Source organism: Fibrobacter sp. UWH1 (genome assembly GCF_002210365.1).
In the GTDB taxonomy this organism is placed as follows: domain Bacteria; phylum Fibrobacterota; class Fibrobacteria; order Fibrobacterales; family Fibrobacteraceae; genus Fibrobacter.
The window spans coordinates 1-50247 of the sequence record NZ_MWQG01000026.1 but is presented as its reverse complement, the minus strand read 5'-3'; the positions used below and the strand labels follow the sequence as shown (position 1 = coordinate 50247).

Sequence of the window (50247 nt, the reverse complement as noted above, 5' to 3'; positions counted from 1 at the left end):
GCGAATGTCAACAAAAAAGGGTGGCGAAGCCACCCACACATGTTGATGAAGAGCCAAAATTTATCTAAAATTCCATCGTCGCTTCATAATTTCTACAAAAAAACATGCTGACTACTTTCAACATGGTTTGATCCAAAACATTACAGCAAATATTTCCTCGCCAGCGCCTCCACGGTGGCGGGGTTCAGCGGGCGTTCCTGATTTTCCATGGTGAAGATGAGGGTTTCGCCGGGGAAGATTCCGTTGGCGATGTAGGTCTCGAATTTTCCCAGAGTTTCTGCGATGTATTCGGAATCGTCCATTCGCCCGAAATGCTCCCAGATGAATTCACGGCGGGTGCGGAGATTGAGGTAGGTGAAATCCGGATGGAACGCTACAGTGCGGCGAGAGCTATCGTGTTTACGCGAGTTGCCTTGCCTGCAGAAGTTTTCGGATGGACTGCCTTGCAGATTGCGAGATCCGTCACCTTGCCTGCAGAAGTTTTCGGGTTGACGGCTCTGCATGCGGATGTCGTCGGGCGGATTGACCTGCGGGTTGCGTAATGCGGCGCCAGCAGGGTCTATTGCCGCAGCGACACCTCGCCCGCGGCTGTTTCTGCGGACTTTCAGCTGGTGCGGAAATTCATAGCGGTAAGGAATTTTCAGGCGGTCGAGGGTATCCGCGATGATGACCTCCGACTTGGAGCGGACCCGTTCCCCGCGGGAGGTTTCCAGCAGGGGCGCGTCAGCAGCCATCCCCTTCCCGCTGTACTTTACCGCAAGCCACTGCTCCGCATATTCCTCGTCGGGGAGATGCACTGACTGTACAAAATGCTGACGTTCTGGAGCAAGATTGCTGTAAACCGCATTGAGACGCTCCGGCTGATATTCCTTAAGAAACTTGTCCACTATGAAAAGTTCCCGCTGCAGTTCCTTGAGAGCGCATTTATCATAATCCTTCTGCGCCAAAGCTTTGATGGTCGCCACATCTGATTGGGGAATATAATCGCCAACAATATCGGCAGGACTTTTTACATGAAAGTAATGTACTAATTTTTTGCGACGGGCCATACGGAGACGCCCCTCTATTGATTTCCTCAAACGCTTATCAATTGTGGTAATTGCAGCAAGTAGCTCTTCCGCTTTTGCCTGAACAACAGACACCAGCTTATCCGGCGAAATCAATTCTTTAAATTGCATCTGCACTCCTTTTTTAGGGCATAAAAAAAAGACCGCCTCTGCGGTCCGCCGGCAAATTCCGGTTTTATGCAGGATGGCGATCTATGAACTATGCCTCAAATATACAAATAATTGGTGGTTCGGCCAATTTTGTTACCATGCAAAAGGACTTTTTGTCAAAATGGGTTACTAAATGGGTAATATAAAAGCATCTAGTAACCCGATTATTACTTTGTACGCAAACAAAAGTCTCAAAAAAGGAACGTCTTCTTAATTACCCATATCCCAAAGGTTACTAAAATAGGGATTTTCGGTTAGTTAGTAACCTGATTTCTAACTAAAACACAGTTTTGTAATTAATTTATTTGTAAAACAGGTTACTAAAAAGATGTTTTTTACCCGTTTAGTAACCTAATTTCGTGTTTCAGCCCCATCCAGCGACCAAATTTTCCCATCCAGCCCCTCCCCATGCGCCGCAGCGACCACACCTAGGTACAAAAAAGCCCGCAGCGTTTGAACTGCGGGCTTTTTTGCGACTTTCGACACGCTCGGGGCCTTTGCTAGATCCTTCGCGCCACAGGCGCTCAGGATGACACGCCGCACGCGACCCTCGATAAACCCGAGGGTTTCACCTTACTTAGTGAATGCGTCGTAAATAGCCTTGATGGCCTTGTTCATGTCGTCTTCATCCACACCGGTGATGATGTTGATCTGGGAAGAACCCTGGTCGATGATTCGGACGTTGACGCTGTTTTCTGCAAGGGCGGTGAAGAGCTTTGCAGCAACACCGATCTTGTTGGTCATGCCATGGCCAACGGTAGCGATAAGGCTGATGCCCTTGAAGATCTTGATGCGGTCCGGATGCATCTGCTGAGTGATGTCTTCCATGACCACATGTTCAACGGCTTCCAGCTTCTTGGTATCCACAACGATGCTCATGGAGTCGATGGCGCTGGGGCACAGTTCGTAGGAAAGGCCTTCGCTTTCGAGAACGGCGAGTACGCGGCGGCCGAAACCAACTTCCTTGTTCATCATGGACTTTTCGATGTAGATCATAGAGAAGCCCTTACGGCCAGCAACGCCGGTAATGGGAAGCTTGGTGGATTCCGGAGTGGGGCCGATGATGGTGCCGGCGTCTTCCGGGCGGTTGGTGTTGCGGATATTGATAGGAATCTTCTTGGCGCGGCAAGGAGCGATGGATTCGTCATGAAGGACGCTTGCGCCGGAGTAGGCCAGTTCGCGGATTTCGCGGTAGGACACGTATTCGATGGGCAGCGGATTTTCAACGATGCGGGGGTCAGCCATCAGCATGCCGGAAACGTCGGTCCAGTTTTCGTAGGTTTCTGCGTCGATGGCGTGAGCGAGAATTGCGCCGGTAATGTCGGAACCGCCACGGCTGAAGGTCTTCAGCTCGCCGCGGGTGTTGGAACCATAGAAGCCCGGAAGCACATAGAGCTTGTTTTCGTCGGAAAGGGCCTTGGCGATGGTTTCGTAGCTGGAGGGAAGAATGCGGTACTTTTCATCGAAAGTGATGATGGGGAAAGTATCCACGAATTCAGCGCCCAGATAGACGGACATGACGCGGGCGCTCAGGTATTCACCGCGGCTCACCAGGTAATCGGTGGTGATGGATTCAACGTCGTCGCGGAGCTGCTTTTCCAGGATGTCCAGGTCTTCGGCAACCTTGGGTTCGATACCCAGGTCGGAACAAATTTCCAGATAGCGGTTGCGGATCAAGTTCCAGGGTTCGGAGAAATCCAGGTGCTTGGAAGCCAGATCATAGGTGCTGTAGAGAAGGTCGGTCAGCTTGGTTTCCTTGGGATTGCGCTTGCCCGGGGCAGAAACCACAACCACTTTGCGCTTTGCGTCGGAGGAAACGATGTTCTTGATTTTCTTGAACTGACCAGCGTCGGCAACGGAGCTGCCGCCGAACTTACATACGATTCTAGACATTTTTATCCTTTGGACCACCAGACCTCTCGCCTTCGAACAGAACCGCTCAATCACGATTCACACCCCACCCGGGATGCCGCTCAAGACTACCCACCTGGCCAGCCCTATTTGTTTGTCTTTATGTGATGCGCCTCTACAAAATCAGCCGTATTTTCTGCGACTTTTGTAAAAAAATCAGCGCGGGCGTAAAAATAGTAATAAAGAGGGGTGCGTAAAAGGGAAAAACACGTGTATATCAATTATGAAGTACAAAAATTTGATGCTCATCGCCGCAAAATCCAACATGTCCGTACTCCTGCAAGGTGAATCCGGAGCCGGAAAGGAAGTTGCCGCCCGTTACATACACGACAACAGCCACCGAAAATCAGGCCCCTTTGTGGCCCTGAACTGTGGCGCCATCGCCAGGAATCTGGCCGAAAGCATTCTTGAAGGAGCTCGAAAGGGAGCCTTCACCGGAGCCACCGACCAACAGGGCGTCGTCCGCGCCGCCGAAGGGGGAACCCTGTTCCTAGATGAAATTGGGGAGATGCCGCTGGACACACAATGCAAACTGTTAAGAGTCCTGCAAGAAAAATCCGTTCTGCCCCTGGGGCAAACCCAGAGCATACCGGTAAACTTCAGGCTAATCTGCGCCACCAACCGCGACCTGAAAACTGAAGTGGCCGCCGGGCGTTTCCGTGAAGACCTTTATTTTAGGCTGAACGTTTTCCCGGTAAAAATTCCAGCCCTTAGAGAAAGGGATGACATCAGGGAGTTATCGCAAACCTTATGGGCTGACGCCCTAAAAGAAATATACCCCATCGAGAACGCCTATCACACCCATAATTCAAACGCCGAAGATGAACTGCTCTGCTCCCTGAACGAACAGGAACTACGGATTATTTCTCAAAAGCGTTGGCCCGGGAACGTCCGTCAGCTGAAAAACGTACTGCAACGCTACGCCCTGCTGAAACCCCACGGAATAACCTTATACGAAATCATCACCGATGAATACGACAACCAGGGATCCCTGCAAGATTCCGGGAAGAGTTTCACAACTCCAGTTTCCTTTGCAAGCACAAGGCCATACGCCACAGCCCCCAATTGGGGCACCATCTTCACGGAACTGCAAAACACCGGATGGAACAAATCCGTTGCCGCCAAGAACCTAGGAATCAGCCGCGGCTGCCTGGCCTATCAAATCAAGAAAAACGGAGGCCTAGAACTTTAGACCCACGGTAATGTAATGCTGGCCGCCTTCAAATGCCGGGCGGGGGCTGTAGCCGTAATCAAACACGATCATCCCGAAATTCAGGCCCAGACCGCAACTGATACCATCTTCGGTATCGGGACGGATGGCATAACCCATACGAAAACCCAGAATGTCGGCGTAATTAATTTCGCCGCCAAAAAGCCAATAAGGGTCCGTATCCGCACGACGGTATGCATCGGCAGAAGCATGGATATTCCAGTTTTCGGTAATGGGCAAAATACCGGTAATGCCAGCCTGCAACGCCATAGGAGCAGCCTCATCTTCGCCGTCATAATCGCCCATGTAGCCAAAGTTGGTCAAGGTCGCTGCAAAAGCCAGATACTTATTCACGCGGTAGGATCCGCCAATATCTCCAAGGAAGGCCACAGCGGATTCGTCGTCAATGGTCTGGGTCGCAAAGCGGGCGGACGCAGCCCAGTTGAAAACCTTACCGCGGCTACCGAGACCTGCCTGAATGCTCCAGGCGTAGGCTCCATAGCTAGAGGTTTCGTTGCCAAACTCATCACGCCCTTCGATATCCTCGTAACCCAGAAAATCCACCGTCATGGAGTAGGTCAAGGGCATCGTACCAAAACTAAAAGGCAGACCATAATAAGCCGATACAAAGTTGTCGGCGGAATTATCGTCAAACACCAGCTGGTTCACGCCGAACTCCGCATTTTCTACAGAGCTCATAGCCAGGGGATTGCGGCTCACTTCGGCCGCACGGGAAGCGTCGGCAACACCGGCACCAGACATAGCCGCACTGCGGGCAGACTCCTGCATCGAAAGATACTTCATAGAAACACCGCCCAAATCCACATTCCAATGTTCGCCGGCAAAGGCGGTGACAACTGTAGATAGGGTAAGCGTAGCAAGAAGTTTCTTCATCATGAGATTTAAGATACAAAAAAATGAGGAGGGCTGCAGGACAGAACCGCCAAACGATCAAAAGAATAAAGGTCAACTTAAACCTTTATCCTTTTATCTTTACCCTTTAACCTTTATGTTATTTACGCCAGCCTTCCATGACCTTGAGGCAGTCAGCCAGAAGTTCAGCGGAACGTTCCTTGCCTTCGGTTTCCACGTAGCAGCGGAATTCCGGGGCGTTGCCACTGGGACGCAGGTGAACGATGTCACCGGAATCAAATTCCATACGGTAGCCGTCCACTTCGTTAAGGGAGACCATCTTTCCGTGGAAGGGTGCGCCCTTGTTGAACTTGCTGGGCTTGGCGGCGAACTTGCCGAACAACTTTTCACCCAGCTTCTGTTCGCGGATTTCTGCAAGCTTGGCCTTGGAAATTTCGGTGGGGAATTCCTTGAGGCGGTCGCTGACAGTAAAGCGCTTGGGAAGCTTGCGGAGAAGATCTACCACGCACATCTTCTGTTCGCGAACCATGACCATGACAGCAATCATGGGGAGCAATGCATCGCGAGTGGGCAGAGCCTTCAGAGTGCGGGTAACGCCATCATAGGCGGTGCGCTTCAGATCGGTCTGCAGCAGGAAACCGCCGTTGGCTTCGTAACCGGCGACGGACACGCCGGCGGCAGCACTTGCTGCGGCGTCACCTTCCATAAGGCTTTCCATGCCGGCAATGACATAGGGGGAACCGATGCGGGTACGGCAAATCTTTTCGAAGCTTTCGGACTTTTCGAGGGAGGTGTTGCAGCTGACGGGAGTAGCGATGCGCTTGATGCCCAGAGCCTGGGATGCCAAAATACCCAGCACGTCACCGCGGAGCCACATGCCCACATCATCAGCCAGAAGCGGGCGGTCGCTATCGCCATCGGTACTGAACACGGCGTCCACATAATCCTTGTGGGTAAATTCGCGGGCCAGTTCTTCATCTTCGGGGCGGATCGCTTCGGTATCCACCGGAACAAAAACGTCACTGCGGCCGAAGGGCTTTACGCAGGCGCCCAGGCTTTCGAGAACGCGGACCACAATGTCGCGGCCAACAGCGGAATGCTGGTAGACGCCGATGGTCAAGCCCTGCAAAGCCTTTTCACCAAAGAATTCGGGATAACGCTTGCAGTAATTTTCTTCGGCTTCGGTTTCAACAGCGGGAAGTTCCGGAGCATTCTTCAACATGCCGGCAGCATCGAACAAAGCTTCGTCAAAATCAACAGACTGAGAAACAATGCCCTGTTCGTCGGCCTTTGTAATTTCGCCGTTGGGGTGGTTAAACTTGATACCGTTACGGTCGGCAGGAATGTGGGATCCTGTCACCATGATGGTGGGCAAGCTCTTATCAAGACCATAAAGTGCAATGGCAGGAGAAGGAATGCGACCGCAATAAGTCACCTTCCAGCCAGCATCCTGGCCGGCCTTCACCAGAGCCTGCAAAATGCGACCAGTACTTGGGCGAAGGTCTCCAGCAATAGCGATATTCTTTTCGCACTTGTAGCTAGCTTCGCAGTACTTGATAAAGGAGCGTGCATAAACATAGCACACACGGTCGGTCATTGCAGAAACCAGGCCGCGAGCACCACTGGTACCAAAGGCCACACCGGACTGTTTCATTACATCTTGCATTGCAACGGACATAAAAACCTCAATGGAAATTATACTTCCTAAAAATACCTTTTAACCAAAAATAGAAAAAATGATTAAGTTTATCTCCATGAACATCAGTAAGAAAATTTTTCTAGCCGCAATCAGCTTGTCATCAGCAACAATCTGGGCTCAAAATGCACCCGTTTTAACGCAGCAACCCTCTCAGGATAATTCAGCAGAAACCATCTTGCAATCGATGGACGGAGAATCTATCCAGCCCGCGGCACCGCAGGACTCCGAAATTCCTGCCCCCATCGTCTCCAGCGATACGTCAAATACATTTGCACCCATTGAAAGTTCCGAAATGGAGAATAATGCCGTTGCGGAACCTGCCCCTGAATATGTGGATCCCAACGCCCCCGTTCCTGTTAGCGAAAGTGCGGAACTTCTCCAGCCTATGCCCAAACCCGAGCCTATGCCCATGGAAGAGCCCAGCTATGTGGAGCCGGCAGGCATTTCCTTTATACCTACCGATTCGGCAGCAACCCAGACAGCACTTCAGCCCGTCGAAGAAATCCCTGCAGCCGAAGATCCAGAGTTAGACCAAACTGCAGAAAGTATCTGGGATACGACACCTGCCATGCCCCTGACACAACAGGAAGCAGAAAGTATCGCCGAGCAACCAGTCCAGGCAACTGCCGAAAAACACGTTCTGGATATTTTCCACGGCAGGGCCTACAACGCCGTCGGCAATGAAGCCGCAGCCGCCAACGTCGCCAGTGAAATTTCGACGCCCCACAAAATGCACAACCGCAAGTTCGTCTACATCGAACCTGTAGACGGATACGGTGTTGTAAGTTTCGGAGAAGGCAGCACATTCTTCCTGGCCTTTGACAACAACAAGACCAATGCCGCCAACTACAGCGAACTGGGCCTTGTTACCTTGGGCTACGCCGGGCAAAACTTCGGTTTCAGCCTAGAGGCCGCAACAGGGAAATCCTGGAGCTACATCGATAACGACATCGATTCCTCCAGCACGACATACAAGATTACCAATCCCGGCACTCAGTTCGGTGGAACAGCATCTGCAAATCTGGCCAACATCGACCTTGCATTAGGAGTGACCTACGCCAACCCCAACGGTTCCTATTTCATCAGCGAATTTGGCGAAGAACACGAAAAGGACGAATGGGCCCTGGGAGGAAAGCTAACCGTAGCTCATACCACAAGCAATGCCTTGTCCTGGTCCGTTAACCTGAACTTCCTTAGGTACAAGGCCAGCACTAGCAGCAAAACCGAATCCATATTCACAGAAAACGGCGAAACCTATAAGGCGACCTACAAGTCGACCGTTACCGATACCACGACCCGTGTAGAAGTCATTCCCGAATTTAATGTGGGCGCCCCCATTCTGCAGAACCAGAAAGCCCGCGTATTCCTTGGTCTGAATACAGCCGTTCCCCTGATTGCGTACGACCGAATCGATGGCGTTGTCAGCAGACATAACGAATATGGTTTGACCTTGACACCCAACGTCCTGGCAGAAGTGGCCCTGGGCCAGTACGTCATGGCATTCGGCAGCGTCAGCTATTGCTGGGACGTAGCAGACTATCGTGATTCCTACATCAACAACGTTTCTGTAAAGGCACTGGAAATGGAATCCGGAGAAACCACAGCCATTCTCGGCATGCGTCTCCAGTATGAATTTGCCGCCCTCGAAATGGCATTTACCAAACAGTTCCTGCAGAACCCCTTCGGCAGCTTCTCGGATCATGATGAAATTGCCATGTCCATTGGCGCATTCGTGAACTTCTAATCTTTTATGGAACCGATCCAGGATTCAGAAAAAGGAATGTTTAAAGTATTCTTGAAAGACACCGCCTTGGTACTGGAAGGTGGCGGTATGCGTGGAGCTTACTCCGCCGGCGTTCTTGACGCGTTGCTAGATGAAGGTTTAAAGTTTGGCGGCTACGCCGGAACCTCGGCAGGGGCAACCCACCTTTGCAATTACCTTTCGGAACAGCGGGATAGAAACTTCCGACTGGATACAGTCCATTCCAAGGACAAGCGCTACATGAGCTTCGGAAACTGGATTCGTACCGGCAACTACTTTGACCTGGAATTCTGCTACCATACAGTACCCGAAGTCATCGATCCTTTCGACTTTGACACCTTCAAGAAGAATGCCGCCGAATCAAAATTCTATGTGGCCGCAAGCAACGTGGAAACTGGTGGCGCCGAATACTTCCAGGTTCACGACTTGCGCCAGGATATGGATGCCATCCGTTCTTCCTCTTCGCTGCCGCTCATGAGCAGCCTGGTTCATTACCAGGGCAAGAAAATGTTTGACGGAAATATCGCCGACAGCATCCCCTTTGAATTCATGGACCGCACCGGCTATAAAAAGCAGGTTGTCATCACCACACGACACAAGGGTTACCAAAAAGAGGCGAACAGTTTTCTTCCCGTATACAAGATCGTCTACCGCAAGTATCCTAACTTCGTAAAGGCCGTTGGCGATCGACATATCCGTTACAACAAGAGCCTCGAAACTCTGGCCCAATGGGAAGCCAATGGAAAGGCTTTCGTTTTCCGCCCCGAAACAGACTTGAAAATCAGCCGCGTCGAAAAGGACACTTCAAAACTTGTAGCCCTTTATGAATTGGGTCTGAAAGACGGCCGCGAAAGAATGGCCGACCTGAAGGAATTTCTATCTTTATAGACATGGATAGAGCTCGTCGTCGTAAATTTGGCCAGAACTTTCTGGATGTTCCCACCGCCATCGCCATCGCAGGTGACCTGCCTGCCGAAAAGGGCGAAGCCGTTCTCGAGATCGGCCCCGGCCATGGCGCCCTGACAGAACACCTGCTGAACCGCGGCGTGGAACTGACAGCCGTCGAAATCGACGAACAGTGCGTGGCCGTGTTGAACGAAAAGTTCGGCGACCGCGAAAACTTCCATATCACCAACATCGACTTCTTGAAATTCGACTTGCAGGCCTTTCTGGATGCACACGAAAAGCCCTGGGTCACCGGCAACCTGCCCTACAATGTTTCTACGGCAATTATCGCAGGGCTCATGCCCCGACTGCATCTGACCAAGGGCTTTATGGGAATGGTGCAGCTGGAAGTTGCCGAACGCATTTGCGCTTCGCCCTGCAGCAGCAATTACGGCAGCCTTTCTGTTCTGGTATCCGCTTTCGCCAACACCCAGATCTTACGCAAGATCGGTCCCGAGCATTTTACACCGAAGCCCAACGTAGACAGCGCCACCATGCTGCTCACCCCCCGCGCAGACGCATTGCAGGCTCCCGAGGGATTCTTCGATTTCGTTCGTGCCGCCTTTACCCAGAAGCGTAAGACCTTGGCCAATTCCTTCGGTCGCGCCTACGACAAGAAGAAAATCCAGGAAGCCATCGAACTCCTGGATTATCCTACCACTGTCCGTGCCGAGGAACTTTCCCCCGAACAGTTCATGGAATTTTATAAAGTGATTGTCGGATAGCTTTTCCTAAAGCTTACTTTGCCTTGCAGGCCTTGTAAGAATCGGGATTTGCAGATAGATATCCCTTCACCAATTCACCGGATACCGTATACACAAGAGAGTCTACTCGGCTCTCCTGCGCAAATGCTGCAGTACCTTCGTTAATCATGGAAGCGGACCAGTTGGCGGATGAAAGCTTGCGTTCATCCATCCATTCCTGCCATTGATCATTGCGGTCTGCATCAGGCACGCCCTTTCCACTTGCATTTGCAGTACCCCATTCGCTAACAAACAGGGACAATCCCGCATTCATCGCTTCTTCGGCATTCCGTCCTTCGAGCTTGATGCTGTGGCTATTAGCGTAGTAATGGAATGTGTAGGCAATATTATGAAGTGAATCGGCGATCTCTTTTCCTATAGCCCAATTGGGCGACTGGTCCCACATGGGGTTACCCACAAGAATCAAATTGTCAGAATGCTTTCGAATGGTCGCGACGACGGTATCGCCATAAGCCTTCACCTGCTCCCAGACAATTCTGGTAGGCTCATTAAAAATTTCAAAAATCACATTGTTATACTGGCCGTATTTTTGAGCCATTTCGTCGAAGAAGGCGATAGCATCACTCAACTGCTTATGCGCACTATGGGAATGCCAGTCGATAATTACATAGATGTCATTCTTTATGGCCGCCTTAACAGCCTGATCGATCAATTCGCGCTGAGCATCCGGATCCAGCAAAAATCCCAATGTCCCGCCCCAATTTTCTTCGGTACCAATGGCGGCACGAATCACTTCGATTTTCATGTCGTTCACCATGGTCGTAATGCCGGTATCGGAATAAAACTTTGTAGCGGGTTTCAAAAGGCTCCAGTAAAGGCTCATGCCTCGTACCTGAACTTCGTTACCATCAGATACGCCCTTGCAACTGCCGTATATTCGGCCCTTGCCCTCGGAATTCACTCCGGCAACCAGCCTTCCATACTGACTGACAGGGCCGATTCTTTCGCCAATAGGTTCATCCAGCTTTTCATAGGAGACTTCAGTAACGTTCTCTCCGTTACAGCCCCATAAAGTCAGAATTCCAGCTAAAAACAGCCCTGATAAGCGCAGTAGTGACATTAATTTACTCCGTCGTTTTTTCCAAAGTTAAACTTCTCCTCTCGATTATGCACCAAAATTCTTGAAGTTTTTGTATACGCCTGTTCCCAAAAAAATGATTTATTCTTAATAAGGTTCGTCATGATTTGTTTATGTTGAAGACATGAATATGAAAATGTCTCTTCTTATCGCCACTTTAGGCACCGTTGTAAATCTTTACGCCCAGGAAGCCACTCCTAGCGCAACCGTATCTGACACAACAGCAGCACCTGCCGCTGAACAAAATGCAGCCGCCATCGCGGAAGCTCCCGCCTCTAGCGAAGCCCCCGCTGCAGCAGAAGCAGCCCCCGCAGAAGAGGTCAAGGCAGAAGAAACCGCTGCCGTAAACCCTGAAAAGAGTGCCGAAGAAACGGCCACGGCAGAAGCCTCCACTCCCGCAACAAACGAGACTGCCCCTGCCGCAAATGAGACAACCCCCGCAGAAGCCGCTGACGAAACTGCTCGCGAAACTGCTCGCGAAACTGCAGAAAATGTACCCGCAGCCGAAACCACCCCAGAGCAGGTCGCTGTAGCCGACACCGCAACCACCAGCGATTCCGTGGCAGTCCCCCAGGATTCCACCGCTCCCATTCAGGAACCTGCACAAACCGCAGAAAAGCCCACCAAGGGCCCCCTGGATGTCTTGCATGCCAACATTTATAATGCTGTAGGTAACGAAGCCGCAGCCGCAACCATCGGCGGAAATATAGCCGCACCCCGCAAGATGTACGGAATCAAGGGACTGTACCTTGAACCCACCAACGAAAGGGCTGCACTGGCCTTCGGAAATACCACCACATACTTCCTCGCCTTCGACAATTCCCAGAGCATGGGATTACTCACCGCCGGTGTGGCATTCCAGAAGTTCGGCGTTTCCGTTGACGGATCCTTCGGCAAACAGTGGAACGATGCAGAATATCCCATTACCGAACAAAATGAAAAAATCACCTATGGCGGCTCCAGCATCGGCGCAACAGCCTCATTGCAGGTCGGTTCCTTCGACATCGTCGCAAGCGGCCACTACGTAAAACCCGAATCCGAAGGATACAGCGCAGACCCCTTCAATAAATGGGAACAGAACATCTGGGACGCTACCGGAAAGCTAGCCCTTTCTTACTCCGGTGAAGAAGTCTTCTGGACTTTCGGAGTGGAAGGTTTGCGCCATAGCTTTACCACCGACACCAAGGTCACCGTGGAAGAAGTCATCAAGGGCGAAAAGAATCACGTCATTACCAAGAGCTCCGTCTCCGATACCTCTTCACGAATCGAGTTCAAGCCTACATTCAACATTGGCGCAGCTGTCCTCAAGGCTGAAGATGCCCGCATCTATCTTGGCGTCAACACCCGATTCCCCTTCGCCATCTACGATGAAATCGAAAACATCATGGATAGCCATACAAGATTCAGCGCATTCGTCACACCTAACATTTTTGGCGAAGTCGCATTGAATCAGCATATGATGATTTTCGGCGGCGCAAATCTTGACTGGAACGTATTCTCCTACGAAAAGTACGAACTGGCTGATTTTGTCGCAACCAGCAGAACCACATTCGCCAACACGACCACAGTCAACCTTGGCTCCCGTTTTGAATATGGCCGTGTTGCCGCAGAACTTGCATTCACAAAGCAGTTCCTGCAGAACCCCTTCGGCAGCTTCTCTACCACCGACGGGTTCGCTGTTGACCTAGGCCTATTCGTTAACTTCTAGTGAAATTTTCTCCCATCATGAAAGTCTGCAGAAATGCAGGCTTTTTTTGTTGTAATTGAAAATCTTTTTATTATTTTCAATGGAAAGAGGAAATTTCTATGCGTAAAAATCTTGGTGCCAAACCCTATCTTTATCCCCAGCCCGTATTGGTTATCGGAACCTACAACGAAGACGGTACGCCCAACGCCATGGTGGCTGCATGGGGTTCCGTCAGCGACATGAACCAGGTCGCCATCTACGTAGCCAACAGCCATAAGACCATGGACAACATCAAGGCACGCAAGTGCTTTACTGTTAGCATGGCCACCGCCGAAAACATCAAGGAAATTGATTTCCTTGGACTTAACTCCGGCCACAAAGTGGCAGACAAGTTTGAAAAATCCGGACTTACCGCCGTCAAGAGCAAGAACGTCGACGCGCCCCTCATTGCAGAACTGCCCCTCACCCTGGAATGCAAGATGGTAAGCTACGCCGAAGAACCGGAACTGCTTTTAGGCGAAGTGGTGAACGTTACCGCCGACGAATCCATCCTCGACGCCGAAGAAAAAATCGACATCAAAAAACTGAACCCCATCTGCTACGATACGGCAGGACATGGTTACTATGCCATCGGCGAAAAGGTTGGCAACGCCTTCTCCGACGGAAAAAACATCAAGTAATCATTTCGCAGGCGAATAAAATTCCGGCCAGCGGCACGATAAAAATCCACACGCCCCGGAAATAATTTTTTAGGTCCGCGTCACTCATGGTAGAATGATCTACCAGCGAAACAAACAGATACCAAAGCCCTATATAGCCCCACCAAGTGTGGGGCGTTTTTATGATATACTGCAAAAGGAAATAGCCAACGGTAAATCCTACCACAGTAGGAGCCACCGCAATCAAGGCATGCTGAACCATCTGCATGGGGAACGGCCCCCGGGCACAATAACTCACATGCCCTAGGCAACCATCCTTGTTTTCGAACATGCATACATCCGTCACCTTGGCCCCAGTAACGACCGCCAAAATCAAGTGCGACGTCTCATGAATAAAAGTCCCCGGGAAGGTCACGAAATTCACAAAGGCATACGCAAAATTCACGCTGATCATTCCGAGCAATTTTATCTGGAGACGCTCCAAGGCATATAGGGCAAAACCAGCAACAACCGGCACAAAGATAATGGCAACCGCCACCATAAAGCTGACTGCGGCGACGGCACCCGCCTCGTGGCCCCAGCCAAACCAGGAAATAATTTGATGCATCGAGGGTACGTTAAACATAAAAAACCGGAAGCCTAAATATCCAACAGGAAATCTTCCCTATGCAAATTGTTTTCGCGATACGGTTCTTCATCAGGGTAGCCAACAGGATTGCAAAGCAGCAAATGATTTTTTCCGAGGCTGTCCCGAACTACCTTCTTGATGGCGGAATGGGTGTGTCCCGCCTGCCAGATGGAACCATCATCCAGATTACTCAAGAATTTTTCACCTTGAAAATAGAAGTAGGTCGACAGCGGATCCTTCAGATACATTTCGGCCATGCCGAATTCCATGGGCAAAAAATGACTCATCATCACCTTCGGGCGGGCAGCCGTCAAACTGTCCATAATTCCCGCATAATGATTCCAGAGGGCCTCCGTATCATTGCCTTTGTAATTCCAATGGCGACCGTCAAACCAGCGGGTAGACCAGATCATCTTATACTCTTCTACAGAAGCATCGGGAACATGCTTGTAGGTAAAATCGCACATGCCCATGCACCCGGCAAAAACATCTACCGTCAAATTTTCCAGCAGGTGAAGGTTTGGAATTTTCGCAGCCTCTTCCAGGTAAAAGGTAATCTTACTTTCGGACGTAGGGAAATCTCGATCCGAACCGAAAACGCCCTCACGTTCACAAATGACATCGTGATTTCCCAGGCATACAAAAACCCGGCTGTACTTCGTCGCGATAAACTTCAGAAATTCGACGTAGGTAAAATAATTGTTGGCAATGTCCCCTGCGATACAGCAAACATCCGCCGGCAAAAAATTCCTGTCGAAAAATTCCTGAAAATAGCGATGCAGTAAAGATACGGTCCGTGTCAGGGGCGCGTAAAAATCAATATGCAAATCGCTAACGAAGAAACATTTCATAGGTGCAAATTTACATTTAAAAATTTTTCCTGTTAAGTTGCTTTTTGTTAGATTTCCTGGTCACCATGATCAAGATCCGTTCCGCAAGAATCGAAGACGCCGCCGCGCTACAGGCCATCTACAAACCCTACGTAGAAGACACCGCCATTACCTTCGAGTATGACGCCCCCACCGTAGAAGAATTTGCAGCAAGGATTGGGGGAACGCTGGAAAAGTACCCCTACCTGGTAATAGAACGAGCAGGAGCCGCCACGGGTTCCGACGAGAACAGCACAGAAATTCTAGGCTATTGCTACGCGGGAGTTTTCAAGGGACGAGCCGCCTACAATCGCAGCGTAGAAACATCCATCTACGTAAAGCTTGGCGAACATGGGAAAGGCTATGGCCGAGCCCTGTACAGCGAACTGAATCGCGAACTAAAATCTCGCGGGATTCTAAACGCCTACGCCTGCATCGCAAGCCCCAAACCAGGCAGCACCCGCCTAGATAACAGCAGCCAGAAATTCCACGAAAAGCTAGGCTACACCCTAGTAGGAACCTTCCACGATTGCGCCTACAAATTCGGGCAATGGTACAACATGATCTGGATGGAAAAGATGCTAGGGGAGCATTTGTAGATTATGTTCAAGTTGGGAGGACCGATGAGGATTTTATATGCAATATTGTTATTGTGCGTCAGCGGGTTTGCACGAAACCTACTTGAAAACAACGACTTATCAACTATCGGTTTCTGCTGTTTTGGAGATTGCAAACCTGAACCAAATCAAGAAGACGTCATTGATTCCCTGGTTCCAAGCATATTCAAAAGCTTGCCCACCGTTCAAGAAAAACTGGATCACCCCAAAAACAAATTCACTCCGGTCATCGGGGTTGTCAATCACATAGAAGTGGTAGCACACTCCAGCAAGTGGAACGCCTATTCTTCCCGTTGGGACGACAACCCAGTCCTATGCATTTTTGACGACCCAGATTGGCGATCAAACCGGTCGATTGTCGTAAGCAATGTGGACAACGAAATAGCGGAGCAATTCACCGCATGGGACAACTGGCTAGATTCCACTCAAAGTGTTCTAGAACGGAGGGCTACCTTAGACCAACTGCATTCATTTTCTGATTTAAGATTTATCCGTGACTCACGCGAGGTATTAACCCAACTAATCAAAGTTGGTATAAAAGCCACCTATTCCTACGACACCAATTCTCGTTCATGGAAGGAAGCCGATACAACGGTTTACCTTTACCTGCCCGTCATCACCACCCCCTACTACGTCCCTGCAAAAAACGGGATAGAAAATTCCGTCAATTTACTTAAAAGCCTGATTCATATACCACGAAATTCAAAGAGAGTATTTTTTGGAGACGGATTTTCTCAGCAGGTTTCAACTAATCAGCCCGAGGAATTAGACCCCAACCAACTCAAGGTTCTTCCATACAAATATTCCTTCCGCATCCCGAGAAATCCCATTCCAAAATTGCATCAAGAAATCGGACACCTTATCCGGGAAAAACGCTTCAGCGAAATTTCCAAAGCTATGGATAAAATCATCAATGCAGCAGATTCCACCTACCCCATCTTTGGCTCAGCCCTTACCGATGAAGATTACAAGTGGTTGAATCTTCTTTCTGGAAACGGAATCCGATTGACTCCCTACGATACCTTAAAGTACAGGGAATCTCATAAAAGCCTCCAAGGAGTAGCGAGTAGAGCAATCTCAATACCAGAAATTTATTCCTGGTTAGATAGCGATGGTGCCTACAATGACATTCTAAAAATTGAAGATGACTTTAGCCGTATAATCGCGTTGAATGAATACGCTTTCAAAAAGCGTTCATCAGAAAATCAAAAAGAAAAAATGGCAGCTCTTATAGAAGAGAATTTGGACAAAATCCCCAATCAAGATTTAAGACATTACCTGGTGAAGCGTTACTGGAATCGAGAAGAATATGGCGGTTATTTTTCCTTTGGCATAGGGCCTGCACTTGATTTCCCCCTTGGAGGTCTATCTTCATATATCGACCCCGGAATAGGCGTATCTATGTTCATAGGCGGTGGGTATAAGCAATTTGGTGCCGAGTTCCTTATGCAAATTTTCCCCGATAAGGAGTTAAAAAAACGTCCTGAGCAAATTTCCGAAAATACAAACGACTATATCTACGACAGCTTCGTCATCGGTCTAGATCTTCACTACCGCTATCTCAATACAAAGTATTGGGAAGCCGACGCATACATCGGTCCCACCGTAAATATCAGCAGAATCATAAATATTGATTCCAACAAAAAAGATTGGCCCGTCGATCAAACGTCTGTAGGTCTAGATTTTGGCGGAACTCTAAGCTATTTTGAACCAGGTCATGTATTTGGATTGAGACTTCGCCTAGGCGCATCTACCGAAAACGCAACAAAGGCCTTTGATACATTTTCTCTGAAGCCCTATACCGCCCTGGAAATCATCGTCAAATACAACGCAAAAAATAAGGTTGATTTTGACTGGAGCAAGTACGGGGAATAAAATTCATCCACCTAACTGATCTTCCAGTTCCTTGATAGAGGGCAGGCAACTCTTGAAATCCTTCGGGTAAATTTTCGACAATTCAAATTCTGAAATGGCGATGGGATTGACCGAGCCCTCCAAGGAATACTGCGCAAGAACTTCGTCCTTGTCCTTGCACACCAAAATACCAAGCGTAGGCTTGTCTTCTGGACTTTTCAACAAATGATTCACAGCCACCACGTAAGTGCTAAGCTGTCCAATGTACGCAGGTTCAAACTTCCCTGTTTTCACTTCAACAACCACATAGCAGTGCAACTTGGTGTTGTAAAAAAGCATATCCAGAAATTGTTCCGTTTCACCGACCTGCAAACGATATTCTCGCCCCATGTAGGCAAAACCGCGACCAAGTTCCATCAAGAACATCTCAATATTCTTGAGCAAAGCGTCTTTCAATTCCCGTTCCTCAAAATCGCAACGAACTTCCACAAAGTCAAAGCAATACGGGTCCCGAGTCAATTCACGAGCCAAGTCCCCCTGCTCCTTGGGCAAAGTCGTTGTGAAGTTAGTAACGGCTCTACCTTCACGCTCATACAGGTCTGTATCAAGAAACGTGAGCAACATGGAACGGGACCAGTTGTTTTCAACGGTCTTTTTTACGAAGAAAAGAGCCTTTTTAGGGGAATTTTTACAAGAATCAATAATAAAGCGATGATGTCCCCAAGGGATTTTCTTCAAATCGTCCACAAGTTGTGGACGAATTCGGTTGTTCAAATCGTCAGCAAGTTGCGGACGATTTTGTCCTTCTACATAATCCTTGTACAAATCGTAGAAATACACGGCGTATTTCAGAGTCGTCGGCGAAAAACCCTTGGCATTCGGGATTTCACGGCGTAAATCATCGCTGAGCTTTTTATAGAACCCGCTGCCATAAGTATTTTGGAATTTTTTCTGCTGAATGTCGCGACCCAAGCTGTAGTAAAAGCCAATCAACTCGCCGTTAACAGCAATGGAAGCCTTGATTTGCGACTGGGCATAACGCTTCTTGAGTTCAGAAATCCAGGTAGTGTAAGTCTGTGGCAGATTATTTGGATTTTTTCCGGGCATAGTATCTCCTTTTTTTTGAAAAAAATTTTTCTACAAAACAAAAAAAACACCTGATTTTTTATCAGGTGTTCAGGAGACTTTTCGTAACGCTCGGGATGAACAATAGCTTTTATATAAAAATTGGCAAGGGTTACTTTGTTAAAGATTTGTAAATTCTAGAAAAGGTTTTCCAAAACTTCTGGCAGTTCGTTAAAGTTATGGAGAACGGCGGCAGGGTTGTTGGCAGTGCCGAAACCGTAAGCTGCGTGGATAAAGGGAATGCCCGCAAAGTTTGCAGCAGTTTCATCGCCCAGGGTGTCGCCAACATAAACCACACTTGGCGCGAGATTCGCATCGGCGGCACCCGCGCACAATCCGTTTCGTTCACAGATGGCCTTGATGTTTTCGCCCTTGCTTTTGCCAGTGCGTCCAGACATTTCAAAGTCCTTGAAGTACTTCTGCAAATTGCAGGATTCCAGAAAAGCTTCGATGTACCCACAGGGGCAATTGCTGACGATGAACAACTCGTATTTCGCGTAAAGCTGAGAAAGCGTTCCGCGGTCCAAATACAACGGTGCGCCATGTTCCTCCAGGTAGGCGCAATGGGCCACGGCACACTGATTCATAACGTCTTCGCGGCGAGACCTTTCCATGTCCGGGAAATAAATTGCGCTGATTTCCTGAAGGTTCTTCCCCATCACATTTCGCAGATCATCTTCAGAAATCACCTTGCCCGTATTGTTCTTCTCAAACACCTGATTCCAAATTATGGTCAGGGGTGCAACGGTATCCCAAAGGGTTCCATCCAAGTCAAAAATTAGGGCATTAGGCATGGGCGCAAATTTAATTATTGCTGCTGCCCCTTAGCGTTAAAGTCTTTTTCGTTCTTGAAATATTTTGGTGTTTCGCCTGGGCGAAGGGCACTACGTTTGCCGATGCGGTTGCCGACGCAATCACCGGCTTTTCCATTGAGAAGCGTGGACTTAATAGCCGTAGAGCCTTCGCCAGATTCGCCGGGCTTCGCATTTGCCACGGGAATAGAATCCGTGGAGACCACGAAGTTATCGTAACGCACGAACACATCTGTGGAGGGCGCCCAGGTGTCATCGTCTCCGCCATGGAATGTAGAGAGATAGAACTCGTCTATTTTCTGGTCCTGGAAATCACGCAAACGCAAAGTATCCAAGTCCAGAGAAAGTTCTCCGTCGAACCAGCTTTGCACAATACCGTTCTTGTCGCCCGTGCCTTCGGTGGAAACAGAATTCATAACCACGCGGGTCACCACACGGTGCCATTTACCCGGCACAAAATGTTTTTGTTCCGCAGTTTCGCCCAGGTTCCATTTGGCGTCATCGCCATAGGTACTCGCCTGATCCACAAAGTACAGATACTGCACCACAGCTCCATTTGCACGCCACATGATGCGGGCGCTCCAGCCGTCACCTACAGAGGGGCGATTTCCGCCAGTATAACATTCACCGCCACAAAGTCCCGGCAGCTTTCCACCTTTCACAAATTCAAAACCAGGCTCGAACTGAATATCGTACGCCACCCACATTTCTTCTGCAGAAACGTTGAGCGGCTGCTTCACCTGCCCGGCGCAGGCGGGGCGCTCGCCCTCGTCATTGGGCCCTACGCAACCCTTTGGGTACTTCAGCTGCAGAACCATCCCGTGCTCTTCATCGTCCTGCACAATCTTTGCATTCTGGCCTCCATTCTGCTCCATGGCATACCAACTGGATACGCCCGCCTTTTTAGGGAAGTCCTCCTGGGCCATCTTATTGGTGTACAGGCCGACAGCACGATTTTCAAAATCCGCAGAAAACACCACATCGGCAAGAACTGACGTAGCGAAAGACAAGATAAATAGACTGATTCCACTGACAAATCTCATAACGCAGCTCTATTGCGAAGACTCACTCCCCTGAAAATACAATCTTTTCGAGGGAAGTGATCCCGCAGATTCAATGAAGCGCAATGCTACTTCGTCAAATATTCTGCAAAATTGAAGCTGTTCAACGAATCAAGCATTATTCCTTCGGGATAATCCTCCATGTTGAACCTCTTCAGCTCCTCCCGGCAAACTCCTGCAAATTCCTGGGCCAGATTATTAAGAATCTTTTCCGCCTTTGCTACAGGCACCACACCCGCACACTCATAATTCATGAAGAAGTCTTCGGATTTGGCGAAAGTTTCAGTTGCCCTGGCTACAGAGCAATCCCCTTCAGACACCATCTCGCCACCAATCCCTTCGCATTTTTCCTGGAAGAAAAGACTATCCCGCTGGCAATGATCCTCGAACAACTCCATGGTCTCGTATACACTGACACCGAGGTAGACCAATTCCGGATTTTTCACATCATTCACAAATTCTTCATTCTCTGTATACAGAAAGTTTACGGATACGGAAAACTGCAACTCGCCTCGGCCTATACCGGCGTTATGGTAGTCCAGCCAATAGTTGTTGAGACCAGGAACTTCAATAAACTCCAGTCGCTTATGGGGAAACACGTCAGCCGGACTTCCAACAAAGCACACCTTCAAATCGCCCAAACTAAAACCATACACACCCACCAGGGTATCCATACCCGCTTCGTAACTCTCCTGGAACGAACGACATCCATCCACATACTGCTTGCGATAGGCGTTCCATACAGCGGCCGTATCTATCATGTCCAGCTTCAAAATGCAGGCATGTTCCTGTTCATGGAATTGACCATGCCTGGTTTCGCAATCCTTGCCGAATTCCTCATGATATCCCGAGGTCGTGTCCAAAGAGCCTCCAGATTCCAATTCGTAGATTCGCTCCACAACAAACCAGTTCTTATCCTTTTTCACAAGTTGCATAGACTTGTCACTATAACCCTGCCCGTGAATTTCAACCTGGAGAACTTCCTTATACTCCCCATCGCTAAAATTGCGGACCTCACAAGAACCCACGCGACTTACAAAATTATAAAGGACTTCGTATTCCGGACCATCATGCCTAATGCAGGGGAACGAATCCGCGTCTCCTTCAAAATACTCCTTTTCAGCATCATCCATCTCCACAAAGGAATACTTATCGGCATTTGGAAGTTCGGCGGATCCACCCGCCACTTTTTCGCTGGAACAGGCACAGAGCATAGACAACAGAGCGCCATAGATATACTTCTTCATTTTTCACCTCCTATTGTATTGCGGGTCAGCGGAAAAAACTGCAGGTTCAAATGATAGACCTGTTCAGCAGAATTCTTCTCGGTGGCAATGGCCACCACCTTTCTCCGCAATTCCTCTATTTCACCAACAATTTTTTCGTAGTCCTCTCGGTCGATACCCACGGTGACACCCGAAATATTGCGTTCTTCAACAGAGACCTTGTCCATGGACTCCTTGGCAAAGTCACTCATTTGCTTATGCATGGAGCGCACCAGCATAGGTAGGGCCGCAGCCGATGCTGCCACAGACTTGTTGGTCTGGCGATAACCTTCCCCATCCTTCTCCAAGAACCCCGCTTTAACCAGGAAACTCAAAGTCTCGCTAACCTCGGCGGCTGTGATGGACGGTATGCACATTTTGGCCATTTCCAAAGGCTTCGCCCCTGGCATCATGGGAGCCAGTTCCCGGATCACGGTATTTTTCCAGGATTCATAAAATGCGTAAGCCTCCCCTTCCAGCAGGCGCACCCTATGGGCTCCAGCGATATCGCACATTTCCTTGTAGGCATTCTTTTTATCGGAATCCTTCTTGGCTTGGCTGAACATCACCAGGGAACGGAAGTACACACGTTCAATCCCTACGAAACCCATGACGGATGCCACACGCTCCACACTGAGGGGAGAAAGACCGCTCTTACCTTCGCACACCAGCTTGATGAAATTCGGCGAACTGAAACCAGCCCGCTTGGCAAATTCCCGCCAGGTGAAAGCGCCGGTCCTTTTGCGGTCTTCGTAGAAGTCCTGCATGTACTGACGGTAGTCCTCGTATTCAATTATGGATTTCAGCATGACGACAAATTAACTTCGTTATTTTACCTCGTCAATAAAAAAATTATACAAAATTAATCTTTTTACACAAAATTCACGCTTTTTATAGCTTCTATACAAAAAAATTAAAGTTTTACTATACAACAGTATTCACCATATAGGTGTTCAAGGCAAGCTCAATGCCCTTTTGAGTTTGACAAGCCGTTTTAAATTTGAGTACCTTTGAGAAATGCCCAAACGTACTGGTGTAGCAGACCTGCCTCTGCGCCAAGGTGGACAACACTGCCGTACAGGATGGGTTCCAGCTTTACCAGCATAATTTCATTGTGACCGATGAAGGCGACTGGGCGGTGGTTCAGCAGGGCTATTGCGAAAATTCCACAAGCAAGGTTCATAAGGTCCCTCAACAAGAAATGTGGACTCTATTGAAAATATATTTTTGGACCATGGCGTGATTTAATAAGAGGATAAATCATGCTTTCATATTCATTGTTAAATGATTTCCAAACCGAGTGTCGCAAAAACATGTTTACATGTTTTTATGACCGAGGTGCAGAATCAAAATGACGAAGTCATTTCATTCCAGAATCGAGGAAAAAACAATGTCTAGAGTCCATTACAATGAAGAAATGAAGCTGCAAACGGTCAAACTCGTCCTGAAAGGCGAAAAGTCTACAAACCGAGAGTCGCGACCGTTGCAAGCTTGCTTGCAAAAGGTCATGACCGAGGCGTAGGACTTTCTGGAAAAGTCCGCAAGTCGAATATCATAAAATAGACTTTTTTCATTAATTCACCTCCTAATGGTCATTGAATACAAACTATTTTTCCTTATTCAACAACAAAAAACATCGTTTGGCGCGCAAATATAAAAACATTTTTAATTGCATACAACTTAAAAAAGATTGTTTTATTCATGATGCTTCAAAAGCGTTAGACAATTTGTTATCTTTTCACGAAAATCAAACATGTCATCTATTATGAAAAATCTTCTTTCAGTAGTCCTTATTCTTCTCACACATACTATTGCGCAGGCCGAATCTATCAGGAATGCCGATATTACAATCTGCGAAGTCATTAGTCATGCAGGTTTCGCAATAGTTGACGAAAAAACATTCAATGAAGCATTCAGTTATCTAAAAGATTCGTCCTTTACACAACTGAGTTTCACAGTAAATGTAAGTGGAATGATAGACTCTGTATACGAAAAGTATGATCGTGTACATGATATGAACAACACAACTACATCTGTTCCTATAATAGGAATCGTTGATCACAAAGTCACAACCGTAAAGGCTGTAAAACTGAAGAATAGCAAGCTAACCTTGCCCAAAGGCAACGATTCAACAATGGTAAGGCGATTTAAGTCGGACCTTGTCTTTATTCCCAGTAAAATATCCGTTACGCCAGGTGACATCATTGATATTAAAAATTACGGCGCTCTACTGAACGACACCTGTTACGTAGGAGAAACAACACAGCAAAAGGCGCTCGTTTACGGAGAATACTCTCTATCGTCCACACCATCTTCCCTACCAGCCAACAGTCATAAAAAAACAGCTAAGGTTATTTTGCATCACAATCGTGACGCCCAAGGCAAATTTTCAAAAAACGACTCCAAGTATTCAGTAAAGTTTTAACACCATTTTTTAGGAGGATAAATGATCAATGTAAGTAAAATAATTGCCACCTTTTTTTTCGCAATTGGCGTAGCTGTCGCATCCGAAAGTTTTGGCGGCATCGGCATTTCGTTTCAAAAAGAGAATGACGGCATCAAAATAGTTGACATTATTCCCAATACACCTGCAGCAGAAAGCAATCTCCAGGTCAGCGACCGGATTATAGCCATTGATGGAATTTCCTTAAAGGGAAAATCCAGCGAAGAAGCAAAACTTATGCTTCGCGGTCCCAAGAACAAGCCCATTGAAGTGACCTATGTCAATAACGGTGAAACCTACTCTACAGTTCTCTCTCGCATTCAAATTACCGTCAAGCCACTGAAAAACATTGAAGACTGGTACGACGGAAAAGAACAATTCAGCACCCACGAAGTCAAGGCCTTTGCTTCCTCTACGGAAAATGACAAGGAACTCCTGGCAGTCCTAAAGAAAGGATCGGTACTCCAGACGGAGGAATCAACTTCTGCAGACAATTTAGATGGCGTATACATCGAAAAGGCCCCAAAAGACGCACCTAAAAACAACAGAAGCGATATAACTAGGCCAGCAGCAAATAGAACACTCAAACGCAACACTATCGCAACATCAACGGCGAAATTGTGAAAAAAGAGACTAAGCACTCCGTAAAGTTTTAATTCCCCGAGAGATTATTTCCAGCGGGAATAGCGTTCTCAACACAAAAAGAGCTAGGCTTCTTGGCTTAGCTCTTTTCATACAGTTTCGTCGGGTTAGTTGCGGACGCAACGGACGGAATAACCGTAGTCCTGTGGAGAGGTGGCATCAAGGGTCAGTTCAAGTGCAAATTCTCCCAAAACCGTCTAAATGTAAACTTGGGACAACATTTGGGTAGGATTTAAACATTGAGGGTAAACAAAGTCAATTGGCTTGACACAGTCCCTTCTTTAGTGTACATTTGTATATATGAAAGAAGTCCGTCCTGAAGACAATTCCATATTGCTGTACAAAGATGAAAATGGCAAGACAAACGTCTCTGTCCGTTTTGCCGATGAAGATGTCTGGGTGACTCAGGTCCAGCTTGCGGAACTCTACGAGACGACGCAACAAAACGTTAGTCTCCATATCGACAATATTTATAAGGACGGCGAATTGCCTCGCGAGTCAACTCACAAGGATTTCTTGTTAGTTCGGCAAGAAGGCAAGCGGAATGTTCAACGCGAAATTGCACACTACAATCTCGATATCATCATTGCCATCGGTTACCGCGTGCAATCTCCAGTGGCGACTCGATTCAGGACATGGGCCACAACGCGTCTGCACGAATTTATCCAAAAGGGTTTTGCGCTAGATGACGAACGATTGAAAAATGGCCGCAACCGCTATTTCAAGGAACTACTCCAGCGCATTCGCGACATCCGTTCCTCTGAACGAAATTTTTATCAGCAGGTGACAGACATTTACGCCACCGCCGTAGACTATGATCCCCGTAAAAAGATCACGCTGGATTTTTTTGCAACCGTGCAGAACAAATTGCACTATGCCGTTCACGAGCATACAGCCGCAGAACTGATTTACGAACGTGTGGATAGCGAAAAACCGTTTGTCGGCATGACTAACTTCAAGGGAAATTACGTTACCGAAGAAGATGTAAAAATCGCCAAGAATTATTTATCTGAAAAAGAATTACAACGTTTGAACCTGATGGTTTCTCAGTTCCTGGATTTTGCAGAATTGCAGGCCCTTGACGAAAAGCAAATGCGCATGCAGGACTGGATAGACGCCCTGGACAACCAGATTGTCATGAGCCAGAGAAAATTACTCGAGGGCAATGGTAAGATTTCTCACGAAGATGCCATGGAAAAAGCTGAACGCGAATACAAGCTCTTCAAGCGAAAGGAACTTGCAAATCTGAAAAGCGACTTTGACAACTTTTTGGAACTTCGCGAAAAGATTGCCTCTTATAAAGCATAGGAAACTTTAGCAGCACACAACCCAAACCTCAATAACTTATCATGCCTAAGCGTACTGGAGTTGCAGACCTTCCTTTGCATACGGGGACTGTTCCCCGTTGGCTTGCCGACCGTATGCGTGATTTGGGCAGGCTCATTGCCGAATCCATTGTGGAGAATTACGGCAAGAAGGAATTTCTGGTTCGCCTAAGTGACCCGCTGTGGTTTCAGTCCTTCGGGGCGGTCATGGGAATGGACTGGCATTCCTCGGGAATTACCACCAGCGTGATGTATGCCCTGAAGCGTGGGCTAAACCCTATTGCAAGGGACCTTGGGATTTATGTGTGCGGCGGCCGCGGAAAGTTTTCGCGGGAGACTCCTACGGAACTGCTGCAGATTGCAGACCAGACCGGCGTGGACGGGAATTACCTGAAGCGCACCAGCTGTCTTTGCGCCAAGGTGGACAACACCGCGGTGCAAGACGGATTCCAGCTTTATCAGCATAATTTTATCGTGACGGATGAGGGCGACTGGGCGGTGGTTCAGCAGGGCATGAATACGGACGCCCGGGCTGCAAGACGTTACCACTGGTGTTCTTCTAACTTGCGATCTTTTGTGGAAGAGCCCCACGCCGGCGTGGTGGGCGAAAACCGCGGGCAGATTCTGAACTTGACTCATCAGGAAGCAGGCATTACCCGCAACTCCATTCTGGAACTGACTCACGAAAATCCCGACAGGATGATGCGTGAAATTCGTCAGATGGTAACTCCAAGTTCCTCTATGGTGGTATCGCCACAGATGGACTTATTTGCGCCCATTGTCGCGCCGGATGGAACACCTGTTCGCCTCGGTTCCCGCGATCCTATCGTCGCAAATTCTTCCCGGGATTGCATTATGCCCAACCGCCATGAAGTTCGCGCAGAAGATGTGGACCTGAAGCGCCTTGGGGGCGTTCTCGCAACCGCCTACGAATCCGACCCGAAAGATTTTGAAAGCCTGCTGTTAACACCGGGACTTGGCCCCCGCACTTTGCAATCCCTCACTCTCGTCAGCGAAGTGATTAACGGAACTCCTTCCCGCTTTAGGGACCCTGCCCGCTATTCCTTTGCCCACGGTGGCAAGGATGGGCACCCCTTCCCTGTTCCCACCCGCGTTTACGACGAATCCATCCGCGTTTTAAAAGGCGCCATCGAGCACGCCAAAATCGGCGACCGCGAAAAGATGGATTGCCTAAACCGCCTTCACGCAACCCAGCTTGCCATCGAAAAAGACTGCGAACCTCTCGCCGACTTCGACAAAACTATTGATCACGAAAAAAAACACTCCCAGGAGTGGGGCGGAAGAACGGTTTAAGACCTATTTCCATTCAATTGAAATCTTTCTCTTTTTGACAGCACAATCTGTCAAATAAGAATCAATCAAAGTCTGATAAGGAATGCCTTGATCCTTTGACATTTTCTTGAAATACTCAATGGTTGAAGAATTCAACCGAATGGTAATTTGTTTTTTTAATGCAGCCGCATAAGGATTTCTTACAGCCTTCATTTTTTCAAAATCATACTCTTTCTTCATGGTTCATCTCCTTTACGCGCATTCCAATAATACTGAAACTCTTTCTTCGTCGCCTTTCGTGCACTAATGATACGATTGACAATCAAATCATCATCACCATTAACACGTTCCGTATAGACAACAATCAAGGTTCTTAGTTCAGAAGACAATCCTATGAGAATAGAACGATCTTCATCTTTTGAATGTTCTACATCAAAGAAAACTCTAGCATGTTCATCTTCAAAGCAACTCTTGGCTTCTTCAAAAGATACACCATGTTTTTTCTGATTTATCTCATTCTTCTTTTCATCCCACTCGAAATCTATTTCCATAATAGACCTCGATGTATAACTACAATATAATTACATTCAAAAATAAACGCAAGTGCCTGCAATGCGATTGCGGACGCATTTAACTCCTTTTTGAGTATTTTCACTTTTTTCCTGAAGAACGCATTTCCCTTTTGAGATTGATCTCTTGGGCCCTTGTCGAGGACGGACAGCACTTAGGAATTTATTCCTTAGTGCGCATGATCCCCTTTAGGGGAGATATAAAAAAAGATCCCACTCCCAAGAGTGGGGCGGAAGAACGGTTTAAGGAGCGTTCTAGATTTTTTCGTCTGGGGCTTGTCCGTCGTGGGCAAGCCATTTGCATTCCGTCAATTCCATATCCATGAAGGTCGCCTTGAAGGAAGAATCCTCGGGACTGCAAGCGTAAATGCCAAACTGGATTTCGTCGGTAGCTTTCCACATGTGGCAAATTCGCATTTGTGAAAAGTTGGAACCGTCTTCGGAACATTCAATGCAGAAATCATTTTCGCGACGGCTGAAGCGATACCACATGGATTTAATATCGGCACTGATTGCGGTGGTAGCCCAGTCCGAATATCCCATGTTGGTAGCAACACTTCCAAGATGCTGGAACTTTTCATTCTCGTATTCGATGGAAGCCTTCAGCCAGTTTTCGCTATCCAGATACATGGCCACGCCGCACTGATCAAAACGCTTCTTGCTTTCGAAAGAAGTCTTCACGACGAAAGAGAAAAACTTCTCTGCAGTCTTGATCTGAAGAACCGGTGCGTTATCATTTCGGAAATGATAATAGGTTCTTTGCCAAAGGTCCGTATGAGGTTCCGTGATGATTTCAATAACATCATCCGTAATGGAAAACTTTTTCGAAGCCCTAGTCCAGAACCAATCTTTTGCATTAATCTTCATTACTTGTCCTTCACACATCTTACAGAAAGTCCAAAGTCCTTTCCGTAGGGATAAACGGAAGCATCCTTGCGGCCAGCCATCATGTGGACGCCGATTGCTTTTTTGCTGGGCGCGGCATCACCATCCTGCAAGTTTGTGCCATCCTGCGACACACCCTCTTCCGTGGCGCTCCACAGATAAGCGTACATTGTTTGGCGATCGAAGCGACCGCGGTAATCGCGGAAACCCGAGGGCGTTGCGTTAAAGCCGTACTCGTCGGAGCCGTTACCGTAATGGTTCCAGCCATCGGCGGATTTCAACTTGACTGCGGCAGAATCGCGGCCACCTACCGATTCAAATAGTAGATCGAACTCCTCGGCAGTAGGCAAGTGCCAACCGGCGGGGCAGACGTTCTTCGCCACATCCCAGTTATAAAATCTGCCGTACTTTCTACAATCATAACCAAAGCGGGTATAGCACCAACTTTCTTCCGCGGCAAAGCTCAGGTTCTCCGCCATCCAAACCTGGGAACCAATTTTTACCGTCCTGTATTCCTGATTATCTCGGGAATCTTTTAAGATGTCCTGCGCAAATACTTGCAAACTCATCAGAAGGAATACAAATATGCCAAAGCGAAATTTCATCATCAGATATTAAAATAAAAAAAGCCGATGCCGATTTTCATCGGCATGACTTCAATCATCAGGAACATGAGCTTTTATCAACGATTCAATCGGACCGTTCGCCTAATTCCATCAGCGGATTGCAGCAGGTAAACGCCCTTGTTATACCCTGCAGTCTTCAGGCTCGTTTCAAAAGCGGAGCCATCCACGCGGACACTGCCAAGGACCTTGCCCATCAAATCAAAGACTCGGTAATTCTTGGAAGCAGCATTCATTGCATAGCTACGGATAATTCCAACACTGGAATCAGGAGGAGTGATGGGATCATCGGGTATAGCGAACGTAATGTGATCGATATCCATCCAGCTGCCCGTTACCGTGAATCGCAGGACATGTTCACCTTCGGTGAGGTTCACGCCACTGGCCGCAGTAACACTGTTGAAATCATCGTAGTTGTCTTTGCCCTCATTCTTGGGGACCGCAATGGATTCCGTAATGTCCTTGCCATCCATGGAAAGCTTGAAACTGGAAGTATTGTTGGCGGAAGCTACGGAAGCAAATACATCGTACTTGCCGGTTTCTGCAACCTTCACCGTGTATTCCAGCCATTCCCCTTCCTGGTTGTAGCCCACCACAACCTTGTCGCCTTTCTTATAAAGGTCAACGCCAGTATCCTTGCGGTAACCGCTGTCGCCGTGATTTTCAGAATCGTTATCCTTGTAGGAATCGTTACCGGAACCTACGCCGGGAATGTCAAAATCTTCCGCCTGGATTCTTCCGGGAATAGTCGCCGCCACACCTTTAAACGGCTGCTGAGGCATTGGCTCGACAGGAGCACGGTTCATATGTTCCAGCATCACCTTAGCGTAACGCTTGCCAAATTCAATGTAACCGGCGCGGTTAAAATGATAGCTATCGCCAGCGCTTCCAAGACCAGATGAAGAAACCGGCCAGGCATTATCCATCACCTTGGTAATGCGCTGCACCTGACTTGTGCTAAAGCCCCTGCAGCAGCCATCTTCACGCATTTCGCCAGCCAGCAGCGGCACGGTATCAGAACTGAGTCCAAGATCGGTCAGCATGTCATCGCGAATTTTCTTGAGGTCTTCGGCCCAATGGTTATTGTTCCAGTCCGATTCACCCTGGTGAACAATGATACCCTTGATGACACCATCCTTCTGGGCAATCTTTGCAAGGTCTATAATTCGCTTGTACAAATTGCTATCGTAAGCCTTGGCCCAGTTAATAATCCAGTTTTCCTTTTGACGATCAGGATCTTCGAGATAAGCCTGCCAGTTGTCCTTATCGAACAACTTGAGTGCAGTACCACCCACAGCAACTGAAATAATTCCAACGGTTACATCGGGCAAGGAATCCACCAAGGTGCGGCCAAAATAATCTGCAACAGAAATGCTGGGAGGATTATCGCAGTTTGCCAACTGGGAAGTTGCATCGGTCCAGACACCCATGGTGCGACCCTTTGCGGGGCAATCCATAGAAGGCAAAAGTTTAAATCGCGGATAAGGCTTTGTTTCTGGTTCTGCAGCGCCTGCGGCACCCGCCATATTGGACTGGCCAAAGGCAATGTAGATGTGGAAATTCGGATCGGGCGCAGCACTCGCCAAAGTGGCCGCCGCAGCCAAGGACAAAATCAATTTTTTCATATTGGTACCCATACAACCCTAAGATACCCTTTTGCGCGACCAAAATGCCCATATATATGGAACTTCTCCTGGACAAATTATCCACGAGGTCCGGCACTTTTCAAGGGACATATTTTTTATCATTGTGCAGGATGAAAATTTCAGTTCTTATAGACAATCGTAAATTTTCGGGAAATCCAGGTGCCAAAACCGAAGTCTGTTCCTGCGACGCATTGACGCCGGAATGGGGACTCTCCGCATTCATTGAATTCAATGGTCATCGAATTCTTTTGGATACCGGAGCGTCAGCAAACTTTGCAGAAAACGCAACTGCACTGGGAGTAGATTTAAGCACCGTTGACGCAGGCGTTCTAAGCCACGCCCATTATGACCACGCCGGTGGCATGGAAGATTTTCTCAAGGCAAATGACCACGCCTGTTTTTACCTGCGGGAAGGTGCCGGCGAAAACTGCTACAGCAGGCACAAGTTCCTCAAGCTGTTTTCCTATCAGAAATATATCGGCATACACCGCGGATGGCTCAAGCGCTACAGCGAACGCATCAAGTTTGTGGGCGGATCTTCTCGCGAAGCCGCGAGTAGTCCCACGGAAATCCTGCCGGGCGTTTTTCTGGTAGGTCACAACGACACAATATTCAGCGCAGAAAACCGCGCCGCCATCGCTGCCCGCAACGGTCTCTCCATCAAGCTGAACGGAAAATACATTCCCGACAGTTTCAATCACGAACAGAGCCTTGTCTTCGACACTCCTCAGGGCCTGTTCATCATGAACAGTTGCAGCCACGGCGGAGCCGACAACATCGTGAAGGAAATTCAGGCAGCCTTCCCCGGCAAAAAGATTTACGCAATCTTGGGCGGGTTCCATCTTTACAAGACTCCCGATTCCCGCGTACGCGACTTTGCCAACCGCCTCCGTGAACTGGATGTCCAGAAAATTTATACAGGCCACTGCACTGGCGATCGCGCCTACGAAATTCTGAAGGACGTTCTCGGAGACCGCGCAGAGCAAATGTACACGGGCTTGGAAATAGAAATTTAGCCTTTCGGCTACACTCAAGGATATGGATCCTTCACTACGTTCAGGATGACGATTTTAAACAAATAATCAAAAACAATACTATCTTATTGAACATGAAAAACGAAAGTATTTCCCTCGAAAATCTTGAAAACATCAAGGGCAATCCCAAGGCCCTTTTGCCTATCGCCATCTTCCTAGTGCTTTATCTTGGACTTGGCATCACCTTTGAATACGTCCTGAAGGTCCCCATGGGCTTCTACAACATCCCCATTGTAGCTGCTTTCCTGATTGCCATTTTTGTGGCTTGCATTCAGAACCGCAAGTTGAATTTTGACAAGAAGATGAACGTGATGGCAGGCGCACTTGGCGACCGAAACATTTTCCTCATGATTCTGGTATTTTTGTGCGCGGGCATTTTCGCGGGAATCCTCGGCCGCTCCAGCGCATCCGCCGCAGCCTACCTGCTTTTGGATTTCATTCCTGCGCAATTTGCAGTCGTCGTCCTATTCGTGGTAGCAGCATTCGTCTCTACCGCCATGGGAACGTCCGTCGGCACCATCGCAGTGGTCTCCCCCATCGCCATTGAAGTGGCAGGAGCCGCAGGATTCGGCATTCCCTTCTGTGTGGCGTCCGTCATTGGAGGCGCCATGTTCGGCGACAACCTTTCATTTATTTCCGACACGACCATTGCGGCAACCTCCACACAGGGCGTCGCCATGAAGGAAAAGTTCAAGGTGAACTTCTGGATAGCCCTGCCTGCCGCCTTGGCAGCCATCGTGATTATTACAGCCATCTCCTTCGCCACCGACGCCCACGAAGTAGTAAGCGCCGACTACAAGCTGATCCAGCTGATGCCCTACGTTCTTGTTCTGGCATTGGCTTTGACTGGCATTAACGTGTTTGCTGTTTTGCTGGTGGGCATCGTCGCCGCAGCCGCCATTATGGTAGGTAGTGGTAACCTGAATTTCGTAGGTCTGCTAGGTAACATCGGCAATGGAATTTCCGGCATGTACGAAACCATCATGGTAGCCGTTTTGGTCAGCGCCCTCTGCGGACTTATCCGCATTCACGGTGGCTTTGCCGCATTGCTGGATTTCATTCACAAGGTATTTAAGGGTCACAAAAGCGGTCAGCTGGGCGTAGGCCTTCTGGTCAGCGCCATGGACGTAGCCACTGCCAACAACACCGTAGCCATCGTCATGGCGGCTCCCATCGCCAAGCAGATGAGCGACGAATACAGAATCTCCCCGCAAAAGACCGCCTCCCTCCTGGATATTTTCGGATGCATTTTGCAAGGTCTGCTCCCCTACGGTGCCCAGATGCTGGTAGCCCTTTCCGCCATCGCATCGGCAGCAACCGCAAATACCGCAGCCGGCGCAGTGGTCAACGGTGTCGAAGCAGTGGTCAACGGTGTCGAAGCGGTGAACGTCAGCGCCTTCGACATCATCCCCTACATGTTCTATCCCTTCCTGCTCTTGATCAGTGTGCTGGCCTTTATCGCCATCTCCCCCAAGAGAAAGAAGAATGTCTAAGGCCGCTTTTCGCGCGATCCTGGCAATTCCACATTGGAATAGCGATTTGCAGCACTCCCCCTTGCGTCCACGAACATTCTGCCGTATATTATGGACATAGACCGGATGTTAACCGGAACGCGGGGCCTGCGGGACCTGCTGAGATAGAAACGAGTCGGCCCTTCGGCGCCGACCGTTTTTTTTTGGGACTTTTTTCAAAAATAGGTTACTAAACAAGCGTTTTAATACGATTTAGTAACCCCAATTTTAGTTTATTCAAAATGAGAACCACATTCACGAGCTATTTTACAAGGTGCACAGGTTACTACTATCTATTTTTTATCCTTTTTAGTAACCCCAAAAACGTATTTTTCCTCATCAAAGTAGATAAAATAATTAATTTATACAAAATAAAGGTTACTAAATGAACTTTTCTTGCCCATTTAGTAACCTCAAAATGAAAATCTGACTTTTTAAAATCGCTTTTCGAATTTAGCGAATGGCACGAAGCCTTGTTCCCTCGCGGGGCTATTTCTTCTTGGACTTTTTCTTGGCGGCCTTCACATTGGCGAGAGCGGCTTTCAAGGCTTCCTTTTCGGCCTGCTGTTCTTCGGGAGTGGGCTTGGTATCTTCAACCAGACGGTCGGCCCATTCATCCCAGAAGCGGCAACGTTCGCCGTCCAATTTCATCTTGGCGAATTTGACGGGTTCCGTTTCTACAGCCAGAGTTACAACAGATTCCTTGTAAGCCTGCGGGAGGCCAGAAACGTGAGCCATGCGCTGCTTCAGTTCCGCCACAGTAGCGTCAAGAATTTCTACGCCAAAGCGACGTTCAATGTAACGGCGGGTAATGAAGCCCATAGACATAAAGTAGTCGCCCTGGTTTCCTTCGGCAAGGTAATTGCGAACGCGAAGTTCCTTGAGAGCCAAGACCGCTTCTTCGTAAGGCGGCAGACGGGGAGCCGCACCCTGCTTGCGTAATTTCTTGTGCAGGAGCCAGCCAGCCACCACCAGCAAGATGGCACCAAGTACACCCAGCAAAATATACAGCCACTGAGGCAGGCGGGGGTCAGCCATGGGGTCTTCCACTTCCAGGATGTCCTCTTCTTCGCCGGTGGTGCGGGGAGCAACCTTCACGGCCACGGGGTCTGTATTGGTGCGCACGGTATCGCTACCCACAACAGCCAACACCTGCTGGGGAGCGATCATGAAATCGCCGCCGACAAAAGTGTTCAACGTTGCAAGCCAGGTAAATTTTGCAGTGCCCTTGGGCATACCCTCGGTAATACGTTCATTCTTCATTTCCTTCACTTCGAAGCTACCGAGATTTCCTACGAAGCTGGGCAAATCCACAATGGCGTTTTCGGGAGCGGTCACGGAGATTTCGTAATTGAACATATCACCGATAAACACCTGGGCGTTATCCACGTTGGCCTTGACACTTACATCGAAGGCGAAACTCCAGGAAGCCACAAGACATACCAGCAGGGCAATCAGCGAAAAACGACGTACCAAAATAATGTTCTTCATAAAAATTAGCGTTCCAAAACCGCGATTTCAATATTCTTCAAGGAATATACAAAATTTCGACTATGGCAAGCCAACCCAAAAATGTGGACTCGGGAAAGAAAAAGCTAGATTGAAAGAACTACGTTATGAATGGATCTGTTTTCAAGAAGCTGGCAATTGCGCTATTGGGCTGCACCCTTTTTTGGGGAGTGCCCGCCTGCGCGCAGACAGATTCTACGCAAACGGATTCCGCCCAAACAGCCACGGTCCAGACCGAGGCGGCCATTGACTCTAGCTTTCGAACCAGCGTAAACCACAACTTTACCTGGGCAGCCTTTGTACTGACTCACAAGGCGCTCCGCAATTCGGAATCCCTGCACAATTGGCCGTTCTTCCCGCTGGCAACCCCCATTGCCTGGAACAGCGATTTCCGTGCCGAAAAGGATCTGGGCAAACTGCTGACTTTGAAAGGAATGGTGGGTTCAAACCTGAGCATCATGGACCTGGGATTCAACAGCGACATTACCCTGGAAGCAATCCACTTGTTGGAGCTGGGCATATCCGCAAACATCCATTCCTCCTTCAACTACGGAAGTTACGCCACCTTCATGGGCGTATACAATGCTGAGGAAGGTGCGTTTGACAGGGATATGTTCATGACGGCTTTTTCCTACGGAATCAAATACCGAGTAGGCGCCACCATTCCCTTGATCGCCTTTTTGCCCAGGAGCAAATGGACCAGGATTGTATTGAGGCCAAACGCCAACTGGACCTTTACCAAGTACACCAATGCCGAAGAGGGTGAAATCTGGAAATGCGGTTCGGAGTATTCTGCAAACGGATACCGCTACCGGTATGGAGGAACATTAATTTATATGTTGCCATTCCAGCGATTCCCCATGCTCATGGTCAACGCCGGTGTAGGCGGATTTTTAAGGTCCACCAAATTTGACGAAGTTTACGATGGTTATGATCCCTACTTCAAGACCTTTAGCATCATGCCCATGCTGAGCATAAAGGTTAACGAAAAATGGAATGGCATGATCATGGCAAACTTCTCCAGGGATCGCAAATACAGGAATTACCATTACGAAGTCACTGAGGAACTTCTACAGGAAAGAATCGGAAGCGAGTGGGGCACAAAAGTCATCATGGCGACTTTTTCCCGAAAGTTCTAGGGGATCGACTAAACGCAAGCGGCCAAGCGATTTGGAATCTCACCTAGGCGAGACTTTGGCAGCCCGACGTTTAACGGCCCAGCAGTCTTTTCTTCCGCAACGCTGCAGACGGATGTTCACGATAAATTAACGAAAAAAGAATCGTATGCGGAATCTCGCAAGAGGCAAGTTCGCGCAGCGCCTTTTTAGCCACCTGCTTGTCAGTCGCTTCCAGAGCATACTTGTCGCATTCGTATTCCTGATTCCAGCAATAGAAATGGAACAGCACGCGGCCAGGAACCGCCACCACATGGAGCCAGAGGATAGCCGCCCACAGAGGCAAACCGTAGCGTCCCATCAGCATGGCCAACAGACCCACCGCAAGCATAAGCACCGCCACCTTGAAAAGGTTCCGCAAAACACTGTGGTGATAAACACCGTGAGCTTCTTCATGGAACTTCACGAAGTTCCCGACCAGAGGTTCCTTGCGGCTTTCGGGCAATGGTACAATATCGTTCACCAGAGGAATCAGGCGAAGCACCCCAAAGGCGCCAGCCTTCACCTGCGTCAGGCGGGCTTCACGCACTTCGAGAACAGCACGGGCCACCACCTCCACAGCAAGCAAAATCCAGAGGGCCACCATCATGGGCTAGACCTCAAGCTTTGAAACTTTAGCCACAGAGGTAAGCTTACGCAGCTTCTCTTCGACGCGGGCCTTTTCCCATTCCGTAAAGCCCTTGTCCACAGGATGGGCATCGTCGTAGTCGTCAAAGATTTCGCGACCGCGTTCGTTATCCTTGTCAAGACCGTGAGACACGCGTTCGAACCAGTCCTTTTCTAGCTGGCGGTAACGCTTCAGAAGATCTTCCAGAGTTTCGGGCAGGGGCACCACACGGACAACATCCTTGTTGGTTTCAGTTTCCGTCATAATCAGGCGGCGCAGTTCCTTGACCGGCTGCATCTGCAAATTGGCATCGCCCGCCACAAAGTTGATGATGGCATCCAGGACGTAACGTTCCAGATATTCCGCATAAGTATGCAGAGCCTGCTGACGTACTCGTTCACGCAAAAAGTTTTCGCCAAGGCCATCGATATGTTCCTTGGTGTAGACATCGCGAATAGTGGACACCTGCAAACGGCAATAGGCATCGTAAACATAGCGCACCGTTTCGGGGCTAAAGATGCTATAGAATCCGACAGGAATAATACCCTTGCCGCGAACGGAATACTTATAGGCATTACGGTCCAGGGCGTAGGCATTGCGGGCATAGTTCCAGCCCGGTACAATTTCGTTCAGGCGTGCAGGCACACCCATAAGCTGCGGATCGCCGGGGCGCACCAGGGAGAAGGGGAACTTCAAACGCTGGGGCATGGTGGTCACGCCGGTGGCAATCAACGAAAACGGTGACTCGCGATAGTTGGCGGGGAACTTGATGTTCACGCCCAGGCCAAAGAACATCCCCTGACCAGGCATCACTTCCTGATCGGGCATGCGGCCGGTATGGTTACTACCCACGTTGGCGCCATAACCCAGGTTGCCGCAACCATCGGGCCAGAGAGCAGCAATCAACAGGGAATGGTGATGCATCTGGGTCATGGGACCCATATAGGAACTGTTGACCTCACCCTCTTCGATATGGCAGCAGGGGGCGATAATAGAAGACTTGACGATGGCCTTGCAAGCCACCTTCACGCGGTTCATCAGAACGGATCCCTGAACTTCGGCACCGGTGTGGATGGTAACGCCCATCTGCACATTGGAGTTTTCAAGAATCACGGAGTCATAAACGTGGCTGGGATCTTCCAGAGAACTGAGCACCACAGAATTTCTGATCTTGGAAGCGCCTTCGATACGGGCGTGGGAACCAATCCAGCTGTTACGAATGATATTGGTATTGCTTACGACAGCGCCCTTACCCACCAGACCAAAGGGAAGATCCATCTCTTCGCGGTAGGCGGCCAGCTGTTCGGCAAAGGCCTTATTCACTTCGGCATCGGCCTTGTGGAAAAGCTGGGCATCCACAAGGTCCATGGTAATTTCCGGGAACACCAGAACAGAGCGGCCACCCATCTCGTTACCCACAGACATGGACGAACCGATTTTATAGCTGATCTTTCCACTGCTAACAATGGAACCTACGTTGTGTATGACAGCGCTACTGCGAACAAGAACGTTACTAAGCATGGCCACCTTATAGATCAGCGCATTCTCGATAATGCAACCATGGACCATGCTGTCATAGACACCTGTCGGGAACGAAACGTCACCCGGGAGCAACAAAGTTCCAAAAAAGCGGGGCAGGTACACCTCACCTACAAAAATGGACCGATGAATACGACCGGCATCGAAATCCGGTTCCACCATCACCTTATCCCAAGATTCAGAACGGTTGCCGTTACCTTCCAGAATCTGAATTTCTTCGGGAGTCAACGGGCGATATTTGGAAGTGGCTGCCTTAATTGCCTTGAAGTTTTCAACGGCAGCAGCCAAAACACTATTCTTCAGCACTTTTTTCAATTTCAACAGTCGTTGCATGGCACAAAAATAGCCTAAATTTGTGCCGATGATGAAAGACCTGCTATTCAATTTGATTGGAAAACACAAATACGATATTTCTATCTACACAGAAGAAATTTTTGAAAGACGTTGCCAAGAAGAAATTATCCGTAGCGATGAGGATAACAGTTCTTTCGTGTATATCGAATTTGACTTCGAAACCGTTCGCAAGGAACTGGGCAGCGACGAAGCCAACGATAAATTCTGGGAAGTCTTCCTAGCCTCCCTGCACAAGAGCAATCGCGGAAGCGACATTATCGGTTTCCTGGAAATGGGATCCGGACTAGGCATGCTCTTGCTGGATTCTAAAATCGAAGGCTGGAACAGAGTGAGGGGCCGTATCGAACAGATGGGATCCACCATGGGTTTCAATCAGGTCAACAAGCTGCTGAACAGCGTCGTAAAGCCCATCGTTTACCCAACCTGCATCCAGGTTTCTGGCGACACGACCACCATGAATGTCGTCAACGCAGATATCACAGGTTAAGATGGTCCAGAAAGTTCTTGTCATCGGCTCAGTCTATCCCCGCTTTCATGAAGACGCCGAAGTCCCCTGGCTCCGAGCCTCTATCGCCCACTTGAAAGAAGCGGGCATCGACGTACAAGTACTTGCTCCTACATACAAAGGTCTGAAGAGCCACGAAATTGACGGCGTGCCGGTCAACCGATTCCGCTACGCCCCCAAGGACTGGGAAATGCTGACCCACGAAGAAGGCGCCCCCAGCAAGATGGCCTCCAAGCCCTGGCTGCAGCTTCTGGCAATTCCCTATATCATCAGCGGTTTCTTCCGCTGCATCAGCCTTTGCCGCAAGTGGAAACCGGACGTGATTCACGCCCACTGGCCCTTCCCCCACGCCTACATCGCCCTAGGCGCCGCCAAGCTTTTTAGGATTCCCCTGGTGCTGAACTTTCATGGTGCGGAACTCCTTCTGATCCGAAAGAAGAAATGGGTGAAGCCCCTATTGAAATTTGCAATCGGTCAAGCGCAAGCTGTTTTTGCCAACAGCAGTTTTACCGCAGGCAAGATCAAGGCCATCCGCAACGTGAACGTGGAATGGAGCCCCTACGGAACAACGCTTGGTTCAGACGAGAGGGACGGCAAGCCCGAGAATCAGATGCACCCAGTCAGCGGAAAGTTCAAGATTCTTTTCGTGGGTAGACATATTGAACGTAAAGGGATCTGCTACCTGATCGAGGCCGCCAAACACTTGCCTGCAGACAAGTTCGAAATCCGTATCGTCGGAGTAGGCGACCTGACCGAAGAACTGAAAAAGCAGGCGGCTCTGTTAGACGAGAGCGCAGGTCAACACTGCGACATCATTTTTACAGGTAAGCTTTCTCCTGCAGACCTGGAAGCGGAATACCGTAACGCCAATGTCTTTACCCTACCCGCCATCGTAGACCACAAGGGTGACACCGAAGGTTTGGGTGTGGTATTGATCGAAGCCATGGAACTGGGACTCCCTATCGTGGCAAGCAACGTAGGCGGAATTCCCGACGTAGTTGTAGACAACGTAAGTGGTCTGCTAGTTCCGGAAAAAGATCCGGTCGCCCTGGCCGACGCCTTCAAGCGACTGGCTGCCGAACCCGAACTGGTCCAGAAACTCCTTGCAGGTTCCCGCAAGCGAATCCAGGATTGCTTTACCTGGGACGGCATCATCCAGAGACAGATTGCCGTTTACAACAAAGTCATTAAATAATCAATAAAAGTTAGACGTAACAGGCCGGCTTTCTAAACCCTTCTGTCAAGTTCTTGATCAGGAGCTTCACGTCGATGGGCTTAGCCAGGTGACCATCCATACCAACCTCAAGAGCCTTCTTCTTGTCTTCTTCAAAGGCATTTGCAGTCATGGCATAAATGGGGATGTTGGCCTTCAGGCGGTTTTCCATATTCCTGATAACGCGGGTTGCCTTGTAGCCATCCATGTTGGGCATCTGGATATCCATGAGGATCAGGTCGTAGTAGCCCATTTCAGACTTACCCAGAGCATTGACACACTCGACACCGTCTTCCACATGATCCACCAGCAGGCCAAGGTCTTCGAGAATGGTCCTGGCGATTTCGGCGTTGAGTTCGTTATCTTCCGCCAGAAGGATTCGCTTACCCTTGAAGTCCATGTTATCTTCGTTCTGGCCAAGGCGCTTTTCCAGGAACTTTTCCGGAGAATCGATAATCTTGTGGGTGTTGATGACACGGAATGTGGTACCCTTTCCAAGTTCACTTTCCATCTCGATCTGGCCACCCATCAGGTCCACCAGCTTCTTCACGATAGACATGCCGAGACCCGTACCGGAAATACCGCAGTCCGTAGTGTTGCGTTCGCGGGTAAAGGAATCGTAAATCTTTTCCTGGAATTCCTTGGACATGCCGATACCGTTATCGCGGACGGTAGTCACATAGGTGCCGTAACCTTCGCGATCGCAGGGCAATTCTGTAAATTCAAGATGGATCTCGCCACCTTCACCGGTATACTTCACGGCGTTGCTGACCAGGTTCACCATGATCTGGCGAAGCTTGGCGGAATCCGCATACACATACCGGTGCTTGATATCCGATGTGGGATAAATCTTGATGTTCTTTCTCTTCAGCTCACCTTCGATAATGGCGTCGAAACTGTTGGAGGCATCCAGCACATCCATGAAGCCTTCGTCCAGCTGAACCTTTCCGCTATCGATACTGGCAAGATCCAAAACGTTGTTGATAATGGCCAGCAGGTATTCGCCAGAGAAGCGGATCTTCTTCAGGTAGTCCGCCACCACCACCGGATTGTTCACCACACCTTCCATCAGCCTTGCGAAACCAAGGACTGCATTCATGGGCGTACGGATGTCGTGGGACATGTTGCTCAGGAAGTTGGTCTTTGCGATGTTGGCCGCTTCAGCCCTTTCCAAGGCGTCCTTCAACTGCTTCTGTCTTGCGTTCTCGGCTGCCACTTCGGCATCGGTATTCACGTAGCCCACAGAAATTCTAGTGGGAGCTTCGTTGATGGCGTCAAACTTGATGACAATGAAGTTCACCCAGATGTAGTTGTGTTCCAGATCCAGGCAGCGGAACTTGGTAGAGAATCTCTTCTTGTCCTTCAGGCATTCCGTAATGTAATCCCTGCTGCTAAACTTGAGCATCTGTTCAAGATCTTCGGGATGGCAGAGGAACTGCATGGCGGTAACAAAACCATCGTAGAAGAGCGGGGTCCCCTGGCCGGTGAAATCCATAAATTCCTTGGAAGCTTTCTTACCGCCAATGTAAGCGTCAAACTGACCGGATTCCAGATCCACTACCATAAGCTGGTTGTATTCGCTGGCCAGACCGCCAATTGCAGAAATATCGTCTTCCAGCTGCTTTTCCAGAGCCTTCTCCTGCTTCTGGGCACGGGAGTACTGGATACCACGGAATATGGCGCTAGCAATAACGGAAAGAAGTATCAGGTGCCGGCTGTTCCTATGGGGGTTCTCCACAGACAATACGCCCACCACGCTATTCTTATATAGGAGGGGAGATACAACCAGGCGCTGAACGTTAGACTTGGAGAGAATGTCATAGGCTTCAGGACTTTCAGCACGGAAAGCCTCGTTGACTTCTACATAAAGACCGGTCTCATCCTTAAAATACTCATCCCACTTCCTGAAAGTGCTCTTTGCCGCATTTCTAGGATTTTCCCTTACAGAAACGAGTCCTTCCTTACACCATTCATAGGTACTGATGGACACATCACTATTGCCGTCCACCTCGAAAATGCAGGTACGATCGGCATCGTAATGTTCATTCAAACGCTTCAAAAGGTCGTTAATGGTCACATTAACACCGTCAAAGCCGCTGAGCAGATACATAAACTCTTTTATTGCTGCAGCCTGTTCATCTAAAACGTTTGAAGATTTGTCCATAATCAATCACCTCGGTTTATGAAAATACAACTTTAAATTGTATTTATCAATATGCCATGTTGGAGTATGGGCGTTTTTGTGGTGCTACACAACAACTTACAGAAGAACTGCACCAATAATGGCGGTCAAGACAATCATTTTTATAGGGCTGACTTTTATTTTGTGATGTCCAACCGAAAAACCCTTGGTCAAGACAAAGGAAATCACAAAAAGGGCCACGGCCACGGCAAACTGCTTCGCCTGAAGGGGATCGCCACCAAAATCAGCAAAGGGATTGCCAAAGTTCTCGCCATTCATGAGCATCAGGGTCGCCGAAAGCAACAAACCTACCACTACCGGACGCAGTCCATCAAAAATGGATCGCACCTTGGGGTGATTGGCATACTTCATAAAGAAACGGCTGATCAGGAGCATCAGGATCAAGGAAGGCAGCACTAGGGAGAAGGTTGCCACCAGGCTCCCCAGGAAGCATACCCAAGGATCCGCCCCGGTATTCTGCAGGGCCGTATAGCCGGCGTAAGTGGCACAGTTGATTCCTACGGGGCCGGGGGTCATCTGGCTAATGGCCACGATGTCGGTAAAGTCGGCAGAACTCATCCAGGGGTGATTGACCACCACATCCTGCTGAATCAACGAGAGCATGCCGTAACCGCCACCGAACCCGAACAGGCCGATCTTAAAGAATGTAATGAACAGCTGAAGGAAGATCATTTCTTGCCTCCGCGGCCCAGGATGTAGCCAGCGATTCCTGCCGCGATAATGATCAGGATGGGAGAAACTCCCAACTGCCAAATCAGCAGGGCGCTCACAATGGGAACCCAGAAGGTGTAGCGGTTCAACTTCGCCTTCTTCGCCAGGTTGTAAGTGGGAACGGCAATCAGGGCGACCACCGCAGGACGAATGCCGCGGAATGCCGCCGCGATGATTTCATTATCCTTGAACTGATGGAAAAACAACGCGATCAGCAGAATGATAATGAAGGAGGGCAGCGCGGTCCCGATACAGCTTACAATGGCACCCTTCACGCAACGCAAACGGAAACCGATAAAGATGGCGATGTTTATGGCGAACACACCCGGACAGCTCTGGGCAATGGCCATCAGGTCCAGGAATTCTTCCTTGCCCACCCACTTCTTCTTCTCGATAATTTCCGCCTCGATCAGCGGAATCATGGCGTAACCGCCACCGATAGTAAACAGCCCTATCTTGAAGAAAGTCAGGAATGCGTCGAGATAGATGTTGCGGGAGACCGCGACGTCATTTGAGGCCTGTGCGGGATCCTGTGAAGGATGCTGCGCGGACTTTGACTGAGGCACTTTTTCGGGCATAGAACAAATTTAGCAAAACTAAAGTTCGCGCAAATATTCTTCCACATTCAAGTAATTAATACCATCAATCACCTGTGACGCGCCGCGGTAAATCACGTTCTTGCTTACAATGGTGCCGTAGCGGAACTCCGTATCGCGGCTCTTTTTTGCATCCTTCAAGTGGCGATACTGTTCTTTTGCCACAATTTCGGAATGCTTGATTTCATAGATTTCGCAGGTCGCGCTTTCAGGATCAGCAACAACCATATCGAACTCGCCGACCGCAAACTGCAACTTAAAAACATGGCAATCAGGTCGCGCCATTTTTGTTTCGAGCAGCACGATTTCTTCCATCATGCGGCCCTTGATTTCGTTGAGAATGCGCTCTGCAATAGACTTGCGCTCCACCAGTGAACAACTACGAAAGGCATCGTCCAGCAAAAGGGAATCAATCAGAGCCTTCGCCTGGGCATAGCGAAGTCCCGGCTGTGAAATCGTGGTCAATCGCTCCCGTTGATTGAAATTCCCAAAGTTTTCCACATCAATGTCAACCGTCAAATCCAGCAAGTCAAGGTATTCACGAATTTCCCGTACATGGTCCTGGGAAATAGCGACGCTCATTTCCTGACGATTTTTCACATCAAGATTCTTCATCAGGCGTGCAGTAACCTTCACCACATTCACTCGGTCCAAAATATCCGTAGGGTGGAACCTGTCTCTACGCAAATTCTTTGCCGACAAACTCAAATCACCGGAACGAAAATCACGGGTCAGCACATCCAAGGTAAAACGATGGTTGATGTCTTCTACAATGCGGTTGATGGCGTTGGTCAGCTCACCCGCCTCGTACAGAGATTTCAACGAACGAAAGTGACCTTCGTACTGGTAGCACTTCAGGGAATGCTGAATGTTCTTCGCGATGGCACTATCCACATACTCGTTAGCGCTCTTCACATTCGCAAAGGTAAAACGGTCCTTATTGTATTCACGGCCGCCCATGCTCATGGTACCGCCATATTGAATGTACTCGTCAATACCATTCAAACCAAGAACACGCTCAAATTCGCGATACGGAATAAATGTGGTGTGCAACATTTCCGCACGGTCGTAAAGCTGTTCATCCTCGGAAAAAACAAAACCCAGAGAGTCTGTACCCGAAAGAACAATCTTCATGCCGCAGGAAGCGAACACATCTGCAAACAGGGCCGCCCCCTCGATGAAATCGGCAAGCATCGTCACCTCATCGATGAACACATACTTGAAGCCCGCACCCTCCAGAATTTTAAGATCAGCGTTCAAGTCCGCAAGACTGTTCCTTGAATTTACCTGGACGAAAGCCGTCTTCACCAAGTCCCCAGGCGCCATCTCTCCAAACAGCTGGCGGATCAAAGTCGTCTTACCCGTGCGGCGAAGCCCATACAGAATGAAAACACGGTCATTGCCAGGACCATAAATGTAACCACGCAGACGTTCAAAGCCATCGCGTTTTTTCCACTGCAAAACATTGGCTGCAAAATTCGTGAGGGCAGCGCCAAGCTTCACATCCGTCTTGAAAGACTGTCCAGCCGAGCCATTCGTCACGGCGACAAGAGCTCCACCAGCAAAATAAGCCGCCCCATTATCGCAAAGCAACAAGCCTTTCGTGAGCGAAGAGGCATCCTTCTTAGCCTTGCGTTGTTCTATCTCTGCTAAAAGCGACGGCAGTTCCTCATCCTTCACGCGGCGGGAACGCTGCTTGCCATCTTCCATCCACTGGTAATACGCATAACGCTTACCGTTGATGGTCTTGTAAGTGATTCCGCCGACGCTCTTTGCCATAATGTTCCGCCCCTTTGCACTTCATCGCTTTTTAACTTAAAATTTAACTTATTAAGTTAAAAGAAGCAAGTAAGACAATAGAACTTCCAAAAAATTCAAATAAAACAACTCTCAAAGGGATTTTTTAATTTTCATTCAATTTTTTGTCAACTGCGACTTATTTTTACTCTATATAGAGATTAGAGGTAAAAAATGAAAATTGTTTTTGTGAATATCCCCATGAAAAAGGCATCTGATCCCAAACATTACCCTGTGGATGGAAATAGCGAAATTGAATACGAGGGCAACGTACGTTTCCCCATTAACGCCGTATTGGCAAAAAGCCTTAAAAAGGGAGAATCCGTAAAAATCGTAAAGTTCATCACCAAAGATTCCAAGAATAATTACCTTGAAAACTCAAGATTTTTTAATGAGGAACTGGATCTGTTGAACCAAGGCATTGGCGCGAATATCCAATACAACGAAATCATCGAAGAATATTCCGAAGATCTTCGCACCCATGAAAATCGATTCAGGAAGCTTATTAACGAACTAGAAGACGGCGCAGACATCCTTGTGGATATCACCTATGGGCAAAAGACTCTACCCATCCTGCTCTTTTCTACCCTGTCCTTTGCGGAGAAATTCTATAACGCAAACATCCAGAACATTATTTACGGCAAGATCAACTACGATTCCGACAACAATATCATCGATGGATCCCAGAAGATCTATGACATTACCTCCCTGTACTATTTGAATACGCTTACCGCATCCATGGAAGCTCCGAATGGAGAAACTGCAAAGGAAATGATTGACAATTTCTTTGAGATGTAACCATGAACGAAAAGGAATTGAACATTTTGCAAGAGCTTGAGGAACTCTGTAGAGAATATCAATCTTTACAGAATCGTTCTAACATGGACTCCCGAAGGCTTACCATCAGTAAGCTATTTGCGGCTCGTGTATTTAAAGATTATTGCCCTCTTTATTGGAAACGGGATGATATCAAGAACGCCGGTTTAGAGATATCCAAAACAATCACTTCCGTATTCGCCAACTACAATCCTAAAGAAAGCGAATTTTCTCACTATCTAAACAGCGCATTAAAAAATGCAATTCTTAAAGGGCGACAAAATGCAATCGTAGGGGATTCTGAAAATCTTAAGAAGATCCAAAAAGACACCATTGCAGACAGCGAAACAGCACTCAGCAATGAACCCACGGAACACCACTCCACAGAGACCATCCAAATTGACGACAACATATTGGACACCATTACCCGTACATGGGAGCGAGAGAACGAGAGACACAGGCCTTTCCTTTCGCTTTATCTGAATTCAATCTTCTACAAATTTGGCAACTATGGCGATTTATGCGGTAAATGCAAATTCCTTTCCGTAGCAAGTCAGGAATTTTCTCCAAGTATGCAGCAACAGGAAATGGCCGCCAAGTACGGCATTGAGAAGACAAACGCCAGCAAGATTATCGCTCGTTTCAAGGCTAAAATGCCATATCTCCAGTCAACGCTGAAAAATAACCGAACATAAAATCCAAAGTGAAAGATATTATGGAAAAAATTTTAAAAAATCTACAAATCCTCTTACAGGATATGATTAAGTCCTCCGAAGTTCGACGCACGAAGCAGGATATTTTGGTGTCGTCGGACCAGCCTTTAACGCTGCTGGATGTAAAGAAATCTGTTTCCGAGCAGTTCAACGTTCTGCAAGAATCAGAAGAAAACAAGGCTGATTTTACCAACGAGAATGTAGCCCTCATCTTTAGCACAAGAGCTATCTTCTACTTCTTTACCAAAGCAATTCAAGTCAAAGACAGGGACTTTTTAGCTGATACCATAGAATCACAAAAGGCATCGATTCTAGACGCTATTCAGTATATTCACCATAACCAGTTGTTGAATGAGAATATTGATCAAGAACGAGAATTCTTTGAACAAAACAAACAATACGGAAACAAGCCCCAGGCATGTTATACCCTAATGGAGGGAAATATGCCCAAGGAGCATTTTGAATACGCACTTGGTTTTTATATCAACATTTGTTCTAGTCATTTTTCGGTGGAAAAATATAAACTAAAAGAAATAGTTTATTGGCACCACCATTTTAAGTCTCTTTTTAGTTATGTCAATAATGCAGAAGATCTAAATAAATTTGATATTCTTACAAATGAAACTTTACTCAAATACTTCTACATCTTCTGCGATTTGCAGACCATGAACAAGAAGTTCATGTACACAGAGCTTCCTTTCATGGAAAGGCGAATTGCTCAAAATGACTACACGCACGAGGTACTGCCATGTATAGACATTCACGAACTTTATGAAATGTTATGTATTGACAGCATTATTAGACCAGACACAAAGCAGTATCTTGTAGAAGAATTGGTCGCAAAAGTTTTCTTCAACAAGTATTCCATAGCCAAATCTCTTGATGAACACCGAGCACAAGTCGACGTCATTAATTCTTTAAAATATTTCGAAGGCCAAACTCGCCCCATGAAATTCGCCGGTTTCAAAAGGGACGACTATTACACAACTCCTTCCCAGCTGTTTGAAAAGATTATATACCTTTTCAAGGAAGAAATTTCTGATAACTACGGAATCCTTGCCTGCCTTTATATGCTTTCCAAAGAGATGGATATTGACGAATTCGCCAGCCTTTTTATGGAAGAGAAGGAAGAGTCATTTACACTTAGAAAACACTATCTAAAGCTCATTGACAATGCTCTAAAATTCGAAGCGCAAAAGAATGCTGAATTAGATAGTAAAAATTGGCAAGGCAAGGAATATATTTTTGGTGGATACAAAGATCGAATAAAAAAAGCGAGAACAGCAGAAATATTACGTATTCAGAAACAACAACAAGATATTGATTTAGGTCTAGATAATTCTACAAGCCTGAAAAAAGATTTACTTCAATATTTCCTTTGGTTTGTCATTTTTGATAAAATAGGTCTATACTACGATAACGATGAAAACATATATCAACCCCATTCTGAACGCGAAAAAATGTCTATTCCTTTCTGTAATGCCACAATGGATCAGGAATATAAGGACATCAATAAGGTTAACAAATGGTTCAATGATTTATTAAAAAAAATCGGCGTAGAAAACGAGGTTAACCTATCCTTAGACAAGGTAAAAGATTACTGGAGCGTTATCTTACTCGCTTACAATTTGTCCCGAATTGAGCCCGCAAGCAAGGACGCTATTGTTAACGAACTCAACTACATTCGCGAACAACAGAAAAGTTTGCTACATATTGATATAAAGGATATTTCAAAAAAAGAGAAGGATCAAAACAAGATTGACGAAATTCGCAAGTACAATGATGATTCAAGAATGAATCATGAAAAACTTAGGAAAATTGATTGCGGTTTCAAGATAGAGACCTTTGCCCAAAAATTCTATCCATTTACATCAAGTTCTTTTGTAAAAGAAGGTACGCAAAACCCAAAAGATTATTTTATCCATGGATTCGAGCGTTCCATCCAATGTAAATGTCTTTGGGAAACTGACAACGAATACTTTGATGATGGTTCTCTTGATTGGGTAAAAATCAACAGCAAGGGACTAGAGACGCGCTATCTTTACCGCGATAGAAACGCCTATTCTCACCATACCAAATTTGCAAATGTAAAAGCATTATTAGAACCTTCCAATTGGAAAAACCTGCTTATAGCACTATCAGAATTCCATCTTCTTTTAAATACGGACTTATGGGCAGAACGTGTAGGATTTAGACTAAATTCACCTGTAGATTCCTCAATTCAAAACGATGACGTTTTCTTTCAGAACATATATCTTCAAAATGAAGCAGAAAACTTGTTTGACACGCTGATTCGTTATGTACAAGAAAAATATAAATGCGCTTCAAGAATTTTCAAAATTTTGGATTCTCAAAAATATAAAGAGACAAGATGTAATGGTGGTGACTGGAAAAAGGAATGCCTTCCCATCTACAAGTGTATTGAGTATATTGAAAACAATAAAACGCGCGGATTCTCATCGTCAAGTAAATCCGATCTAGGCTGAAAACAAAAAAAAATCC

Annotated in this window: 44 protein-coding genes and 1 pseudogene; 21 read left to right on the top strand and 24 right to left on the bottom strand. The window is 48.0% G+C overall.

The features are described 5' to 3' along the window. Window positions 1-140 precede the first annotated feature (140 nt). Both B7992_RS11775 and B7992_RS11765 read right to left on the bottom strand, forming a co-directional pair. Window positions 141-1178 (bottom strand): hypothetical protein, encoded by a 1038-nt coding sequence (locus B7992_RS11775; RefSeq protein ID WP_088666353.1) that lies wholly within the window; start codon window positions 1176-1178, stop codon window positions 141-143. A gap of 612 nt (window positions 1179-1790) precedes the next feature. Continuing rightward, window positions 1791-3110 (bottom strand): aspartate kinase, encoded by a 1320-nt coding sequence (locus tag B7992_RS11765; RefSeq protein WP_088666351.1) that lies wholly within the window; start codon window positions 3108-3110, stop codon window positions 1791-1793. A 241-nt stretch (window positions 3111-3351) separates the two neighbouring features. Between B7992_RS11765 and B7992_RS11760 the strand changes: the two genes are divergently transcribed. After that, window positions 3352-4320, top strand: coding sequence for a sigma 54-interacting transcriptional regulator (locus tag B7992_RS11760; protein ID WP_254917696.1), 969 nt, complete (start codon window positions 3352-3354; stop codon window positions 4318-4320). Here B7992_RS11760 and B7992_RS11755 read toward each other — a convergent pair. Beyond that, on the bottom strand, window positions 4309-5235 hold the full coding sequence (locus B7992_RS11755; protein ID WP_088666349.1) for a hypothetical protein: 927 nt from the start codon (window positions 5233-5235) through the stop codon (window positions 4309-4311). The two genes, B7992_RS11760 and B7992_RS11755, sit on opposite strands and share 12 nt — an antisense overlap. 115 nt (window positions 5236-5350) lie before the next feature. Further along, window positions 5351-6889 carry a phosphomannomutase gene (locus B7992_RS11750; RefSeq protein ID WP_073161221.1) on the bottom strand — a complete coding sequence of 513 codons (1539 nt, stop codon included), beginning with the start codon at window positions 6887-6889 and terminating at the stop codon, window positions 5351-5353. A 58-nt stretch (window positions 6890-6947) separates the two neighbouring features. On the opposite strand from B7992_RS11750, the gene B7992_RS11745 reads away from it, so the two are divergent. From B7992_RS11745 to rsmA, 3 genes are read left to right on the top strand one after another with little or no spacing between them, the layout of a single operon-like run. Then, the gene (locus B7992_RS11745) at window positions 6948-8654 is read left to right on the top strand and encodes a hypothetical protein (RefSeq protein ID WP_141100456.1); all 1707 of its coding nucleotides are present in this window, start codon (window positions 6948-6950) and stop codon (window positions 8652-8654) included. Window positions 8655-8690: 36 nt separating this feature from the next. After that, the gene (locus B7992_RS11740) at window positions 8691-9560 is read left to right on the top strand and encodes a patatin family protein (RefSeq protein WP_073287241.1); all 870 of its coding nucleotides are present in this window, start codon (window positions 8691-8693) and stop codon (window positions 9558-9560) included. Between the two features lie 2 nt (window positions 9561-9562). Beyond that, complete coding sequence (gene rsmA / locus B7992_RS11735; protein WP_073161224.1) at window positions 9563-10342, top strand: 16S rRNA (adenine(1518)-N(6)/adenine(1519)-N(6))-dimethyltransferase RsmA; 780 nt, start codon at window positions 9563-9565, stop codon at window positions 10340-10342. 13 nt (window positions 10343-10355) lie between these two features. On the opposite strand, the gene B7992_RS11730 is transcribed toward rsmA, so the two are convergent. Then, window positions 10356-11441, bottom strand: coding sequence for a glycoside hydrolase family 5 protein (locus B7992_RS11730; RefSeq protein ID WP_073287238.1), 1086 nt, complete (start codon window positions 11439-11441; stop codon window positions 10356-10358). A 148-nt stretch (window positions 11442-11589) separates the two neighbouring features. Between B7992_RS11730 and B7992_RS11725 the strand changes: the two genes are divergently transcribed. Beyond that, a complete protein-coding gene (locus tag B7992_RS11725) occupies window positions 11590-13167 on the top strand; it encodes a hypothetical protein (RefSeq protein ID WP_073287236.1) in 1578 nt (525 codons plus the stop codon). 98 nt (window positions 13168-13265) lie between these two features. Further along, entirely contained in the window at window positions 13266-13826 is a 561-nt protein-coding gene (locus B7992_RS11720) for a flavin reductase family protein (protein ID WP_073161227.1), read from the top strand. Here the strand turns inward: B7992_RS11720 and B7992_RS11715 are convergent. Together B7992_RS11715 and B7992_RS11710 are read right to left on the bottom strand one after the other, a co-directional pair. Beyond that, entirely contained in the window at window positions 13819-14430 is a 612-nt protein-coding gene (locus tag B7992_RS11715; RefSeq protein ID WP_073161228.1) for a hypothetical protein, read from the bottom strand. The two genes, B7992_RS11720 and B7992_RS11715, sit on opposite strands and share 8 nt — an antisense overlap. A gap of 14 nt (window positions 14431-14444) precedes the next feature. Beyond that, window positions 14445-15284: a metallophosphoesterase gene (locus B7992_RS11710; protein WP_073161229.1), complete on the bottom strand. Its 840-nt coding sequence runs from the start codon at window positions 15282-15284 to the stop codon at window positions 14445-14447. Window positions 15285-15328: 44 nt separating this feature from the next. On the opposite strand from B7992_RS11710, the gene B7992_RS11705 reads away from it, so the two are divergent. Beyond that, window positions 15329-15901, top strand: coding sequence for a GNAT family N-acetyltransferase (locus tag B7992_RS11705; RefSeq protein ID WP_199505719.1), 573 nt, complete (start codon window positions 15329-15331; stop codon window positions 15899-15901). Between the two features lie 3 nt (window positions 15902-15904). Beyond that, on the top strand, window positions 15905-17794 hold the full coding sequence (locus tag B7992_RS11700; protein ID WP_088666347.1) for a hypothetical protein: 1890 nt from the start codon (window positions 15905-15907) through the stop codon (window positions 17792-17794). A 3-nt stretch (window positions 17795-17797) separates the two neighbouring features. Here the strand turns inward: B7992_RS11700 and B7992_RS11695 are convergent, their stop codons facing one another. The 5 genes from B7992_RS11695 to B7992_RS11675 all read right to left on the bottom strand — a co-directional run bounded on the left by B7992_RS11695 (window position 17798) and on the right by B7992_RS11675 (window position 22845). Further along, complete coding sequence (locus tag B7992_RS11695) at window positions 17798-18880, bottom strand: YhcG family protein (protein WP_088666346.1); 1083 nt, start codon at window positions 18878-18880, stop codon at window positions 17798-17800. A 155-nt stretch (window positions 18881-19035) separates the two neighbouring features. Then, window positions 19036-19692, bottom strand: coding sequence for an HAD family hydrolase (locus tag B7992_RS11690; protein ID WP_088666345.1), 657 nt, complete (start codon window positions 19690-19692; stop codon window positions 19036-19038). A gap of 14 nt (window positions 19693-19706) precedes the next feature. Further along, entirely contained in the window at window positions 19707-20753 is a 1047-nt protein-coding gene (locus B7992_RS11685) for a polysaccharide lyase (protein WP_141100455.1), read from the bottom strand. 86 nt (window positions 20754-20839) lie between these two features. After that, entirely contained in the window at window positions 20840-22018 is a 1179-nt protein-coding gene (locus tag B7992_RS11680) for a hypothetical protein (protein WP_088666343.1), read from the bottom strand. After that, window positions 22015-22845, bottom strand: a complete 831-nt coding sequence (locus B7992_RS11675; protein ID WP_346348721.1) for a TIGR02147 family protein — start codon at window positions 22843-22845, stop codon at window positions 22015-22017. Before B7992_RS11675 ends, B7992_RS11680 begins: the two co-directional genes overlap by 4 nt. 233 nt (window positions 22846-23078) lie before the next feature. On the opposite strand from B7992_RS11675, the pseudogene B7992_RS17430 reads away from it, so the two are divergent. From B7992_RS17430 to B7992_RS11650, 5 genes and pseudogenes are all read left to right on the top strand, one after another. After that, window positions 23079-23189 (top strand): annotated as a pseudogene (locus B7992_RS17430) (DUF763 domain-containing protein); the annotation flags it as partial. A 612-nt stretch (window positions 23190-23801) separates the two neighbouring features. Further along, complete coding sequence (locus B7992_RS11665) at window positions 23802-24461, top strand: hypothetical protein (RefSeq protein ID WP_088658915.1); 660 nt, start codon at window positions 23802-23804, stop codon at window positions 24459-24461. A gap of 21 nt (window positions 24462-24482) precedes the next feature. Continuing rightward, window positions 24483-25103, top strand: a complete 621-nt coding sequence (locus B7992_RS11660; RefSeq protein ID WP_088658916.1) for a S41 family peptidase — start codon at window positions 24483-24485, stop codon at window positions 25101-25103. Between the two features lie 318 nt (window positions 25104-25421). Continuing rightward, entirely contained in the window at window positions 25422-26429 is a 1008-nt protein-coding gene (locus B7992_RS11655) for a virulence RhuM family protein (protein ID WP_073161239.1), read from the top strand. Between the two features lie 41 nt (window positions 26430-26470). Beyond that, window positions 26471-27760 carry a DUF763 domain-containing protein gene (locus B7992_RS11650; RefSeq protein ID WP_088666342.1) on the top strand — a complete coding sequence of 430 codons (1290 nt, stop codon included), beginning with the start codon at window positions 26471-26473 and terminating at the stop codon, window positions 27758-27760. Window positions 27761-27763: 3 nt separating this feature from the next. Here the strand turns inward: B7992_RS11650 and B7992_RS11645 are convergent, their stop codons facing one another. The 5 genes from B7992_RS11645 to B7992_RS17180 form a co-directional block, all read right to left on the bottom strand. Next, window positions 27764-27979 (bottom strand): BrnA antitoxin family protein, encoded by a 216-nt coding sequence (locus tag B7992_RS11645; protein ID WP_073161241.1) that lies wholly within the window; start codon window positions 27977-27979, stop codon window positions 27764-27766. Further along, window positions 27976-28293: a BrnT family toxin gene (locus B7992_RS11640; RefSeq protein ID WP_088666341.1), complete on the bottom strand. Its 318-nt coding sequence runs from the start codon at window positions 28291-28293 to the stop codon at window positions 27976-27978. Before B7992_RS11640 ends, B7992_RS11645 begins: the two co-directional genes overlap by 4 nt. A 270-nt stretch (window positions 28294-28563) precedes the next feature. After that, window positions 28564-29175: a DUF1349 domain-containing protein gene (locus B7992_RS11630; RefSeq protein ID WP_088666339.1), complete on the bottom strand. Its 612-nt coding sequence runs from the start codon at window positions 29173-29175 to the stop codon at window positions 28564-28566. Further along, window positions 29175-29762, bottom strand: coding sequence for a fibrobacter succinogenes major paralogous domain-containing protein (locus B7992_RS11625; RefSeq protein ID WP_176421934.1), 588 nt, complete (start codon window positions 29760-29762; stop codon window positions 29175-29177). The genes B7992_RS11630 and B7992_RS11625 overlap by 1 nt, the downstream gene beginning before the upstream one ends. Before the next feature lie 113 nt (window positions 29763-29875). Beyond that, window positions 29876-31441 carry a sialate O-acetylesterase gene (locus B7992_RS17180; RefSeq protein ID WP_254917693.1) on the bottom strand — a complete coding sequence of 522 codons (1566 nt, stop codon included), beginning with the start codon at window positions 31439-31441 and terminating at the stop codon, window positions 29876-29878. 131 nt (window positions 31442-31572) lie between these two features. Between B7992_RS17180 and B7992_RS11615 the strand changes: the two genes are divergently transcribed. Further along, a complete protein-coding gene (locus B7992_RS11615) occupies window positions 31573-32478 on the top strand; it encodes an MBL fold metallo-hydrolase (RefSeq protein WP_088666336.1) in 906 nt (301 codons plus the stop codon). 92 nt (window positions 32479-32570) lie between these two features. Beyond that, entirely contained in the window at window positions 32571-33989 is a 1419-nt protein-coding gene (locus tag B7992_RS11610) for a Na+/H+ antiporter NhaC family protein (RefSeq protein ID WP_088666335.1), read from the top strand. Between the two features lie 507 nt (window positions 33990-34496). Here B7992_RS11610 and B7992_RS11605 read toward each other — a convergent pair. Next, a complete protein-coding gene (locus B7992_RS11605) occupies window positions 34497-35498 on the bottom strand; it encodes a hypothetical protein (protein ID WP_249506461.1) in 1002 nt (333 codons plus the stop codon). 125 nt (window positions 35499-35623) lie between these two features. On the opposite strand from B7992_RS11605, the gene B7992_RS11600 reads away from it, so the two are divergent. Next, the gene (locus B7992_RS11600; protein WP_073161248.1) at window positions 35624-36655 is read left to right on the top strand and encodes a hypothetical protein; all 1032 of its coding nucleotides are present in this window, start codon (window positions 35624-35626) and stop codon (window positions 36653-36655) included. A 70-nt stretch (window positions 36656-36725) separates the two neighbouring features. Here the strand turns inward: B7992_RS11600 and B7992_RS11595 are convergent, their stop codons facing one another. Both B7992_RS11595 and B7992_RS11590 read right to left on the bottom strand, forming a co-directional pair. Further along, window positions 36726-37280, bottom strand: coding sequence for a M48 family metalloprotease (locus B7992_RS11595; protein WP_073237719.1), 555 nt, complete (start codon window positions 37278-37280; stop codon window positions 36726-36728). A gap of 3 nt (window positions 37281-37283) precedes the next feature. Further along, window positions 37284-39158, bottom strand: a complete 1875-nt coding sequence (locus B7992_RS11590; protein ID WP_254794964.1) for a DUF4954 family protein — start codon at window positions 39156-39158, stop codon at window positions 37284-37286. A 40-nt stretch (window positions 39159-39198) separates the two neighbouring features. Between B7992_RS11590 and B7992_RS11585 the strand changes: the two genes are divergently transcribed. Both B7992_RS11585 and B7992_RS11580 read left to right on the top strand, forming a co-directional pair. Next, the gene (locus B7992_RS11585) at window positions 39199-39678 is read left to right on the top strand and encodes a hypothetical protein (RefSeq protein WP_073161251.1); all 480 of its coding nucleotides are present in this window, start codon (window positions 39199-39201) and stop codon (window positions 39676-39678) included. Window position 39679: 1 nt separating this feature from the next. Next, window positions 39680-40891 carry a glycosyltransferase gene (locus B7992_RS11580; protein WP_073161252.1) on the top strand — a complete coding sequence of 404 codons (1212 nt, stop codon included), beginning with the start codon at window positions 39680-39682 and terminating at the stop codon, window positions 40889-40891. A gap of 10 nt (window positions 40892-40901) precedes the next feature. Here the strand turns inward: B7992_RS11580 and B7992_RS11575 are convergent, their stop codons facing one another. The 4 genes from B7992_RS11575 to B7992_RS11560 all read right to left on the bottom strand — a co-directional run bounded on the left by B7992_RS11575 (window position 40902) and on the right by B7992_RS11560 (window position 46198). After that, complete coding sequence (locus B7992_RS11575) at window positions 40902-43073, bottom strand: ATP-binding protein (RefSeq protein ID WP_088666334.1); 2172 nt, start codon at window positions 43071-43073, stop codon at window positions 40902-40904. A 96-nt stretch (window positions 43074-43169) separates the two neighbouring features. Beyond that, window positions 43170-43784 carry a chromate transporter gene (locus tag B7992_RS11570; RefSeq protein ID WP_088666333.1) on the bottom strand — a complete coding sequence of 205 codons (615 nt, stop codon included), beginning with the start codon at window positions 43782-43784 and terminating at the stop codon, window positions 43170-43172. Continuing rightward, complete coding sequence (locus B7992_RS11565) at window positions 43781-44401, bottom strand: chromate transporter (RefSeq protein WP_088666332.1); 621 nt, start codon at window positions 44399-44401, stop codon at window positions 43781-43783. Before B7992_RS11565 ends, B7992_RS11570 begins: the two co-directional genes overlap by 4 nt. A gap of 18 nt (window positions 44402-44419) precedes the next feature. Next, window positions 44420-46198, bottom strand: coding sequence for an AAA family ATPase (locus B7992_RS11560; protein WP_088666331.1), 1779 nt, complete (start codon window positions 46196-46198; stop codon window positions 44420-44422). 192 nt (window positions 46199-46390) lie between these two features. Here B7992_RS11560 and B7992_RS11555 point away from each other — a divergent pair, with 192 nt between their 5' ends. Genes B7992_RS11555 through B7992_RS11545 form a run of 3 tightly spaced genes read left to right on the top strand, consistent with a single transcriptional unit; the run spans window position 46391 to window position 50231 of the window. Then, the gene (locus tag B7992_RS11555) at window positions 46391-47014 is read left to right on the top strand and encodes a TM1812 family CRISPR-associated protein (protein WP_073161256.1); all 624 of its coding nucleotides are present in this window, start codon (window positions 46391-46393) and stop codon (window positions 47012-47014) included. Window positions 47015-47016: 2 nt separating this feature from the next. Further along, window positions 47017-47727: a hypothetical protein gene (locus tag B7992_RS11550; protein WP_088666330.1), complete on the top strand. Its 711-nt coding sequence runs from the start codon at window positions 47017-47019 to the stop codon at window positions 47725-47727. 20 nt (window positions 47728-47747) lie between these two features. Then, window positions 47748-50231 carry a hypothetical protein gene (locus B7992_RS11545; protein ID WP_141100454.1) on the top strand — a complete coding sequence of 828 codons (2484 nt, stop codon included), beginning with the start codon at window positions 47748-47750 and terminating at the stop codon, window positions 50229-50231. Window positions 50232-50247 lie beyond the last annotated feature (16 nt).

Excerpts from the sequence above, each read along its gene's own strand:
- B7992_RS11580 (WP_073161252.1), top strand. The coding sequence starts at position 39,680 with ATGGTCCAGAAAGTTCTTGTCATCGGCTCAGTCTATCCCCGCTTTCAT.
- rsmA (WP_073161224.1), top strand. The coding sequence starts at position 9,563 with ATGGATAGAGCTCGTCGTCGTAAATTTGGCCAGAACTTTCTGGATGTT.
- B7992_RS11570 (WP_088666333.1), bottom strand. The coding sequence starts at position 43,784 with ATGATCTTCCTTCAGCTGTTCATTACATTCTTTAAGATCGGCCTGTTC.
- B7992_RS11695 (WP_088666346.1), bottom strand. The coding sequence starts at position 18,880 with ATGCCCGGAAAAAATCCAAATAATCTGCCACAGACTTACACTACCTGG.
- B7992_RS11660 (WP_088658916.1), top strand. The coding sequence starts at position 24,483 with ATGATCAATGTAAGTAAAATAATTGCCACCTTTTTTTTCGCAATTGGC.
- B7992_RS11730 (WP_073287238.1), bottom strand. The coding sequence starts at position 11,441 with ATGTCACTACTGCGCTTATCAGGGCTGTTTTTAGCTGGAATTCTGACT.
- B7992_RS11615 (WP_088666336.1), top strand. The coding sequence starts at position 31,573 with ATGAAAATTTCAGTTCTTATAGACAATCGTAAATTTTCGGGAAATCCA.
- B7992_RS11600 (WP_073161248.1), top strand. The coding sequence starts at position 35,624 with ATGAATGGATCTGTTTTCAAGAAGCTGGCAATTGCGCTATTGGGCTGC.
- B7992_RS11750 (WP_073161221.1), bottom strand. The coding sequence starts at position 6,889 with ATGTCCGTTGCAATGCAAGATGTAATGAAACAGTCCGGTGTGGCCTTT.
- B7992_RS11745 (WP_141100456.1), top strand. The coding sequence starts at position 6,948 with ATGATTAAGTTTATCTCCATGAACATCAGTAAGAAAATTTTTCTAGCC.
- B7992_RS11755 (WP_088666349.1), bottom strand. The coding sequence starts at position 5,235 with ATGATGAAGAAACTTCTTGCTACGCTTACCCTATCTACAGTTGTCACC.
- B7992_RS11710 (WP_073161229.1), bottom strand. The coding sequence starts at position 15,284 with ATGAAATGTTTCTTCGTTAGCGATTTGCATATTGATTTTTACGCGCCC.
- B7992_RS11610 (WP_088666335.1), top strand. The coding sequence starts at position 32,571 with ATGAAAAACGAAAGTATTTCCCTCGAAAATCTTGAAAACATCAAGGGC.
- B7992_RS11575 (WP_088666334.1), bottom strand. The coding sequence starts at position 43,073 with ATGGACAAATCTTCAAACGTTTTAGATGAACAGGCTGCAGCAATAAAA.
- B7992_RS11625 (WP_176421934.1), bottom strand. The coding sequence starts at position 29,762 with ATGAGTTTGCAAGTATTTGCGCAGGACATCTTAAAAGATTCCCGAGAT.
- B7992_RS11655 (WP_073161239.1), top strand. The coding sequence starts at position 25,422 with ATGAAAGAAGTCCGTCCTGAAGACAATTCCATATTGCTGTACAAAGAT.
- B7992_RS11550 (WP_088666330.1), top strand. The coding sequence starts at position 47,017 with ATGAACGAAAAGGAATTGAACATTTTGCAAGAGCTTGAGGAACTCTGT.
- B7992_RS11665 (WP_088658915.1), top strand. The coding sequence starts at position 23,802 with ATGAAAAATCTTCTTTCAGTAGTCCTTATTCTTCTCACACATACTATT.
- B7992_RS11720 (WP_073161227.1), top strand. The coding sequence starts at position 13,266 with ATGCGTAAAAATCTTGGTGCCAAACCCTATCTTTATCCCCAGCCCGTA.
- B7992_RS11645 (WP_073161241.1), bottom strand. The coding sequence starts at position 27,979 with ATGAAGAAAGAGTATGATTTTGAAAAAATGAAGGCTGTAAGAAATCCT.
- B7992_RS11650 (WP_088666342.1), top strand. The coding sequence starts at position 26,471 with ATGCCTAAGCGTACTGGAGTTGCAGACCTTCCTTTGCATACGGGGACT.
- B7992_RS11760 (WP_254917696.1), top strand. The coding sequence starts at position 3,352 with ATGAAGTACAAAAATTTGATGCTCATCGCCGCAAAATCCAACATGTCC.
- B7992_RS11605 (WP_249506461.1), bottom strand. The coding sequence starts at position 35,498 with ATGAAGAACATTATTTTGGTACGTCGTTTTTCGCTGATTGCCCTGCTG.
- B7992_RS11680 (WP_088666343.1), bottom strand. The coding sequence starts at position 22,018 with ATGAAGAAGTATATCTATGGCGCTCTGTTGTCTATGCTCTGTGCCTGT.
- B7992_RS11725 (WP_073287236.1), top strand. The coding sequence starts at position 11,590 with ATGAAAATGTCTCTTCTTATCGCCACTTTAGGCACCGTTGTAAATCTT.
- B7992_RS11715 (WP_073161228.1), bottom strand. The coding sequence starts at position 14,430 with ATGTTTAACGTACCCTCGATGCATCAAATTATTTCCTGGTTTGGCTGG.
- B7992_RS11765 (WP_088666351.1), bottom strand. The coding sequence starts at position 3,110 with ATGTCTAGAATCGTATGTAAGTTCGGCGGCAGCTCCGTTGCCGACGCT.
- B7992_RS11560 (WP_088666331.1), bottom strand. The coding sequence starts at position 46,198 with ATGGCAAAGAGCGTCGGCGGAATCACTTACAAGACCATCAACGGTAAG.
- B7992_RS11675 (WP_346348721.1), bottom strand. The coding sequence starts at position 22,845 with ATGCTGAAATCCATAATTGAATACGAGGACTACCGTCAGTACATGCAG.
- B7992_RS11740 (WP_073287241.1), top strand. The coding sequence starts at position 8,691 with ATGTTTAAAGTATTCTTGAAAGACACCGCCTTGGTACTGGAAGGTGGC.
- B7992_RS11565 (WP_088666332.1), bottom strand. The coding sequence starts at position 44,401 with ATGCCCGAAAAAGTGCCTCAGTCAAAGTCCGCGCAGCATCCTTCACAG.
- B7992_RS11685 (WP_141100455.1), bottom strand. The coding sequence starts at position 20,753 with ATGAGATTTGTCAGTGGAATCAGTCTATTTATCTTGTCTTTCGCTACG.
- B7992_RS17180 (WP_254917693.1), bottom strand. The coding sequence starts at position 31,441 with ATGAAAAAATTGATTTTGTCCTTGGCTGCGGCGGCCACTTTGGCGAGT.
- B7992_RS11775 (WP_088666353.1), bottom strand. The coding sequence starts at position 1,178 with ATGCAATTTAAAGAATTGATTTCGCCGGATAAGCTGGTGTCTGTTGTT.
- B7992_RS11555 (WP_073161256.1), top strand. The coding sequence starts at position 46,391 with ATGAAAATTGTTTTTGTGAATATCCCCATGAAAAAGGCATCTGATCCC.
- B7992_RS11630 (WP_088666339.1), bottom strand. The coding sequence starts at position 29,175 with ATGAAGATTAATGCAAAAGATTGGTTCTGGACTAGGGCTTCGAAAAAG.
- B7992_RS11690 (WP_088666345.1), bottom strand. The coding sequence starts at position 19,692 with ATGCCTAATGCCCTAATTTTTGACTTGGATGGAACCCTTTGGGATACC.
- B7992_RS11585 (WP_073161251.1), top strand. The coding sequence starts at position 39,199 with ATGATGAAAGACCTGCTATTCAATTTGATTGGAAAACACAAATACGAT.
- B7992_RS11700 (WP_088666347.1), top strand. The coding sequence starts at position 15,905 with ATGTTCAAGTTGGGAGGACCGATGAGGATTTTATATGCAATATTGTTA.
- B7992_RS11545 (WP_141100454.1), top strand. The coding sequence starts at position 47,748 with ATGGAAAAAATTTTAAAAAATCTACAAATCCTCTTACAGGATATGATT.
- B7992_RS11595 (WP_073237719.1), bottom strand. The coding sequence starts at position 37,280 with ATGATGGTGGCCCTCTGGATTTTGCTTGCTGTGGAGGTGGTGGCCCGT.